The following is a 57,671-nucleotide window of genomic DNA, read 5'->3' as shown; positions in this document are numbered from 1 at the left end:
TTGCCCCCACTGAATGAAGCCCAGAATACGCCGGCATGTCCTTCGTCCTCCGCCCGCTGCATCGCGACTTCCAGCGCGGCCTTATGGCGGGCATATGGGACAGACCAAACATTGACTACTTGTCCACTCCAGCTAATCAGCGATAACTTAACCGTGCGCATAAAAAGCCTCCTTCTCCTGTCGCGCCTCGGCACGCAGACGGTGATACTCTTCTTCTGATTCCCAAAAGAGGCGATCTATGGGTTGCTGGTATAACCGAGTCATGCGTAGCCCCATATTCAGCCTGATACGGCCATTCAGCTCCAGTTCTTTCAACCTCCGCGCGGATGTTCCGAGTGCTGCAGCAGCCTGAGGCAGAGACAGACCCGCATTGACGCGAGCAGCACGCGGCGTGATCTTATGTGAATGCAGAACCTGCCGCCTCATGACAGTGCCTCGCTTGAAAGCGTTCCGCCGCTTCGCAACCATTCATCCAGCACATCGGTATGAAAGAAAAGCCGGGCACGAATCCGAATATGCGGGATCTGCTTCTCGCGGCAAAGCTGATAGATTGTTGTCGTGGATACGCCCAACTGCTCAGCGGCTGCCTTTACGTCGATTGTCTTGCGCACAGGCTGCGCGGCTGAAATAGGTTGTGGCAGAGGTTTGGTTACGATGATAGCCCGGCGTGCTGGCGGTGTAGGAGCCGGATCTGCTGGTTGGAAGTTGTAAATGGTTGCAGTCATGTCACGCTGATTCATCCGATTAAGCATAGATCTGCGCCTCCATTCTTGGCCCAATCGGGCCGCTCTTGATGTCATGACCTCGCTTGCAACAAGTACAGACGGCAAGAATGTTATAGTGCTGTTGCTCGAAGTCGAATCCTGCTGAAACGTCTAGGGGCCGACCACAGTGGGTTACTTCGTCCCGGATCACTCCAGCCAATTGCTGCATTACCGGTTCCATAATCTCGCGCTCGTCCTTAACCGATAATCCGGCGCCGATCGTTTGTTCAGAGATGAATTTGAAGAAGGTACTGGTTCGACCGCTCTTTACAACCTCAGACATGAACGACCGGCTGAATGCAAATTTATGCACCGAATCCACCCTCCTCATATCTGGCGATAATCTCGTCCCGCTCGGCCCGCAGCGCGTCAATCTTGGCGTGCAGGATTGCCCGCTCCATCCGAAACAGATCCTGTGCCATTTGCCCCGAAGGCTTAACCGGCAATTCTCTCACAATCCGCAAATGCTCCCGAGTGATCTCCAGCAGCCGATCTCCTTCTGGGCCGTTGACGGCCATCCAGACGGCCCCGCTACTCGCATTGTGTTGTTGCATGGTCATGACCTCCTAAATAGAATGCTAATTCTTGCTCAAGCTTGGAAATTTCAACATCTAATTCCGCAATCGGGATTCCTAACGCGAGTAACTCACGCTCAATCTCCTCGCAAATAATCATAATAACCTCCTTAATTGATAGATTAAGTTGGTTTATTGGCTATAGGGTTTTCAAAGAGCTAACAGCTCCATCAAGAAAGCAACTACGCCATTCCGACAGCTTAATCGGATTGAATGACGAACAACTCAGAAAAATCCACCTCGAGTGCGTCCGTCAGCTTCTTGGCAACCGGCGGGCTTGGGTTACGTTCACCCCGGCAGATCTGCTGCATAGTGACCTGGCCAATGCCTGCTTGCTGTGCGACATGCTTCCGCGTCCAGCCCTTTCGATACATCAGCTCGGCGAGCTTTTCAGTCTTTATCAAAACTTTCATATCGTTACCGCTCCTTAATCTCATTTGAGATTCAAATCTCTATTGAGATCATAAAACAAATAATCTCTTTTGTAAACAAGAAGTTTCTTTTGAGATTATTTTAGTGTATTATAGACTTTAAAAGGGGTTGAATTTATGGATGGTATCGACTTCGGAACATTTTTACGCGATAAACGAACTCGTCGTGGACTCACATTAAGTTCACTGGCAGAAGCCTCTGGAGTGAGCCAAACTTACATTACTAATGTTGAAAATGGAAAACGCGGGGCTCCATCCCCAGAAATTCTCAAGAAGCTGACGGAACCGCTAGGGGTGAGTTATGTTGAGTTAATGGTGCGAGCTGGATATGTCACTTTTGATGACTGGAGACACACTAAGGACGGATCTTTAGAGGATTATGATGATTGGTTTTACCCCGAGATGCTTGGTTTTTCTAGAGAAGAGTGGCTCAACGAGCTAGTGAAAATACGATCAGATATACACCATTTACTTAAAATGGGACCTGATGAGGCGACATACAACGGACACCGTCTTACTCCGGAAGACAAACAACGCATTTTAGACATGTTGAAGGTTTTATTACCTCAATACCAAGAGCCGGCCAAAGAGAAGTAGTTTTATAGGGGGTTGTATATATAGGAGGAGCCTGCGAAGCCATCGCAGCACCATATAAGATCTGACCGCTTGGATCGCTTCATTGGACCGGGAGAGGGAGTGACCATCACCCGGCCTCCTAAAGCGAATGTGACGGGTAAACCACAGACCGGTTTTGACAATAAGAGCTGACAACAGCTGTTGCCTAGCGATAAACTGATCTTCTTTAAGAAGAAAGAAAATATTGGTAAAATGACAGATGTGATCTCGTTCAACCCTGTCCGTTAAACGGACACCCTACACAGTATGGAGGGCTTCTTGCTCCCCGCCCAGCACCCAGGGTATCTAGTTTATATCAACCCTTTGCGAAGATGTGGCTTCAAACCACCTCGTCGATCGGTTGGGCGGCGATGCCCTTATATTTCAAATCACCCCATACCTGTCAATCTGACAAGTGTGGAATTCCAGCCCGTGCAGCGCCGCCGTTCAAAGAGTAGCAGGGCACGAGAAGCCAACCCATACAATGGAAGTTGAGAATACGAACAATCATGAAAGGAGAATTAATCTATGGCAAACATTCAGAAGCGCGGTGACAATAGTTGGACGCTGACCGTCTACACAGGAGTACAGGCAAACGGCAAATATGGCCGCCGGACTAAAACTATTCGAGTTACGGATGAAAAGCTGCTCAAGACTTCCCGGAAGCTACAGGACTACCTGGACGCAGAATATGCAATGTTTAAGGCGGAGGTAGAGGCCGGCGAGTACATTGCCCCGCAGAAGCTCACCCTGGCTGATTTCGTAGCCAGTGAGTGGGCGCCGAAATACGCTGCCAAGCAGTTGGAGTTTAAAACGCAGATCATGCTTCAAAAGAACCTTAAAAATCAAATCCTTCCTGCCCTCGGACACATGAAGCTGGAAGATATTAAACCGCTTCATATCATCAGTCTGCTGGATCAGCTTTCAAAGGATGGCGGCCGCGCGGATGGCCGCAAAGGCGGCTTGTCCAGCGGAAGTATCAGGCTGGTTCACCGGACGCTTAAAAACGTTCTCCAGCGGGCCACCGAGTGGCGAGTCATCAAAACCAACCCGGTGGACGCCATACAAAAGCCTAAGACCGAGCGTTTCGAAGTGCAGCCTTATGACGAAGGGGAGGTAACGTTACTGCTGCAGGCTCTCCAGAAAGCCCCATACCATTGGCGCATGATGACTACTTTGGCGCTGACAACCGGCATGCGCCGCAGCGAGCTACTTGGATTGGAATGGCGGCATGTGGACTGGACAACAGGCGTTATCGATGTTAGCCAGAGCATGATTCATGCTCTTAAAGGTTCCTTCATCGTCAAAGAACCAAAGACGCTCAAATCCCGCCGCAAAATCTCTTTGCCCGCCTCTGTTCTTGCTGAGCTGCGGGAATACTACGCTTACCGCGTCAAAGAGAGAGACAAGGTAGGAGAAGCCTGGAACGGCCGCGATCAGGACGGGCGGGAGTGGCATTTTATGTTCTGCCATCCAGATGGCAGCCCATTCCACCATGAGCGCCCATACCAGTGGTTTCGAACGTTCCTGGAGAGACACGAGCTGCGATACATCCGTTTCCATGATCTGCGCCACACGGCCGCAACGCTGCTTATCAATCAAGGCGTTCACGCCAAGATCATTTCCGAGCGGCTTGGACACGGCAATATTACAACGACCATGAACATTTATGGACACGCTCTCCAATCTGCCGATCAGGCAGCTGCGGACAAGCTAGACGCCCTGTTTTCCGGACAACAAAAAGACGCTCAGAAAGCCGCTTCCGAACGCCAGAGATCGTAGCAAAGAACGCCGCGGCATGGAGCCGCTTCCCCTGCTTTTATAAAGCTTTTCGCATCAATTTCACATCAACCATGATTTTCCGCCTCTGTACCACATCTCTACACCCCACTGTAACAGTCGAAAAACCGCGTCAAATCAACGTTTATCTGTCTGTATTATCACCGAATTTCAAGAAAGGCGAATATGTATGGCTTGAGGATGAGGCCATCTGGGCGCTATTCAGAATGTGGTCCAGCTGTTCTGTCGTTACCGGATCGTCGGTATAACGGCGGATGGAACGATGCCCCTTCAGCGTTCCAAGCAGTTTATCCATGCCCGGAATGTTCGTCTTTTGCTCATTTGTCATCATGTTTATCCGCTCCTTACGCTGGCTTAACAGGTGACGGATTGTAGTATGAAGTTCGACACCTGAAAATAAAAAGACCCCTACTGGTTTCGTGTAAAATGGAAGTCAACACAACACCATTTTTTACAGAAGAACCCAACGTGAGCTGCTCCCATCTTAGCATAGTTGAACGCGGACAGCTAGAAACCTAGAAACCGGCAAAACGGCCTCCCCAGAAGCATTGGGGGGGGGGGGGGCCATTTTGTTTATGAATTAAATTACTTGTTTCCCTTTTCCATTTTCACTTTTTCGGAGAAAGCGTTAAGTGAAGCGAAGGAAAAATCATCAAATTTGTTAAAATAAGGTTCCTTCAATTTTCTTCAAGACAAAGATCATTTTTTTACCGACCTTTAACTCTGGCTCATACGGTTCGGACAATTCGCTGCGCCGCAAAAAAATAGTAGAAGGAGCATCCCCACTTATAACCTGCTTTACGCCAATTTCCACCTGAGTTAAACGGATTTTCAATGAAGATCCTTTTTTTGAATTTTTTCTTTGACGGCATCCTCAGCAGGCCCAGTAATTACAGCTTCTTCTTTATCTTTGAACTTCATCACCTGACCATAAACCAATAAGCTGCTCGAAAGTAGGATCGTAAAAATCCATAAATTCTGGTTTTGCCTGCGTTTGGGCGTGAGTCGAAGGATTTTCAATGCTGTGGTAACTTGTCTGATCGACCTTACTATTTTGTTGAGCGAAGAAAAGTCCACCGATGGCAATGATAGCCGCAATAGCTGGAATCGTGATTTTAAATATTTTCTTATTCAAATTTCCCCATCCCTTCTTTATGTTGGGATTATAATCCATACATTGTTCGGATATCGCTATTCTCATGGGCTTGCGGTGTTGAAAAACCCAATGCACTTTGACGCATTACAGACATAGTAGAGGCTGGTATTGGGTTATACATCTCTGGATGGCCCAGTCCCATAATATGGCCCAATTCATGCGTTAATATTTTAGTTTGATCGAGTTCAGTCGGCCCGGCATAGTTACCATCTGGATTGCACCAAACAGCACCGTATGTGATCATTTTATTCGAGTTTTGTGCTTGTGAGTATGTCATTATTTGTGCACCTGCAGAGTCGTACAGAATAGCTACAGCCGCAGCATAATACGAAATTCCAGCATTATCCCAAGAGGTCTGCGTAGGGGTGGTCAGATCGACTGTTGACGTACTAAAAGACACCGAATACGCTACAACTGGAGAGGATGAGTTCATCCAGTTACTAACTGATGAGCCAAAGTTATCGATATATGGTGCCTTAAGATAATCCCCGTTAGCATTTAATCTAAGCATATTTCCGGCGGCACTCAAATTTTGCCATCTTAAAGAGACTACCGAACTTGTTGCTGGATTGTAAAAAACTTCATGAGCTGATAAAGTTGCTGGTTGTGCTTACAATAGAACAATAATAGCTCCTAATGCAGATGCGACCTTTTTGAAACTTCTCCCCACTACTCCTCACTCCCTCAGTATTCAAATGTATTACTCACAATTATCTTATATTTTTTTTGAAATCTTTATATGTAGTAATCAAAGAATATTGTGCTTTGATAATGTCCCATGGGATAGAAGGCATTGACATTTTGTAGAGCGGAAATAAAGTAGGTCGTCGTGATGAAAAAAAAATCATTAGCGGGCACATGAAGAACGAGGAAGGAGCAGCAGCACTTGCTCACCGTAATCGAGGCAATGCACCGCCAGATCCAGCATGCATGCAAAAAAAACAGCCGAAGGATCATCGTCCTCCGGCTGTTGTTCAGTCAGTCAATTCACCTGCAGATTCTGAATCATGCGGTCAAACAGCACGAGCATGACCTGAATCTCTTGTTCCGACATGCCTTTGTAAAGCTTATGCATGAGCGCCTGCCGCGTCTCGTCAATAAACTTAAGCAGTTCCAAGCCCGGTTCCTCAATACTCAGTAAAACGACTCTGCGGTCCTGCTCCCCCCGCTCACGGGAAATATAACCCAGTTCAACGAGTCTGTCTGCCAGTCCCGTTACCGCACCTGATGTAATGAGCAGCTTGTCCGCCAGAATCGACGCCTTCTGCGGACCCTCAGACGCCAGCAAGGTAAGAATACGGGCATGCGTAAGACCGAGCCCATTCACATTGTCCCGGTTCCACTCTGAGGTGATCAGCTTGCGTACGAGCCGAAATCGGTCGTCCAACTGCTTGGTCAGTTCCTCTGATACCGCTTCGTAGACCATGCTTTCGCCTCCTGCTCCAATTGCTCCTGGATGTAGTATATCCTTAACTACTATAATTCTTCCGATTGAAGAAAAAAAAGACAAAACCTGACCTTTTAGCCTGCTGCGCAGGACAGAAACGTCCTTAATGGCTTCTTTACGCAGGCGGAGCAATCAAGTTTCATTTTTTTGAATTTTAAAAAAAAAAGCAGCGGAACAACTCTTCGTACAATGAGCACCCGGGACTGAGCGCCTGAGCTATCATCCATAAAACATGCAAAAAGCCCCTATCATCCTGGTCAGGACGATAAGGGCCAGCTATGAAGGCTGAAGCAGCCTCAAAAATTACCAGATACGCAGTAAAAGTTCAACAAGTCCACCCGACTCGCCTTCCTGGTTACCGATGAGCATAACGGCCATCAGCATAACTGCGCATGCCATAACCATCATCCACAGGTATCTCATGGACGTCCCTCCCGTTTACAAGATTCGTTAATTTAATTGTAACGCAGAAGGGCTTGTCGAAGCCGTAACTCAATCCTAAAAAATTCTTAAGAAAGTCTAAAGACTTTTTCCTCCAAGTCCCTCATCCCCAATCTTAGACGGAAGGGCAGGGTTGACTGGTGCAGTCTCCAGCGCAAGCGGAAGGCGGATTTGGAAAGAAGTCAGATAAGGATCGCTGGCAGCGGACACCTTGCCTCCATGCTGCTCTATAATGCTTTTGGCAATAGCGAGACCGAGGCCTGAGCCTCCACTGCTAAGCCCTCTAGCTTTATCTACGCGGTAGAACCTGTCGAATAAATGCGGTAGGTCAACGGAAGAAATCATCTCCCCATAGTTGACCACCTCGACGACAGCCTCCAGTCCTTCCGCAGAAGCATGCAGGTCCACTTTTCCGCCATCCTTACCGTAATGGATCGCATTGGCAAGTAAGTTCTCGAACACACGTACCAACTTGTCAGAATCACCTGTTACCATCAACTTGCCTGAGGGAGCATGCAGAGCACCAGTCAAACCGACCTCCTCAAGGGGAACCCGATACTGAATAAGCAGCTGCCGCAGCAGCTCCGTCAGGTTGAAGGTGTGAATGCGCTGCGGCGACGTCTCGTATCTCATCCGGGTATAATCGAACAGATCGTTAATCAGCACATTTAACCGTTTGGACTTCTCATAAGCGATATGCACATATTGACGCAGCTCCACCTCGTCCCGATAGCGATCCTGCTCAATTAGTCCGAGATACCCGATGATCGAGGTGAGCGGCGTACGCAGATCATGGGAGACGTTCGTAATCAGCTCACTTTTAGTCTGCTCGGCCCGCCGCTCATCGTCGAGGGAAAGCTGGAGCTTGTGCACCAGATAATTAATGTAGGAAGCCAGATCGCCGAGTTCATTTTTTTGACGTACCGGAACTTGGAAGTTGAAATTCCCGTCCGAAATATAGCGTACACTACGGCTTACGTCGCGAAAATATCGGAACTGCCGCTGCTGGAACAGCAGCAAATACACCAGGAATAGCCCTAGCGCGAGAATAACTAACGTGAAGTCTCCGAACTGATCGATCAGCAGATGAGCGAACTGGCGCAGCGAAGGGAACTGGCTCGCCAGCCTTTCGGCAACTACGATGAGCAGCACCGAGGTAATGACGGATAGCGCGGCGCTCAGCGCCAGATGCAGCAGCAGACGGAAGGTCATATCCTTGACTACATTGTCATCCTTCAATTTTGTAGCCTACCCCCCACACCGTTACGATGAACTTGTCGCCGGTCTCTTGCTCCAGCTTGTCACGCAGCTTGCTTATATGCACCATGACCGTATTGTTCGACTCATAGAACTTTTCCTTCCATACCTGCTGGAAAATATCCTCCGCGCTGAACACCTTACCGGGATGCAGGGCAAGAAGATGCAAAATGCCGAACTCCGTACTCGTCAAATGAAGCTGCCGTCCGTCCGGCAGGCAAGTAACCGTATGAGTCGACTTGTCGATGACAAGCGGCCCAAGCTCGACCGCCCCATCTAATTCCCGGGCATCGCCACCGGCCTTAGGGAACTGATACGCACGGCGCAGCAGGGACTTCACACGTGCAACCAATTCCAGAGGATTAAACGGCTTGACCATATAGTCATCCGCTCCGGTCATCAGCCCCATAATTTTATCCATATCTTCAGCACGGGCGCTCAGCATCAGAATCGGAATTTGCACCGAGCCTTCCCGTCGCAGCTGTCGGCATACTTCCAGCCCATCCGTTTTGGGCATCATGATGTCCAGTACGATCAGATGAAAAGTGTCAGAGGCAACCCGCTCCAATGCCTCATCGCCGTTATGTGCGAGCACCGTAGCATAACCCTCGTTGGCAAGATAAATTTGAATCAACTCCGCGATTTCGCGGTCATCGTCGACAATAAGCAGCTTTTTCAACCGGTACCACTCCTTATTGCCACTATACCGCAAGCGCAGCCGGCATTGGAAGCGGCCATGGATAATCCACAGGGAAGCTTAAGGTTCTTTAGGAATTTTTAAACGATCTCTTCAAAACATAAATAAACCCCGCCCTTGTTTGGACAAGGACAGGGGACGAATGATAGCGTTGATTAAAAATTATTATTCTGTTTTCTCATTGATCAGAATGATATTCTGATCCGGGTAATACACGCAATAGGCGCCAAGCGCCTCCGCGATGAAGCGCAGTGGAACCATCGTTATACCGCTCATGTTCTGCGCTGGAACGGACAGTTCAACTTCCATATCGTTGACCTTCGCCTTTGTTTTGTTGACCTGAAGCGTAATCGTGTTCGTCCCCTTGGTCGCTTTGATCGTCTGCTCATACTGATCCCACTCGACATTGGCGTCCATCGCCTCAAAAATACCACGCAAAGGAACGAGTGTACGGCCCTCGGTAACGATCGGCTCGCGAGGCAGTGTCTGCTTGAAGCCGTTCACTAACACGCCTGGCGCTTCTTTTTTCTTCGCTTCAGCCGGTTTTGCTTGCGCCGGTAGTCCTGCAACAGCTCCTGTCAGTAACAGCCCTGCGAGCAAAGCCCCGATAACTTTTTTCTGTTTGAAGGAATTAAACTTCTTCATGACTATACCCTCCTTTGAATATGGGGAATCCGTTTTCATTAAACCGCTTGATATCTAGGTTAAACACTAGTAATAAGAAGAAGTTGCGATGTCGATAATAGTTCCAGTTCGACGTGCCTGAGCAGCTTAATTACCGCTCATTTTCTGAAATATTGCCGGACCTCTTAACCTGACGATAGCCGTATTCACTTTAATGCAGGAAAGCGTCAATCGGTAGTCAAGAAATTAGACATATGGTACACTGAAGGAATGATGTTATTCCTGGGAGGGACAAGCAATGGCACCGAAGAAAATGCGTTCAGATATGATCAAAAAAGGCTTCGACCGCGCCCCGCATCGCAGTCTCCTGCGTGCCGCAGGGGTCAAAGAAGAGGACTTCGACAAACCGTTTATCGCGGTATGTAATTCTTATATTGATATTATTCCCGGCCATGTGCATCTTCAGGAATTTGGCAAGATCGTCAAAGAAGCCATCCGCGAGGCTGGCGGCGTTCCGTTCGAGTTCAACACAATTGGCGTAGACGATGGCATCGCTATGGGACATATCGGCATGCGCTATTCGCTTGCCAGCCGTGAAATCATCGCGGATTCTGTGGAGACTGTCGTTAATGCCCACTGGTTTGATGGCATGGTTTGCATTCCGAACTGTGACAAAATCACACCGGGCATGATCATGGGTATGCTGCGCGTCAACATCCCGTCCATCATGGTCAGCGGCGGCCCAATGAAAGCCGGCCGTACGAGCGACGGTCGCGCAATCTCCCTGACAAGTGTATTTGAAGGCGTTGGCCAGTTCATGGCCGGCAAAATCGATGAAGTCGGCTTGACAGAGCTTGAACAATTCGGCTGTCCAACTTGCGGCTCTTGCTCCGGCATGTTCACGGCTAACTCCATGAACTGTCTGGCCGAGGCGCTCGGCATCGCGCTTCCAGGCAACGGCTCCATTCTGGCTGTTTCTCCAGAACGCAAGGAATTCGTTAAGGAATCCGCTCGTCAGCTCATGAAGCTGATCGATATGAATTTGCGCCCACGCGACATCGTCAACGCAGAAGCGATCGACAATGCTTTTGCGCTGGATATGGCGATGGGAGGCTCCACCAACACGGTGCTGCATACACTGGCCATCGCTCATGAAGCTGAGATCGATTATCCGATCGCCCGCATCAATGAAGTTGCCAACCGCGTGCCGCATCTGTCCAAACTCGCTCCTGCGTCCGATCTCCACATGGAGGACGTACACGAAGCAGGCGGCGTCAGCGCCGTTCTTAACGAGCTGCTGAAAAAAGAAGGCGCGCTGCATGCGGACAACATTACCGTTACTGGCAAAACAATTCGCGAAAATGTCGAGCATGTCATACCGAAACGCCGTGACGTTATTCGTCCAATCGACGATCCGCATTCCGAGCGCGGCGGCCTCGCCGTTCTGTTCGGCAACCTGGCTCCTGACGGCGCGATCATCAAGGTCGGCGCTGTGGACAAATCCGTAGGAGGCTACCATCGCGGCCCTGCAATCTGCTTCGACTCCCAGGACGCTGTTCTGGAAGGCCTTAGCAAAGGTCTCGTCAAAGAAGGTCATGTCGTGGTCATCCGTTACGAAGGGCCAAAAGGCGGCCCTGGTATGCCTGAGATGCTGGCTCCAACCTCGCAAATCGTTGGCATGGGCCTCGGTGCCAAAGTCGGTCTTATCACCGACGGACGTTTCTCCGGCGCATCGCGCGGCATCAGTATCGGTCATATTTCACCTGAAGCGGCTGACGGCGGCCCACTGGCCTTCGTTAATGATGGCGACATCATCGAGCTCGACATGAACAACCGTACGATTCAACTCGAGATTAGCGACGAGGAAATGGCGAAGCGTCGCGCCGAGTGGCCAGGCTTCGAGCTCAAGATCAAACGCGGCTATCTTGCCCGCTACGCACATTTGGTCACCTCCGCCAGCACTGGCGGCGTGATGAAGCTGTAGGTTTCATCCCTATCCTTTAACAACAAAGCTCCTCAAGCGGCAGGTTGATCCTGCTGCTTGAGGAGCTTTTTTAGGATCCGGCCCCCATATGTCAGAGGCCGGACTTCAATTAAACTTTCAACGCACCGGCGAGAACCATCTCGCCGCGCGGAGTAGCTCCGAAAGCATCTGGTTCCAGCGTAATCGCTACCTGGTCAAAGGAACCTCCTGGGAACGTGAACGTGACTGCCCCTGAGTTGCCCGACGGCTTGAACGTGCCGGCATTGACTGGTTTGTCCCCTTTGATCAGCCATACTTGGAACGCCTCTTCATCTTTAAGCTCAGGCAGCTTGCTCGCTTGCACGATAAGATGCGTGCCTCTCTCATCGACTAGAATATAGGCCTGACCTCGCGCGACGAGATCCTTGACTGGCTTCAGGGAAACTACCTGGCTCACCGCCGCTCCTGTGAAGGGCTCAGCCGCCTTTTTCAGCTCACTGTTTGCGTTGTCCAGGCTCAGTCTAGTCTGGCCAAGCTCTGCCGCGAGACGTTTGTTCTCGCGGTTCAGGCTGTCCATCCGCTGCGCTAGCACACCGGACAACAACAGCATCACTGCAGCAGCTGCCGCCAGAACAGCTGTAAGCGAGGCGCGCCAACCTCTGGTTTGTTGCTGTGGAGAAGGCGTCCACGTCGCCGATGTGGCGGTCGCAGCTTCAGCACCTTTTTGTAGGGCAGGCTCATTGGTTTCAAGGGAAGTCGGGCTGTTCACCGCTTCTTCAGCCGATTGCTGAAGCCGATTCGCCTCGGCTTCAGCACGACGCTCTTCCGCATAGAGTTCTGCAGCACGATGCTCTTCAGCTCGTTGCTCTAAAGAATTTGCGTCACGATGTTCTGCAGCACGTCGCTGTCCAGCATGCAACTCCGCGTCACTAGGCTTTGCAGCACGCAGTTCTGCAGCATCATCCTGTTCCAATTCGTCGCGATCATCCTCGCCAGTTCTGCTAGATGCCAACGAGATTCCCTCAGCTCCGCTGTCCCTTCTCTCCGGCGCAGAACCTCGCAGCACGGCGTCCAGCACCCGCTTTTTCATCCCCTCGGGAGGGTCCACCTGCTCTGCAGCCAACGGCAACAGACCAAGAAGCTCCTGCAGCCTGCCAAGCTCCTGCCTGCACTCGGCGCAGTCCTGTACATGTGTCTCCATGCGGACGCGCTCTCCACCATCCAACATACCTAATGCATACAGCTCTATGTCAGAGCATGGACGCTCATCGGACTCTGAATGCTCTTCCCTCATGTACGAACCCCCTCTCTCCACGAATCGCCGAGCCGCTTGCGCAGCTGACGTAGACCGAGGCGGATGCGACTCTTCACCGTGCCAAGCGGAATATCATGGTGATCGGCTATCTCTTGCTGAGTATAACCCCCGTAATAAACCCATTCCAGAACTTGCTTCTGTTCCACGTTAAGCTCAGACAGTGCTTGTCTCATCTGCTCGGCCATCAAACGGTTCTCAACGGCCAGCTCGGTCGTGAGCGGATCGCTTATCACATCCAGCCCGATCTCCCCACCAGCCGCGGGACGGCTATCCCGCCTGCGCAGCCAGTCGATGGATCGGTTGCGAGCCATGGCAAAAACCCAGCTACTGACCTTGCCATTCCGTCCGTTCGAGGTATATGCCTCTGCATTATTCCATATTTTCAAAAACAGCTCTTGAATTATTTCTTCTGCTGCCATACCGTCTCCGACAATTCGGTAAATGAACGAATACAGCGGTCGCTCATAACGGTCATAAAGCTTCTCCAGCGCGTCGCTGCTCCGGGAGGCTATCTGCAGCATCAGATGCTCTTCCCAGTCTGCCTCGGTCATGAATTCCTCTCCCTTCTTTTCCATCATAGCTCCTTCATGGTAAAAGTCCAATGTAAAAGCCCGATAGAATCGCGAAAAGAATCAGCAACAATGGATTCAATTCAAGTAGAACAAGCCATACGCTTCCGCCATACCCTTGGGTCATATACATACGCAAAAAAAACCGGCCTCGACTGATGGCGGGCCGGTTGGCAAATGGTTAGGACAAAATCGTTGTAGGAAGGGCAGCTTCCTCTGCCGTGGCTGCAAGGGGCAGCTCGTTGGGACTTTCGGCTTTTCTAGGAGCCGGCGTTGTCATGTTCACGAAGCTCTCCATATCCATGCGAGACAGAAACAGCATTCGAGGATACATGACATTCGCGCCGCCGCGGCCTGTTTTCTTCGTGCTGGATGTCTGCTTCTGTTTCAACTTCAACTTCAACTTCGGCTTGGCGGACAGCACTCGGAATAAAATCTTTAGATAAATGCGAGAACCTTTGGCGAACAAATTTTCCGGCAGATCAAACAATTGGAAGCCTAGCTTGTCTGTTCCCTTATGAATCATTGAGACCCCGTAGAGAGCCTTGACGGACGACATTTTTGGATCGTTCAGCACGGCTCTGGACACAACGGGAAGAGCGGACTCCATCTCTCGAATCAAACGGATCATTACCGTAACCGGAGAAGAGGAGCGCATAGCCGCTTGACGAAGCAGAGCGTTGTCCAGATGAATTTCGGCCAGCTTGTCACCTTTGGTGATGCGGACGCCTTCTTTTAGCTCGATCTCAGGTCCGTTATAACTAACCTGGCGATAGTGCAGAATAGGCTTGCCGCCTTCTTTCCCGGCGATTGGCTTGAGTCTGAACACCAAATGGAACAGATTCTCATATTGCAACCATGCCGCTGCGAACAGACGGTTCCACCAGCTAGGCCGCCTCGCCTTGTTCTTCTCTGTCAGTTCAATCAGCTCCGGGACCGTGACAAAGCGGTATCCCTTGCGGGTACCTTCCTCCAAATAATACTGCAGCGCCTCCAGCATTTGGGCCGGCGCGTTCGCATCCGCTCCTAGAGTCAGGCCACAGTCATGAAGGAGTACAACTTCTCCCGGCTTCAGCTTTTTGAGCAATCGACGCTTAAGCCGATTGGAGTCCTCATGCGCCCTCCAGTCACCGAAGATGCCGGACCACAGCACAATCTTGTACTGACCTTTTTTGGAAAAATCAAACAAATTGACGATTCCCCAAGGCGGACGATAAAACACAGGGGTCTCCCCTGTCGAGCGCTCAATTACTTCGGCCGTCAAGGAAATCTGCTTCTTGACCGCTTTTGGCCTCATTATCCAGTTCGCCTTGTGCACGTAATTATGAATTCCGATCGTATGGCCTTCATCCTTCATCCGCTTAAGCAGCTCCGGGTGCCGTTCCGCATGGGCTCCAACGACAAAAAAAGTCGCCCTGGCACCGTGCCTGGCGAGCAAGTCCAGCAGCTTAGGCGTATACTGCGGATCAGGTCCATCATCGAAGGTGAGGGAGATCTCCTTCTCCGACAACCCTTTCTTGAACACGCGGAAACCGAACATGCGGCTCACCAACCCCGGGATGAATGCATAGAGCGAGAGGAAGTAGAATCCCCAGACAAGCAAATTCTCCATCGTTCATTTCCCCACCATATTCTCTTGAAGTCTACGACCCATTGTAACATAAACGAGTTTCAAAAAACGCCTGCTTATCTAAAATCTATAGTACAATCAGAACAGAAATATGAATCGATTTCCAATTGTTGCCCTCAAAGGAGTCTGATTAACCATGTTAATGTTTTACCGTAAATACTGGCGTACCGCGTTCGACATTGGGCTTATTGCCCTCACCATGTACCTAATTATGCTTGCCTTCACCTATCTTTACTCGATTGCCGCTCCCATTTTCCTGTCTCTACTTATCTTTTTCGCCATCGAACCACTGGCCAAGCTGCTTAATCGAGCCGGAATGAAAAAATCGATCGCCTCCGCGATTTCCATCATGGTTTTTTCGGCTCTCATTCTCGGAGTATTCTTCGGTGCAGGTTATATTATGATTCGGCAAGCCACTGCGCTAGCGGACAGACTGCCCATGTACCAGAATATCCTCCTAGCTCAGGTAACGGAAGGTTCCACCTGGCTCAAAGAAAAAGTCAGCGCCCTACCGCCGGGAACGGTGGACAAGCTGCAAGAATACATCGATTCAATAACGGCGTGGGGGCAAAAAATCGCCGAAGGATTTCTACTCAAGGCCGCCGGCTATTTGAGCTCTGTCTCCACATTTATGTTCAATTTTGTTATCGGGATCATCCTCGCCTACTTCCTCAGCATCGAGATTGGCAGTTGGAAGCGGATCGCCGCGAGCAAGACGCCACGTACGTTCAAGAAAGCTTTCACCTTTCTGCGGGAAAACGTCTTCTCCGGCATTACCGCTTACCTCAAATCGCAGCTCAAGCTGATTACGATAACATTTATCGTCGTATTTGTATCCCTGCTGCTGCTTGGCGTTGACAATGCTCTTACAATCTCCGTTTTGGCAGCGACCTTCGACGTATTGCCGCTGCTTGGCGTCGGCACCATCTTTGTGCCATGGATCTTGTACCTGTTCGCAGTCGGCGATTTTCAATTGGCCATTTGGCTCTTGGTGTTGTTCCTCGTCATCGTCGTTGCACGGCAAATTCTCGAACCGCTCATTACCGGAGACACACTCGGAGTTTCTGCGTTTACGATGCTTGCGTGCATGGTCATCTCGCTATCCTTGTTTGGAATAGTCGGCGTCATCCTTTCTCCCGTGCTGCTCATTCTCGTCAAGGCGCTGTACGACCAGGGCTATCTCCGGCGCTGGATTACGCCGCCGCAAGGTGAGTATGATGTGGAGCTCGCTGAAAAGCATTAACTGGATAACCAGTTAAGACAAAACAGAATCTTACGGATAATAGTTAGGCGTCTCTCAAGTAAGCAATTTTTTTTAGCCCGAAAGAGTGAAGAGCCCTCCCGAATGGGAAGGCTCTTCACTCTTTTTTGGGTTGGCTGTCAACAAATGTGACCCACCACGCTCTGGGAGCTGCGCGCGGTCTTATCAAGGCAATCGGTCCGTCTCCGACGCTTCCCAAGCCGCCAACGTTTCCATGACGCCTCCGAATACTTTGGCAGCAAGATTGGCGCTGCCCTCTGGCCGGTTCTCGGCAATTACTGCAACCGCATATCGAGGTGTTGAGACTGGCCCATAACCGATGAACCACTGGTGGTTGCCGGTTCCCGCTGCGCCGGTCTGCGCCGTGCCCGACTTGCCGGCGAGCTTCCAAGCTTTACCTTGCAAGCGCTGGCCCGTGCCGGCTGTGACGACTTCTTCCATGCCTTTGCGAAGCGCAGTCGCGGTTGAAGGGGAAATTTGTCCGTATGCTGAAAGAGAGACATGACGGCCAAGCCCAGCCAGCTTTTGACCGTTGGCGTACCGGATACCAGTTACAAGCCGCGGCTCGGCAACCTTGCCGTTATGAAGCAGCGTAACGATCAGATTAGCCCCCTGCAGTGGAGTTAACAATACATCCTGTTGGCCGATGCCGGTTCTTGCCAACGCCCCGCTTGTGCGCAAATTTTGATTCGGTCCGATAGTGTCTTTGGCGAACACGCCTCCGGACTCCTCCTCCCAAAGCAACCTCAAAGGGCCCTTGAGAGCACCTTCATGATCACCTTTAGGCAAGTTCCAGCCAATTCGTCGGCCAAGTCCCAGCTTATCCGCAGTCCGCTCCAGCTGCTGTGGCTGAAGCTTTTCCGCAAGCGCAGCAAACACAATATTGCAGGATTGGGCTAAACCTTCTCGCAGCGTAATCGCCCCGTGCCCTCCCTCCTTCCAGCAAGAGAGGCCATAATGGCCATATTCTCCATCACAGTGGAAAACCTCGTCTTCATCGGCCACACCGGCCTCCAGCGCGGCTGCTTCCGTAACTAGCTTAAAGATCGATCCCGGCGTATAAGCGCGTACAGCGCGGTTGGCCGCACCATCATAGAATAGCTCTGGAGAAGCTACGTCCTTCATTACAGGCAAAGATACCGTCGCCAAAATATCCGCCGTTCTTGCATCCAATACAACAATCGCGCCTTTGCCAAGTCCCGCCGCGAGCGCCTGCCTCTCAAGCTCGGCCTGCAAAGGGAGACTAAGCGTTGTCTCCACTCTCAGAGGATACATCGGATTGGACGGACGATTCATCGTCAAGCCCAGTCCCTTCAGCGGGTTGCCTGCCGCATCCGTCCATGAGCTGGCATATACCGGCCCCGTACCTCTAAGCAACGTATCCAACGACATTTCCAGTCCACCGCCACCCGTCTTCTCGCGCAGCGTAGCTTTGCCGTTATTCAACTGCTTGTTATAATGATCAGCCATGCGCTGCGGGTTCTCGCTGATATAACCGATTGCCTGAATGTGCAGGCCGAATTCATCGGTATGAGAGCGGTAAGGCAGCACAGCGACTCCTTCGAGCTTTAAGCTGGACAGCTCCTTCAACTGAGCGGCGCTCAGTTGATGCGGCATGCTGCTGCCCGCCTCCAGCCAAAACTCGGGAGACTGAGCCCCATCCAGCTTCTGTTGCAACTGCTGACGGCTGATGCCCATAATGCGAGCCAGTGCGTTCAGATCACGGCCGCTGCCTCTCGGCTTCCCTCCTTGCGGATACGGAAAAATAGCCAGCGCCTCATAGGAGAACCCTGTGAGCGCCAAGCCATTTCGGTCTACAAAGTCTCCTCGGCCAGTATCCAGCAGTAGACGATGGCTGCGCTGTTGCACCACCGGGCGACCTATCGCGGCCTTCCCTTGATGCGCCGTCTCCCATGGCATAAACATGAGCCAAGCTAATCGAATGATAGCGGCAGTCAGGAGCACGGATACAACTGCTCCAATTATTCTCAGTCTCGTTATCCTCATGCCGCCGTTCGTCCTTTCTTCTGTTGTCCTATTTGCGCAATCTAATCTTCATTCCCAGTGTTGCCCATTCTCCCTTGGCTAACCTGAATACACAAAAAGCCCAGCCCGCTGAGCGGACCGGACTTGCTACAACGGATTCAGTTATTCATTAACGCGGAATTTGTCCAACGATTGCTGCAGCGACTTGGATACAGCTTCCAAACTGCCTGACAGAGCAACCAGGCTCTCACTCACACCTAGCTGCTCACTGCTGAGCGAAGCTACCTCCTGCGAGGTGGCGGAGGATTGCTCCGCAACTGCGCTCACGCTGCCCATCGCCGCGCCGAGCTGCTGCTGGGATTCGTCCAACATGCGAATCGATTCCCACACATTTTCCAAGCTATCGGACAATGCGCCCATACGTCCTTGAACTTCCAGGAAGATTCCATTCGCTTCCTTGACGGAGCCGATCTGCTCTTGGAAAATAGGCTGAGCCATGCCGAGTGCAACGACCGTTTCCTCAATCTCGGTCTGAATCGTATTTGTAATGCCCTCCACCAGACTAATGGATTGCCGGGATTGCTCCGCGAGCTGCCGGATTTCACCCGCTACAACCATAAATCCCTTGCCTGCTGCCCCCGCGCGTGCGGCTTCGATCGAAGCATTAAGAGACAAAATATTCGTCTGCTTAGCAACGCTACCGAGCACATCCAGAATTTTGCGGATCGAACGAGTGCTGTCCTTGAGCCGCTCTACCTTCTCCGTCATGGAGCGAATCATCAGCTCGGTTTCACCCGTTTTTTGAATCATCGCTGCCATATGTTCCGTTCCCTCACGGCTAGCCGTCTCCACCTGCTCTGCCGAAGCTCGCATCTCATCATTGGAAGTTTTGACTTTCCTCATGCCGTAATCCATATTGCCAGTCAAATCGCTTCCCCGCTCCGCTTCCATTGCTAGGCTTGTAGCCCCGCCAGCAATTTCTTCCGTAGCAACGGCTATCTCACGAGCAGCGGTAGCCGTGCGGCGAGAAGCGTCCCCGACCTGCTCCGCCGTACTTAAAACAAGCTTGGCATTGCCGCGGGTCTGCTGTACAAGCTCAGTAATACGCTCCATCATCTCATTGAAGCTGTCAGCAAGTTGACCTATTTCACTCTTGGAGCGCAGCGTTGAACGGACAGTTAAGTTGCCTTCCATCGCTTCCCCCATCAGCTTGCGGAGCTGGCGAAGAGGACGTCCAATAGTGAATATCACATAAATTCCAACAAGAATAGCTAGTAAAGCTGCGCTTCCTGAAACAAGCCATGATGCACGCGCGATTTCCTTGGCATCCTTAACGAGTTCAGCGGTTGGAAGCATCGCGACAACATTCCAGCCGCTGCTGTCGAGATGCTCATAAACAGCGAGTACTTCCCCAATACTGCTGCCTGTAACGACGCTTCCTGACCCTTCTGCACTATCCGCAGTGCCCTTGTTGCTGAGGTCAATGATGCTCAGTTGTCCTTCCTGAGCCGTATCCAGACTGTCGACCAGAATCATGCTCGCGGTATCAAGCAGCTGCACCCGACTTTTTTCGCCGAGAGAGACGCTTTTTAGCTGTTCCGAAATAACCGTTTTTTCAATCTCAATAAGCAGAATATAGGAATTGCCGCTCGAAGCAATATTGATCGCTCGGGCAAGCCCGAATGAAGCTTCACTTTTGCCCTGGAAACCATTCGGCTGAATCGGAATCCACAGAAGCTTGCCGCCGAGTTCAGTAGCCTGCTTCAGCCAAGCCGAATCCTTAACCGTGTCATATTCCAGACTACCGGTTCCCAGTATCTGAGTTGATTTCCCACCAGTCGGAATCAAATTGACATTAATAACATCTTGATTCGACAACGCCAAGCCTGACAGCCTGTCATTGATCTGCTTCTGATTATCAAACCAGGCATATTCATCCTTGCTGACGGTAGCCAGGTTATTCAAATTTTGCTGAAGCTGCTTGTCCGTAAAAAACTGCATGGAGTAATTCTCTAGGCCTTGTAGAATAAGGTCCATCTTTCCTCGCAGCTGACCTACCGTGGCAACTGTTGATTCGGTAACCTTTTTCTCGATGACATTTTTGGAAATGTTGTAGGAAAGCGTACCGACAAAGCTTACGCAAGCTAAAATGCTGATGAAAACAATTAAAAACAATCTTACACTCATTAGATTCAGCGGATTGCGAGATGCAAGCCTGGAACTAGCGGAAGAATCAATAGTCCGTTGTGGAATAGCTGGGTCCCTCTTGAGGGCTTTTTTGAACGGATTTTGCAATTGAATACACCATCCTCTATTCTTAACTCTTTGTACCTATCCATATCGGAATATGGTCGTGTGAACTTAATTCTTTATTAGAAAATAAACAAGGCGAATGTCTCTTGACATTGAACAGACAAAGTCATTGGCCCTAAGCCAAACATAAGCCAAACAAAAAACCGGACCTCAGAGGGTCCGGCTGCATGTCAATACTGTTCGGTTTGAAAACGAGCAAGCGCCAGCTGCAACGAGCGTGATACGCCTTCCAAATTGGACGAAAGTTCAACGAGACCCTGGCTTACACCCTGCTGTTCCTGCGTCAGCGATGCTACTTCCTCCGAAGTTGCCGAGGATTGCTCCGCAACTGCGCTTACGCTCGTCATCGCTCCGCTAAGCTGGGAATGGACTTCATCCAGTAGTTGAACCGCGCTACCCACACTTTGCAGGCTGTGTCCAAATTCAGCCATCCTTCCCTGCACTTCCAGGAAAATCTGGCTTGTATCCTTCACCGATTCAATCTGTTCCTGGAAAATCGGACGGGCTGCAGCGAGTGAAGCCACTGTCTCATCCATTTGCTGTTGAATGCGGCCTGTTATTTCCTCGACCATGCCGATGGACTGCTTGGATTGCTCCGCCAACTGCCGGATTTCGGCAGCGACGACCATAAAGCCCTTACCCGCAACGCCTGCACGAGCCGCCTCGATTGAAGCATTAAGCGACAAAATATTCGTCTGTTTGGCGACGCCGCCGAGGACGTCAAGAATTTTACGGATAGAACGTGTGCTTTCCTGTAGCGACTCAATCTGCTTCGCCATATTGCTCGTCATCGCTTCGGTCTGAGCCGTCTTCTGCACGAGCTGTACCATATACTCGCTGCCGAGCTTGCTAGAAGTCTCGACCTGTTGAGCCGTACCGCTCATTTGGCTGTTGCTCTGCTTCAACTGCTCCATACTGCGGCTCATGTCCATCGTCAGGTCGCTGCCCCGCTCCGCCTCCGTGGCAAGGCTTGAAGCTCCACCTGCAATCTCCTCAGAGGCTGTCGCAATCTCGCGTGCAGCTTCCGCGGTTCGTCTGGAAACTCCGCCAAGCTCCGCAGCCGTGCCAAGCACTTGCTCCGCTCCCGTACGGGCTTCGGTAACGAGCCCGGTGATCTGTTCCATCATCTCATTGAAGCTATGCTCCGTCTTACCGATGACATCGCCGCTTCTGGCTTCCGCCCGCACGGTAAGATCACCATCCTTGCCCCGCTGCATCAAGCTGCGCAACCGGTTCAGCGGCCTTCCGACAAGCCGCATCACGAACAGTCCGATCAGCACAGCCAGCACGCCCGCAATGGCGGACACGATGAAGGTCAAGCGGTAAATGGCATCCGCTGCATGCACAAGCACACTTACAGGCTGCACGCTTGATAATATCCATCCATTTGCCGGAAAGCTTTTGTAGATTACCAGCACATCGCCACCTGCATTCTCGGTAAGCAACGCACCGTCCAACTTCTCATTCATGGTACCGGTCAGCTTGACCCTCGATTCCTTGCCAATCATCCCCCTGCCGGTGCTGTCCAACAGGATCCGATCATTGCTGTCGAGTATCGAAATACTACTGCCCTCGCCAAGCTCAGCGCCTTTGATCTGATTCTGCAGAGCGCTGTCCTGGATTTCTACTAAAAGCAGATATACCGCCTCGTTGCCACCTGGCTCCTTCAGCGGACGAGCAAGTCCGATCGTCGGCTTGCCGCCGTCCTGAAATCCTAGCGGCTGCGTCGGAATCCACACTGTCTGGCTCTGAGCTTCCAAAGCTGCCTTATACCATTCCTTTTGCTCCAGCTTTGCCTTGTCCAGCTTGCCCGTGCCAATGACGGTGTCGCCAAGGCTTTCTCGAAGCGGTATCAAATTCAGATTTTCAACGCCATCCATACCGAGGACCATATTCTGCAACTTGTTGTTTAATTCACGCTGAGCTTTGAGCGCTTCTGCTTCATCAGAAGCATATAGCGTGCTGGAAATCATGTTTTGCAGAGTTGTATCCGATACAAATTGCATTGAAATATCATCGAACCGACCGAAAATAAGCTCCAATTTCTCGGATAGCTGCTTGATCGTCTGGCTCGATGATTTCGTTGCCTGCTCCTCGATAATCGACTTGGAAATCAGGTAGGAAAGCTGCCCCATGGCTAACACGCAGATCAAAATGCTGGCAAAGACCGTCAGGAAAAGCTTCATGCCAAGCGTCACTGGCTTGCGGCGCCCATCACTTCCTCCATCCGGCATAGCTTTAGAACTGCCACTATCATCCCTTCCTTTTTGTCCGTTTGCCCGACTGAGCCTCTTCCATGAATCCTTCAGGCTGGAGTAGAGTTTATTGAGCATGACGTCGCACCTCATATCATTTCAATTGGTTATTCTTTTTTTATCGGATAAACATAGAACGTCGATTATGCTTATGTCAGATAAATATTTATTCAATTTATGTAATTTTATACCATCTATAACTATAGCATTATTTCACTTTCTGACATTAAAGGACTGAAGATCACCTCCATTTTTAATAATAGAAATAAAAAAAGATCCGAGCTCGATTGAGTCGGATCGTATTATCGTTATCGGATGCGCTTGCGCATCATATCCATTGGATTGACCGGTTGCTCGGTACGCAGCACGATATGCTGCAGCGGATGCCGCGCCGCATCAAGGCTGGCTCCCTCCAAGTCATAAAGCTCGCCGACCTGCTGCTTGAAAAACGTGCCGCCAGGTCCGAAGAACTCAATCTCCTGACCCGGTTTGAAGTGATTGCGCTGTTGGATGACAGCAAGACCTGTCTCTGCGTCATACTCCAGAACGACTCCAGCAAAATCATAAGGAGCCGCCTTGTCTTCCGGCTCGTAAATATGCTCCTCCGTGCTCGGAGTATCAAAGAAAAAGCCGGTGTTCAGCGGGCGATTGGCCGCCTTGTTCACTTCATCCAGCCATTCCGGCTTCAGCTCATAACTTGCCGAATCCTCGAAGTAGGAGTCAATTGCCTGGCGGTACGCATTAACGACCGTAGCGACATAATGAAGGCTTTTCATTCGGCCCTCGATTTTGAAGCTGTCCACGCCGACCTCAATCAGCTCCGGAATATGGCGGATCATGCATAGATCCTTGGAGCCCATCGTGAATTGATTGTCTTCTTCGCCATTAACTGTATCACCATCCACGTACAGATCGTACTTCCAGCGGCAAGACTGGCAACAGCCCCCACGGTTGGAGTCCCGATCGGTAAAGTGGTTGGAAAGCACGCAGCGTCCTGAAAAAGAAGAGCACATCGCGCCGTGGATGAACGCCTCGATCTCAATATCCACATGGGACTTGATCTCAGCGATCTCCTCCAGGCTCGTCTCGCGAGCGAGCACGACGCGTGGAAGACCCTCGTCCTTCCAGAACTGCACCGTCCGCCAGTTAAGCACGGACTGCTGGGTGCTAAGATGGACTTCCAGCCCCGGCGCAACGCGCTGGGCCGTCTCCACAATCGCGGGATCGGCGGCGATAATTGCCGCGATGCCAACCTCCTCCAGCTTGCGGAGATAGGCCTCCAGCCCTTCAATGTCCTCATTATGAGCATAGATATTCGTTGCTACGAATACCTTCGCACCATAACGCTCGGCGAACTCTACCCCTTCGCGCATCTCCTCGAAGCTGAAGTTATCCGCTCCGGAGCGCAGGCCGTATTTCTGGCCGCCGATATAAACAGCATCAGCGCCGTAGTGCACGGCGAACTTCAGCTTCTCCAAATTGCCGGCCGGCGCGAGCAGCTCAGGGCGCTCTAGCCGATGCCTGTTACCCTTCAGCCCAGGATGATTCAATATCATAGCCATGTTGTTAAGTTCACCTCCTGATTGCAACTATTCAATAAACCTGTTCCTTATAGAAAAAGCCGTAGCTCAGCTCTCGTTCTGGATCTTGCACATGGCGGATGGCATTCAACCATTCGTTATTGAAGCGGTAGCCGTCTGGATCAGCAGCATAAGCATCAATTGCTGCTCGATAAGCACGCACAATCGTCTCGTTGTACTCCGGCGATTTCATCAACCCTTCGATACGCAAGCTGTCGATGTCAGCCTCCATCAGCTCATGCAAGTTCTCGATCATGCAGATGTCATCGGAGCTCATCATGTAGGTACCATAATCGTCCTGGTAGATCGGATAACGCTCATCGCGCCTCTCTGGCTCCATCAGGAACATTCCCTTGCCAAGACTGCTGTCGACGCCTTCCCGCTCCCCGCCAAGATGACCGAGATAGCTGTCCACGAGTGAGCGCTTGGAATGATAAATGTTCGTCATGCCATGCACTTGCACCTGAACTTCCAGCTCCGTCAGCCCCTTGACCTCGATGACCTGCTCCATGTTGAGCTCTCGCGCCAATACGATTCTGGAAGCGCCGCGGCGCCCCCAGTATTCAGCCTGGGCATAACTCGTCGACGTCATCTCCGCGTTCCAATGCAGCGGAACGCCGGGCGCCGCCTCACGAGCGACGATGAGCACGGACGGGTCACCGAACACGATCGCATCAACGCCGATCTGCGCCAGCTGTGCTAAATAGCCGGGCAGCGTATCAGACGTGCGATTATCCATCAAATTGTTGACAGCTGCATAGATGCGCACCTGCCGCTGCGAGCTGCGCGCGATTCCCACGGCCTGCTCCAGCTGTTCCAGCCCGAATTCTCCCGGCAGTCTGGCTCCATAACGGGATTCCCCAATAATAAAGGCATCCGCCCCGGCATCGATCAGCCGGCGCAGCTCCTCTAGGGAAGCTGCCGTTGCCAGCAGTTCCGGTTTCCTTGCCACTGTTGTTTCCTCCTTGCTGTTACTTTTCGCTTTCGCGGATATTCTTGAGATGCTGATCATACGTAACCGCGAACAGATGCTCACTCGAGCCGTCCTTCTTGGTTACATAGTAAAAGTACTCCGTGCTCTCTGGATTCAAAGCCGCCTCAATCGACTTGAGGCTCGGGCTGCTAATCGGCCCTGGCGGCAAACCGTCGCTCCGGTACGTGTTGTATGGGTCCTCGACCTCAAGATCCTTCTCGTACAGTCGCGCCTTCGGTTTGTCCAGCAAATACTGCACGGTTGCATCGATTTGCAGGCGCATCGGCTTCGCCAGGCGATTGTAGATAACGCCGGCAACGGCGGCTCGCTCCTTATCAACGACAACCTCCCGCTCCACGAGTGAAGCGACTGTCATCAACTGATGCAAGGATAGGCCGCGCTGTTCCAATGTCTCGTCAAGCTCTCCGAGCTCAGCAAGCTTGCGGTCAGTCTCGGCCAGCATCCGGTTCAGAATATCCTCCTCGGTGCTGTCCTTCTTCAGTTCATAGGTATCCGGGAATAAATACCCCTCAAGCCGATGCCTCAGTCGACTGTCATCCGGGATCGACTTCACTGCGTCGGCCTCCCAGATACGCGGCTCATCCGCCAGCTTCACGAATTGATCGCGATCGACCAATCCCTCGGCGGCAAGCTTGTCCGCGATTTGCAGCACCGTATAACCTTCCGGAATCGTGAAACGGATCGTTTCCTCTTTGACCGTTTCGCCGCTATTAAGCTTCGTTACGATAGCCTCATGCTCCATGCCCGGAGACAGCTCATAGGTGCCAGCCTTGAAGGAACTGCCCTGCTCCTTGAACTTCAGGTAATACTTAAAAATAAAAGCATTACGGATAATCCCGTCCTGTTCAAGCCGATCTGCAACCTGGATGGGAGACATCCCGCGTTCGATGACAACTTGGCGGGATTCGCCCCCCGCAGCAGGGCGCAGCCCATTCCATATATAGCCGCCTATGCCCGCTGCCGCTAGAAGCAGCAAGGTAACGAGCGACAGCAATACCCATAACGTAATCCGGCTCCTTGCCGGTCCGGAGGGCTCTTGGCCATCCAATCCGCTCTGATTGTTCCTCTGCATCTCTACCCTGTCCTCCGCTTCCGACTGTGCAATAAGCTTCCCATATTATTCACCATTATAACCTTTACAACAGTGAAAAGGGGCGGCAAAAGCCCGCCCCATACATTTTGCTATTCCTCGCTTGCTCCGTCAAACAACAACGCATCATACGTCTCGGCGGCAAGCTCCCATTCCTCATCATCCTCAATCGTCTCCAGCTGAGGTGCTCCGTCATTATCCGTGACGATGCGGAACATCTCAACCTCGCCATCCTTGCGTCCGGTCGGGGACTGAAGTGCTGCGTAGGAAGTGCCATCCAGGCTGAATTCCGCTTGAATAACAAACGGAATTTCCTGTCCCTGCTCATCCACCAGCAGCACCTCGAGGCCGTACGTTTCCTTGAGGAGAGTAATACGCTGCGGAAGTCCTGTGCTCATTAGTCCTTGTCTTCCTCCAGTTCACCAAGCAAGGTGTTGAAGGTCTCTTCGACCATGCTCCACTCTTCCTCGTCGTCGATCGTGTACAGCTTGAGGTCGTCGCCTTCTTCCTCGTAACGGAAGGCGTATACCTCGTCCTCTTCATCGTCTGATTCCTCGATGCTGAGCGGCACTACCATCATATATTTCTTGTCCGAGCCGTCGACCTCGAACTTCATGATAACTTCGAATTCTTCCTCGTTGCCGTCTTCATCCGGAATATAGATGATTTCCGGCTCTTCAAACTGCATGTCGTCATTTGCCATCGTTACCCTCACCTTTTCATCTTAGAGTCGAGATAATTTTGCAAAATAAGCGAGGCCGCCAACTTATCGACAACCTGCTTGCGTTTCTTGCGGCTGACATCCGCCTCGATCAGTGTCCGTTCAGCGGATACCGTCGTAAGTCTTTCGTCCCATAGGTGTACAGGTAAGTTGACTAATTGCCGAAGCTCCTCGGCAAATGCGATGCAAATTTCGCCACGCGGACCGATGGTGCCGTTCATATTCTTCGGCAGTCCGACAACGATCTCAGTGACCTCATGCTCGATTACAAGCTGAGCAAGCCGCTGCAGCTCGCTGCCGTCCCTGCGCTGCAACACTTCCAATCCCTGGGCTGTCCAGCCCATGGGATCGCTGAGGGCAACGCCGATGCGGCGGTCACCGTAATCCAAGCCCAAAATTCTAATCAGTGGTCATTCTCCTGTTCATGCCCGAATCAGCGGTGATTGGCAAGATAGGAGCGCACCAATTCCTCAATGAGCTCGTCTCGTTCCTTCTTGCGAATCAGGCTTCTTGCGTTGTTGTGCCTCGGGATGTAAGCGGGGTCTCCGGATAGCAGATACCCGACAATCTGGTTGATCGGATTGTAGTCCTTGTCGACCAGCGCGTCATACACCGTCAGCAGAATCTCCTTGGAGGAAGCCTCAGGACCGTCTGCAACCACGTCAAACTTCATTGTCTTGTCCATGGAGCTCACCGAAAGCACCTCGCTTTCCTCTGGCCCGAATGAGTGGGCACATTTAAAGATACGTCTTAACTATATCACATCTGCCCTGGCAAGAACCAGTTCTTCGACAAGTTTGAGCGCTTCTTCGAGCTTAGACGGGTCCTTGCCTCCCGCTTGAGCCATATCCGGTCGACCGCCGCCGCCGCCGCCGCAAACTGCTGCCGCTTCCTTGATGATCTTCCCGGCATGGATTCCTTTTTTGACGAGCTCCTGCGGCACGGAAACGACAAGGTTCACCTTGCCTTCAGCAGGAGCGCCGAGCGCGATAACCGCAGCCGGCAGCTTGAGACGCAGCTCATCGGCAATGCCGCGCAGCGCGTCCATCGATGGAGCGCTGACCTTAGCTGCCAGAACGCTGAGTTCGCCGGCAGTTTTGACGCCGCTCTCCAGGTTGCCTGCTTCGATGCGAGCCAGCTTGCCCTGCAAAGAGTCATTCTCACGCTGCAGCTCTTTGACCTGGCCGAGCAAAGCTTCCAGGCGACGCGGCAATTCAGCGACGCCAGCCTTGAGCAGAGCTGCTGCCTGCTGGAGCAGCTCCAGCCGTTCCTCGGTGAAGGCATAGGCATTTTTGCCGGTAACAGCCTCGATGCGGCGTACGCCAGAGCCGATGCCTGTTTCGCCGGTAATTTTGAACAAACCAATCCCAGCCGTATTTTCGACATGGCAGCCACCGCACAGCTCGACGCTATACTCGCCCACCTGCACGACACGCACGATATCGCCGTACTTCTCGCCGAACAAAGCCATTGCGCCCATCGCTTTGGCTTCAGCAATTGGCTTGCTTTCGATGACCACTGGCGTGCCATTCCAAATCTGCTCGTTGACGCGGCGTTCGATATCCGTCAGCTCTTCAGGCGAGATGGCGCCGATATGCGAGAAGTCAAAGCGCAGACGCTCCGCCTCTACGAGCGAGCCAGCCTGATTAACATGGGAACCGAGCACTTCCTTGAGCGCTTTGTGCAGAAGATGCGTCGCAGTGTGGTTTTTGACCGTGTCGCTGCGGGAAGAGCGGGATACTTCAGCGGATACTCCACCGCCTTTATGCAACGTGCCTTCCACGACAAGCGCATGATGCACGGGCTGACCATGCGGAGCCTTGGTCACATCTTCGACCTCAAGCTTCAGCCCTGGCGCGCTGATGATGCCCTTATCGCCGATCTGACCGCCACTTTCTGCATAAAATGGTGTACGATCCAGTACCACAAGAACACGGCTGCCTTCTCCGGCGATGTCCGCCAGTTCACCGTCCACGAAAATACCGGTTACGACAGCGTCGCTGACAAGATTCGAGTAACCGATAAACTGGCTCGGCTCCGTAAAGCCGGAAAGCGCTCCGCCTTGAATGCCCATTCCGCCTGATTCCTGGCGGGCTGCACGAGCACGGTTGCGCTGAGCTTCCATAGCATTGTCGAAGCCGCCGCGGTCCACGCTCAGTCCGTTCTCGCCGGCATAGTCCTCCGTCAGGTCGAACGGGAATCCGAATGTATCGTACAGCTTGAACGCATCCGCGCCGCTAATCTCGCTGTGGCCGTTCGCCTTCGCTGTGCGGGCAAGCTGCTCAAGCAAACCAAGGCCGCCTTCCAACGTACGGTGGAACTGCTCCTCCTCGCTGCGGATAGCCTTCTCAATGAACTCGCGTTTGTCCACAACTTCCGGATAGTACACACCCATGATGTCACCGACCGTGCCAGTCAGTTGGTACAGGAACGGACGATCAATGCCGAGCGTTTTGCCGTAGCGTACAGCACGACGCAACAGGCGGCGAATAACGTAGCCGCGACCTTCGTTGGAAGGCAGCACGCCATCACCGGCGGCGAATATGACCGTGCGAACGTGATCGGCGATAACCTTTAGAGCGACGTCCGTATCCGTGTTCTCTCCGTATTTAACACCAGCAATTTCAGCGGATTTCGCGATGATCGGTACGAACAGATCCGTATCGAAGTTGGAGTCAACATCCTGCAGGATGGAAGCGAAGCGCTCCAAACCGGCGCCGGTATCAATGTTTTTGTTCGGCAGCGGTGTGTAGCTGCCGTCTTTGTTCAAGTTGTACTGGGTGAAAACAAGGTTCCATACTTCCAGGTAACGCTCATTTTCGCCGCCCGGGTACAGCTCAGGATCGGAGGGGGCATTGCCATATTTTTCGCCGCGGTCGTAAAAAATTTCTGTACAAGGGCCGCAAGGGCCTTCGCCGATTTCCCAGAAGTTGCCGTCCAGCTTGATGATGCGCTCGGCAGGGATGCCAACCGTTTCGTTCCATAGCTTGTACGCTTCCTCGTCTTCCGGATGCACGGTGACGCTCAGGCGCTCCGGATCAAAGCCGATGTAGTCTTTAGAGGTGAGGAATTCCCAGGACCAGACGATAACCTCGTTTTTGAAGTAATCACCGATGGAGAAATTGCCCAGCATCTCGAAAAACGTCTGATGGCGACGCGTTTTGCCAACGTTCTCGATGTCATTGGTACGAATGCACTTCTGGGCATTCGTAATACGTGGGTTTTCCGGGATTTGACGGCCGTCCAGATATGGCTTAAGCGGTGCGATTCCGGCATTGATCCAGAGCAGGGATGGATCGTTGTGAGGTACAAGCGATGCGCTCGGCTCTACTTTATGTCCTTTGCTTTCAAAGAATTTCAGCCACTTGGAGCGGATTTCTGCTGCTTTCATGATTGGATTCCAGCCTTCCTTGAGTTTAATAGGAGTTGAATTAGAAACACAAAAAACGCCCCTGTCAATTGACAGGGACGATTGATATCGCGGTACCACCCTGGTTACTGCCCGGCTTCGCATGGAAGCATGGGGGCAATCTCCTCTTCGCGGACGATAACGGGTCCTGCAGCCGGTGGAGTTGGTCCACACTCTGAGATCAGCTTCGGTGCACTCTTCGGCATGGGGATTCTTGCAGCCAACCGCCAGCGAAATATCGCGCGGGAGGAATCCTCTCTCTGCTTGCCGGGCTGCGCCCTACTAACATCTCATCAACGCTGTTCATATATGTGCAAAATTATAGGTTAACGGCACTCCGTTGTCAATTTGCCGCCCATCTTAGTGGATAGGGACTGTCTTATTTGCAGGAATATGTTTAAAATAGGGAGAGATATAATGGCCAAATAGGAGCAGTTAACAATGATTAAATCCAAACGAATTCAACAAATGAAGGAATATGTCTATCAGCATGAATCTGTTTCCCTGGATGAGTTGATGGATCATTTTCAAGTATCCAAAAATACCGTCCGTCGGGACGTTCAGGAACTGGTTGATTCCGGCATTCTAAAAAAAGTGTACGGAGGCGTCTCGGTCAATCATTCTACGCTGATCAAGTTCAATGAAAGAAAAGATCTCTATTTGGGCAAAAAACAGTTGATCGGCCAATTGGCCGCCACCTGCGTTGAGGACGGTGACGTGCTGTTTGTCGATTCCGGCACAACAACGCTGGAAATGCTGCCTTACCTTGCCCACAGACATCTGACGATCGTCACTAACAATTTTGATTTTATCCACGATGCCAGAGCCTACTCTGGGTTGACCCTGTTTTCCACAGGCGGCATGCTGGAGCGCAATACAAATTCATTCGTCGGATACCAAAGCTTGGAGCTGCTGCAGAAATACAACATTACTAAAGCCTTCCTGGCTTCTACAGGTATTTCCATTGCCAATGGCGTCACCAATTCATCCCCGATGGAAACCGAAATTAAAAGCATGGTCGCCAAAAAAAGCTTGAGCACTTACTTAATGATCGACGACAGTAAATTCGATCAGTATTCACTCACTACTTATTGCCAGCTGAGCGATCTCAGCTGCATTGTGACGAACAGCAAACCTCCCGAAGCCTACGAAAACTATGCAAGCGAGCATGAGATCAGGCTACTTTATCCCTAGCAAAAAGCCCTCCCGAAGAAATCGTCGTCGGAAGGGCTTTGCTGTTGCTGTTAATAGGATTTCGCTCCTTGCAGTTTACTCATTCTGCTCTCATGAGCTTGCCGGATGCTTTCGCTTTCCGAAACCTCGGCAACCCCGACATTCCACCAGCCTCCGTAACCATCCGTCATCGTTTTAGGCAGCACCTTGATGTCGATCAGGGTGGAACGGCTCTGTTGCTTAGCATCCGCCAAAGCTTCCCGTAGTTGATCCAGCGTATTGACACGATACGCCTTGGCACCGTAACCTTCAGCGACCTTAGCGTAATCAATGTTCATAATCTGTTTTTCATCATTGCGGAATTCGCAGAAATAGCTGCCCCCGCCATTGCCCATCTGCAAGTTATTAATGCAGCCAAAGCCCGAATTATCGAATAACAGCACATTAATTTTATGGTTGTACTGCAGAGCTGTGATCAACTCGGAATGCAGCATCAGGAAGCTGCCGTCGCCAACGATGGAATATACCTCGCAGTCCGGCTTGGCCAGCTTAACGCCTAATGCGCCGGATATTTCATAACCCATGCAGGAGTATCCATATTCAACATGATACGTATCTGGTTCACTCGCGCTCCAGGCTCGTTGCAGATCGCCGGGCAAAGAACCCGCTGCGCCAACGATAATGCTGTCCGGGGCCAGCGCCTCGTTGATAGCCAGCAGCGCCGACGACTGGGGCAGCTCTGTACCAAGCGCGTCCGCGTATTCATTTAGCTGCTCCTGCGTAAAATGCCCTTTAACCTCAGGATCAAAGCCTTCCCGCGCAAAAACGATTCCGGCCAGACGCTCTCTTTCTCCATCCCATTCCCGCTTCAGTTGTCCGATTCGCTCTCCGAATTCAGTCCGATACCCTTCGAGCATTCCGTGAAGCCGGGATAGAGCTGTTTTGGCATCGGCCACAACTTGCAACGCATCTAGCTTGTAAGCATGTAGTCGACTGACGTTGATATTCAGAAAGGCGGTGTTTTCAAAATCGAAAGCCGTTTTGGACGATGTTGTAAAGTCGCTGTAACGGGTGCCAATACCGATAATCAAATCCGCTTCCTGCGCTGCTTTATTCGCTGACGATGTTCCGGTCAACCCCATGCCGCCCAGATTGTTGGCAAAAGTGGACTCTACCGCCGACTTGCCCGCCTGAGTCTCCACAATCGGAATATCATAAGCGCTCGAAAACGCCATTAGCTCTTCCCGTGCCCCGGAATATCGTACGCCGCCGCCAGCGATGATGAGCGGACGACGACTGCGGCGGATCAGCTCCGTCGCAGCGAGCAGCTCGCGCTCGCTTGGCGCCAGACGATCCATATAGTGAACGCGTTTGCTGAAAAACGCTTCATCGTAATCGAACGCTTCCCCCGCTGTATCTTGGCAGATACAGATAGTCACCGGGCCGCAGCGGGCCGGATCGGTCAAGACCTCAAAAGCGCGCAGCAGGCTGCTCATCAGCTGCTCTGGCCGCGTAATCCGGTCCCAGTAGCGGGAAACCGGCTTCAGCGCGTCATTCGTCGTCACTGCGATGCTGTATTCCTGCTCGAGCTGCTGCAGCACCGGGTCCGGCTGACGCGTTGCAAACGTATCTCCCGGCAGGAACAACACCGGCAGCTGATTGGCAAACGCAGTTGCCGCCGCCGTCACCACGTTGGCCGAGCCTGGGCCCGCCGAGGTGGAAACGGCCATTATTTTCCGGCGGCGCTTTTCTTTACTGAAGGCGATTGCCGCATGCGCCATGCCCTGCTCATTTTTTCCCTGGAACACTTTCAAATGCCCAGAATCCTGCTCCAGAGCCTGCCCGATCCCGAGCACATTGCCATGTCCAAACACGGTGAATATGCCCTCAACAAAAGCGGATTCCTCACCATCGACATGAATGTATTGCTGGTTCAGGAATTTAATGAGAGCCTGTGAAGTTGTTAATCGGATTGTACCGGCCATAACCTACTCCTTTCCGGTGAGAGAGCTCTGGGCGTCTGTCGCAGCAGCCTCTTGAGCGGCGATCAGCGCTTCGATATCTGCGACTCCCGGCATCGCGGCCGAGGAGCTGTGTTTGCTCACTACGATTGCGGCCGCAGCGCTGCCGAACTGTAGCGCCGCCGTTATTCCCATATCGTTGATCAGCGCGTACAGGAATGCAGCGGCATAGGAATCTCCAGCGCCAAATGTTTTCAGCACCTGAGCTTTGTAAGCTCGCCCGCGATAAACCTCTCCAGTACGAGCATAAGCGTAGGAACCGTCGACGCCATGTTTGATCACGACAAGCTGCGGCTGATGGCGGAACAACTGCTGAATCGTATCTTCGTTTGAGCCGCCGATGTGGTTTTCGAGTTTATCGAACTCATCTCTCGTGCCGATGACGATATCCGACAGCTCCGCGACGAGTGAATAATAAAGGGCCGTTTCTTCGGGACTAGCCCATGTATAAGGACGATAATCAAGCTCAAACACCACTTTGACGCCGTTACGCCTCGCAATTTGCAAAGCTTTGAGCACCGCTTCGCGGGATGGGCTGCGTGACAGACCTGTACCAGATACGAGCAGGATGCCAGCCTGGCGGATATAATTCTCATCCACTTCCTCCGGGCGAAGGAACAGATCGGCAGCCTCATCACGGTACATCATAATGCTGCATTCATCCGGGCTAATAATTTCTGTAAAAGCCAGCCCCGTCTTGCGACCCTCGCGATCCACCGTCAAGCCGGATGTGTCCACGCCCGCCTCACTCATGTAACGGCTGATAAATCTGCCATGCTGGTCATCCGCAAGCTTGCCGATAAAACCAGCCCTGAGCCCTAATCGGGCCAGCCCGATGGCGATATTGGCCGGTGATCCTCCTACATATTTGGAGAAGGTCAACGTATCTTCCATCGGACGATTGTACTCCACCGCATTCAAGTCGATGCAGGCCCTTCCGATTGCTATCAGGTCAAGACTCATGTCCGGGATCCGCTCCTCTGCGATTTCATTCGTTCACCCTGTTTAATCCCGCTGCAAAATCCATTGGAATGCCGGGTCATTATAAAACTTCCAAATTCGGCGCGGCCCCGCCATGACGTTCAAATAATAAGAGGAAAAACCGTCCGGCACCCCTACAGGATGATAACCGGCTGGAACAAGCACCATATCACCGTTGCACACGCTCATCGTCTGGTCAATTGAGCGATCGTCGGTATAAACCCTCTGAAACACGAAGCCTTGCGGCGGATTCAGCTCATGATAATAGATTTCCTCCAGCAGCGATTCTTGCGGAAGCAAGTCGCGATCATGCTTGTGAGGCGGATAGCTGGAAAAATTGCCGCCAGCCGTATAAACCTCGACCACGAGCAAGCTGCTCGCCGTATCGTCGCTGTCCGGCAGAATATTGTGTACCGTACGCTGATTCTGGTATTTGCCGCGATGCTCCACGCCAACCTCGTCAGCCTTGATCCAGCGCGTCGGCAGCTGTTTCAACGAAGGGGCGTAACAGAGCGCCACCCTCGCTTTATCAATAGCTGTCACAAGCAGCTGCTTACCTGCGGATAGAAAAACGCTGTCGGTCGGCTTTTGCTCAAACACGCTTTGGCGCGTACCAAGAGCTGCAAAATGCTGCTCTCCATCGCTGACGTCGATACGCCCCGCGACCGCTACAACACAGCACTCGTCCCGCTCTAGCAACTCCGAGTATTGTGCTCCCGGCTCAATCTCAACGATGCGCATACCGGTGTATTGTAGAAGCGATCCGTCCCGATGGAGCGATTCCTGCACAATGACATATCCTTCGCCGCTCACTTGCTGCGGCTTGAGATGCAGGTTGATCGACACTAGCGATCGCCTCCTTCAGCCTCGTCGAAAGAAGGTTCTGGGTAACGCGCCGTGACGACTTTTTTGCGAGTGTAAAAATCGATGCTGTCTTTGCCGTTGGCATGCAGCGTACCAAAGAAGGATGCTTTCCAGCCCGAGAATGGGAAAAAGGCCATTGGCGCCGGGACGCCCAAATTAATGCCAAGCATGCCCGCATCGATATTTTCCCGGAAGTAACGGATCGAGGCTGCATTACTCGTAAACAGACAAGCTCCGTTAGCGAACTCGGAACGGTTGGCAATGGCGATGCCTTCCTTCAGGTTTTTGACCCGGATGACAGACAACACCGGAGCAAAAAGCTCATCCTTCCAGATCGTCATTTCCGGCGATACATCCTCAAAAATGGTCGGTCCGATGAAATAGCCGTCCCCGCTCATCCGCTCGCGTCCGTCGATGAGCAGCTTGGCTCCTTCTTGGATTCCCTTTTCGATGTAACGAATGGTGCGCTGCTTATTGTCCTCACGGATAACCGGTCCCAGGAAAACGCCGTCATCCATGCCGTTACCGATCGTCACGCTTGCTGTTTTTTCCTTCAAGCGACTGATAAAGGCATCGGCGATTCCCTCTTCAACCGTTACGACGGCGCAAGCCATGCAGCGCTCTCCAGCAGAGCCGAATGCAGCGGAAACAATATTCGTGACCGTATCTTCGAGATGGGCGTCATTCAGCACAATCGTATGGTTTTTCGCACCCGTAAGCGCCTGAACCCGCTTCAGGTTCTCGCTGCCTTTTTTGAACACATACTCACCGACTGGCTTCGATCCCACAAATGAAATCGCCTTGATCTCGGGATGCTCTAACAAGCCGTTGACGACATCATGCGCTCCATACAGAACATTAAACACGCCAGCCGGCAAACCTGCCTCGGTTAATAGATCAGCCAACTTGCCAATCAACAGCGGTGTGCGCTCGGAAGGTTTGAGAATAAAAGAGTTACCCATGGCAATGGCCATTGGGAACATCCAGCAAGGAACCATCATTGGGAAGTTGAACGGTGCGATGCCACCCACAACGCCAAGCGGATAGCGATAGTTGGTCGCCTCCACATCTGTAGCAATAGATGAAAGCGAGTCGCCCATCATGAGAGAAGGAGCGCCTGCAGCAAACTCGACGTTTTCAATGCCACGCTGTACCTCTCCTGCCGCCTCGACCAGATTTTTGCCGTTCTCCAGCGTAATCAGTCTCGCCAACTCATCCTTGTCTCGCAGCAATAACTGCTGGAAAGCGAACAAAACGCGAGCTCGGCGCGGCACTGGTACCCGTCTCCATTGCTCAAAGGCTGCCGAAGCGACGCGAACCGCTTCTTCCACATCCTCGCGGGTAGACAGCGGTACTTGGCAAAGCAGCTCCCCCGTCGCCGGATTGTAAACGTCTTCAAAGTTGTCAGCGTGGCCCTCTACCCATGCCCCACCGATGTAATTGCCCAGCTTCTTAATCGTTCCCATGATAGGCCCCTCTCTCAATGCGGAAGTTGTCGATCCATCGAATGTTCAAGCGTATGAGTATATATTGGTTATGTCTTAATCTTATGCCTTTCCTATTCGACCGTCAATAACGAAATAAACCTCATCTTTTTGAGCTAAAAAAGTTAACTGTTGATTAACTTTTGATAATAAGTTATATTCTCCTCAACTATTCCGTACAGGAGACGCGCCATGAAAACCCGACGCTTGCAGGATATAGAACTATATATCCAGAACCGGAAAGAGGTGACGCTTGATGAGTTATGCCAACGATTCGACGTCTCTAAAAATACGATTCGCCGCGACCTCAGTATGCTTATGCAAAGAGGTACAATTGGCAAGGTTTATGGCGGAGCCGTCTCACATTCCCAGGCTGCCGCCCCAGGCAACTTCGATTTACTGGTCCATGGGACGGACAAAACGCGGATTGCCCGCGCAGCAGCCGAGCTTGTGGAGCCTCATGATATTATTTTTGTTGATTCCGGGACGACAACCCGTTTTTTGGCCGAAAGCTTAGACCCGCAAATGCCGTTGACCATTCTGACAAACAGCTTGGACGTGATCATCGGTGCAGCGGCTCTGCCGCAAACGGAGCTGGTCATTATCGGCAGCCAATTCCGCAGGCTTACCCGCGCCTTCGTCGGGGTTCATCCCGAGGATCTGCATCGCTACAATATCAACAAAGCGTTCATGGCAACAACCGGAGTCAGCATCACCCACGGCCTGACGACTTTGGACTTGATGGAACATCAGATCAAAAAGCAAGCCGCCTCCAAAGCTGAGCGCTTGTATTTGCTTGCGGACGCCAGCAAATTCGGACGTTCAACGCTGCTGACCTACGCCGCATTAGATGAGGTCGATGGGATCATCACTTCAGAGCTCCCGGTAAGTGAATATATTCTGTTCAGCAAGCAGCATGGAATCCAGCTTATCATCGCTGACGAAGACGAAAAGAGGAGTGCGGCAGAGGTCACGTAATGACTTCTGAACGCACTCCTTTGACGCATTAAGCTAGACGCCTGTTCAAACCTATCGCTCACGGTCAGTGGCGCCGAGTGACCTTTATAGGGGCAGCTAAGCCGCTTGACCGCTACATCGAGTGGCCGCTACAGTTCAATCGGTTTGTTCCTGATTCGTGCTTTCTGGATTCCTGGTGCTGCGGTATTGTCGAAAGCCCACAGCGAAGCGAAAATGACGTTGAACGCCGCGAGCGAGCTCAGCACATTCGTAACTGGCGCGATTCCAATAGTCATGGACACGAATATGAGGTAAATGATCGGAGACAACAACATGACGGAAGGAATCACCATAGGGATGATGAACCCATACCCGTAAAAGGTTGGAATCCGCTTCTCAGAACGGAACATGAGCGGTAAAATCGCAAGCAACGACAACGCGGCCGGCAGCACAAAAACATAACTCATGCCTTTTACAAATACAGATGTCAGCACCGCTAAAATCAGCCAATGATACAGCATGCCAAAAGCAGCGTTACCAGCCCCGAATTTCTTGACCATCGCTTTAGCCCCAATGAAACAAAGCAGCGTTGCCAGCAAAGTGAGCGCAATCATTATCCATCCGCTATATGGAACGTTATAAATATAAATATTTTCATGGATTGGCAAGCCCATCAAGTAAGCGATGACCCTTATGCAAAGGAGAATCAAACCTGCAATAACAACGAGGCTGCCCAAAATGAGCAGAAATACGATCAGCGTTTTAGAGAAGCGAATATGCTGCTTTTTTATAGCAACACTAAGGGTTACCAAAGCGAGAAGCAGCAAGCCTATCAACAACGGAATTACATAAGCTTCGGAATATACAATCAAATTCTTTTGGAATAACGGAAAATATACCGCGTTGTGGTCACTATCCTCGATCCCCTTGAACTGCGCAGCGTCCATAAAAGCGTACTTTTTCAAAAGCGGCAATACTTGCAACCCTAAATGCTGCAGCGTGCCTGTACTGGCCTGATCATAAGTATCCTTCGCCGCATGATAAAAATCCCGGCCATCGATGTTGGCGAAGTTATATCCTTGTTTTCCACTGTTTTTGTATACGGTAAAATCGGTGTCGTTAGGAAGCAGCCTATAAACCTCATAAGCGAATGAGTAGGCAATCGGGTATTGAGCTTCCTTTTGGAACGTTTGTATCAGCTCCAAATTGTTGGTGTTCGTCTCGAATAAAACGGGGACCCCTTTATTTCCTCTGGCCTCCATATTAATAATAACTTTGGTCTGATCCATGATGGATTTATTTTCCGCAAATGCGCTTGCTCCCACCAGGCCAAGCTCTTCGCCGTCCGAAAGAAGGAAGTAAATCGTATTTTGCGGCTGGGGCCCATTCTTAATTGCTCTGGCCGATTCCAATATTGTAGCTACACCATACCCGTCATCGGATGTTCCTGGACTGCCCTTCTTCGAATCGTAATGAGCTGTAATTAGCACCGCGTTGTCGGAATCCGATTTTCCCGGAATCGTAGCCAGGATGTTGTACATCGACAGCTTAGGGTCTTCCTGCGGATAGATCACGTTTTTTATTTGTGAAATCTCTTTCTGTTGAACCTCAACTTCAATACCTAGCTGTTGAAATTGTTGAACCAAATAATCTCTTACCTCCGCATGAGCCGCGGAGCCAGACGGATGCGGCTCTTTGGCTACTTCCTTCAGATAACCCATGGCGCGGTCGATTGAGAAATCGCCCTCAGGCACAGGATTTTGCTGAGCTGGCGGAGGAGCGAATTGTGAAAAGCTTACCCCCAATCCGATGATGACGATCAACAAAACAAATGTTGCCATAGCTCCTCTAAAAACCTTGGTACCCCGACTCTGTCTTCTCATGCTTCTGTCCCCTTTAGCAAAACGTATGGGCATAAATAAACATAAAAAAAGCGCTCCATTCTTAGCGGATAATGTTAACAAAGAACAAGATCCCTCAAATGAAAGCGCTTTATTTAAAAAGATTCTACCACACAATTATCTTCGATGGAATATGGATTTTCAACTTAAATAGCTGGCCTACACCTGTCTCTGCATCATTCCGCTATACAGCTCCGGCTTCACGCCCAACTCGATCGCTTCGCGCTCGCCAGACTGCTGGGAACGCACGCAGGCATCCGCCGTAACTTGGGCGATAAAGCCGTCCCAAGCGGTTGGTCCTTGCGGCATGCCGTTCTTACGGACATTGTCGATAAAATCTTGAATCTCCACGTCATAGGCGTCGATGAAGCGATCCTTCCAATCCATCAGCAGCGCGTTGCCAGCAACGCCGCCTTTACGGAACGCCGGGCTGGATACATCCGGTAGGCGGATCAGCCCTTCCTCGCCGACGACTTCACATTGAATGTCATAGCCAAATTTGCAATTAACGAAAATCTCAGCCGTGATAATGACGCCCCCCGCCGTTTCCAGCATGACGATTTGCGGATCGCCTAGATGGCCCAGAGCGTTGCGGGATTTTTTTGGAAAGGACACCTGCGCCGAGCGGTACTCATCGCCAATAAGCCACTGCAAGACGTCGATTTCGTGGATAAGCGTATCTGTAATGGCCATATCGGTCGTGTACGAGTCCGCCACGCTCGCATTGCGATGTGCGCAGTGGATCATTAGCGGCTCGCCAATGAAACCGCCGTCGATTGCTTCCTTCAGCTGCCTGTAACCCTTGTCGTAACGGCGCATGAAGCCCACCTGCACGAAACGTTTGTCGCGCGCCACTTCAGCGTCTACGATGCTCTTGCAGCCTTCTGCTGTAGTCGCCAGCGGCTTTTCACAGAAGACGGGAAGTCCCGCTTCGATGGCGGCCAGCACACTCTTCTGATGGGCTGGCCCCCAGCTGGTGACAAGAACAGCATCAACCTCGCCCGATCCAATGAGCGTGACGTCATCCGGATAAATGTTCGCCCCAATGCCCAGCGCTTCCACAGCTCCGCGCGCCGCCTCCGTGTTCACGTCCGTTACCGCCGTGATGACGCCCCCTGATAGATTGTTCGTAATCCGGCGCATATGATCGCGGCCGATCGCTCCCGTGCCGATGACCCCGATTCGTAGCAATTCCATTGTGTGCCCTCCTGAGATTCATTTAACAGCGAACCGCAAACCAATTCTTCTTCCGATCGCTCCGCTTCCTAGCTAGTTTCTTATCTTTTGTAGCCCTTGTCAGCAGTTGCAGCTAGCGGCAAAAGATTGCGGTCAATATATTTCCTTGCAATGAGAGCGTATTCAAGTGGATGCGCAATGGCAGGATCCTGCTCCGCCTCGACGATGATCCACCCTTTATAGCCATGCGCAAGAAGCAGTTGATACACGTCTTCAAACGGGACGCAGCCATCACCCGGAACTGTAAACATGCCCTGCATGAATGATTGCTGGAAGGAACGCCCCTTGGCACGGCATTGATCCAGTACGTTTTGGCGTATATCTTTGAAATGCACATGGCGGATGCGCCCGATATGCGTTTTCAGAACCTCAAGCACTTCTCCATCGGATGCGTAACAATGTCCGGTATCGTAGAGCAGATGGACGAACCGTGCATCTGTTCCATCCATAAGGCGCGCTATTTCGGGAGCAGTCTGTACAACGGTTCCCATATGATGGTGATAGACGAGCTGGAGTCCATATTGTTGAGCCTCTTCCCCTAGCTGGTTCAGCCCTTCGCATAATTGCACCCACTGCTCATCGTCAAATTCGGGCTTGTCACTAAACACATTTCGGTCGAGACCTTGAATGCTGCCGGTCTGTTCCGATATAACAATGACATCCGCCTTGACCCCCTGCAGGGAACGGCACTGATCTGCAAAAGCTTCTCTCACCGCCGGAAGTCCGTCTCGGACGATATAACTGCTAAACCATTGCCCTGCAATACGCAGACCGCGCAACTCCAGCTCTTTGTTCAATACATCAGGCCCAGGAAAAAATCCGCCCAATTCCGTACCTGCAAAGCCGGCTACTACGATATCTCCCAGCAGATGCCCAAGTGTATTCTCGGCTCCGATTTCCGGAATATCGTCGTTTCGCCAGCCAATCGGGGAAATCCCCCATGTTATTTCCGTTGCTCCCATCGATTGTCCCTCCCACTCGTCCCGATCCATCTCATGCAAGATTTGATTATTTTATGATTAACTTTTGATAGTATGATACTTCCAGTTTCGAATTCCGTCAATGAAGCATTTTAATTTTGATTAACTATTGGTCACTTCCGACCTTGACAGCGAAAATCGCTGCGCGAACCAATCCTTCTTCCGTTCAACAAAAAGAACTCCAGCAGACTAAAAAGTCTGTGGAGCTCCCTTTTACAAACTATGCTTATCCCGGTAGAGAAGTTAGACCGTCCGTCGCCGAACGTAATAGGCGAATACATGCTGGAGAATGACTTTTAGCGCCGCGAATACGGGTACCGCCAAAATCATGCCGGGAATACCGGCCAGCTCCCCTCCAACCAACAGAGCAAAAATAATCATAAGCGGATGGATATGCAGCGTCCTGCCGACCACCTGTGGGGAGATAACGTTTCCCTCTAGAATTTGGCAGATCATGTTGACGATTAGGACGAGCAGCATCATTTTGAAGGAGACGGTGGACGCAACTAACAGCGCTGGCGCAGCTCCGATGAACGGGCCTAAGTAAGGAATCACATTGGTAACGGCGACGATAGCTGCCAGCATTAATGCGTAAGGAAGTCCAATTAGCGCATAACCCGCATACGCGAGCACACCAACAATGAGACAAACGAGGAACTGTCCCCGGATGTAGCTGCCGAGCGCTTCGTCGATATCTTTGAACATGCGTACGATTTGTTTACGATGAGTTTTCGGCACGTATGCGATGACGGTACGCTCCATGACCTCGAAGTCTTTAAGAATATAAAAAACCAGGAACGGAATGATGAACAGCAGGAAAACCGCGTTCAGCATCGATCCGATATTGTTAATAAAATCCGTCGTAGATTCGGCCAATCGCTTCTCCATCGCCAGCAGCGCACGAATTAGAGCGTCGCGGAAACTGTCCGGCAAGAAAGAAGTGTTGTTGAAATCGTTGACGAGGCTCTGAGCCCGCATCGTCAGCTCTGGAGCATGCTCACCGAGCTCATGCACTTGGCCTGCCACCATCGGAATTAGATTGATCAAGATGACCGTCAACGCAGAAAAGAACACCGTATAAATAAGCAGCACCGCCATCGATCGCGGCACTCGCCTGGCGCTCAGCAGGCTTACGATTGGATGCAGCACATACGAGATGACCATCGCAATCAGGAACGGGGTCAATATGGCGCTTGCGAACCGATACAGATTCATCAGCACCGGCTTCATAAGCAAAAGCAGGAATAGTGCCAAGAGCCCGAGGATTATATAAACGAGAGTCATCAGCATGCGGTTTTGTGTCCATTTTTCCAACCCGGATTCCTCCCCGCTTCTGATTCCGGCATGCGGCAGCGGCCGGTCCGTCCTTAGGCCTGTCTGCTCCGTTACAGTATATGTGCTTTCCTTGGCTCCCATACCTTGTATGTCCAACCCGGACACAGCTTGCAACGCACAAAAAAGCCCGCGACGGCGTTCGTCAGAGGCTTCTTATTCCAGTAATCAGTTGGCGTGGATTTCCGGTGAGGAAATTTCGTCCTCAAAAAACAGATCATCCAAGGAACTGAGCGTTCCATCTTCTTCAACTTGGTAAACCGACATTTTGTCGCCGTTCACCGTCAGCTCGATATAGCAGCCCCAGCAGTAAAACTGGTGCGAACCGATCTTGCCAATATCTCTGGAATTACAATTTGGGCATCTCATACTCATTTATTCATTTCTCCCTACATTATGGATCGGAAGCTGCGACACGCTCCAGTGCACTCTCGTCCAACGGCGGGACGACAATCGCATCTTCCCCTAATAAGAAGACATCAGGATCTCTGGGCGCTCTCAGCCATCTCCGACCGTCCATAAGGTCTGAGAGGAATCCATCCGTCAATTCATAACCTACTACCTGTGTACCCATAATCGGGTTAAAGTAAACATCGGATACCCGTCCAAGCTGCTTTCCTTCTGCCGTTACGACCGGAAGATCCTTCAGCCGCACGCAGCCATTCAGAAAAGAGCGCTGGAGCGAAGAAAGCCGGCGCAAGCCAATTGCTTCCTTTGATCCGATAAAAAGACAATCTGCTCCGCATACAAGCACATCCTCCCACAGCACCGTACAAACGGTTCGTGGTTTCCAGTTCCAGCCGTCAAGCACAAAGCCCTGGAGCATCCAGTGTTCATCGAACCAGACGTCGCGGACCTTGCCGGCATGCGCACCAGAATGAGCAATGTATACAGGTAGCCCGATGATCTGTTGAAGCTTTAACATTCCATCAGTCGAATTAGGCACGGCAAAAAGCCTCCTAAGAAGATTTACGATTACGATGCAAAAAAGTTTCAATTCTTTGCGCCGCAAGCTCCATTTCTTCTGTAGTATTGCCCAATCCGAAGCTGAATCTAACCGCTGTATTCGCAAGCTCCTCCGGCACATCCATCGCACGCAGCACATGGGAAGGCTCCAGCGCGCCCGCCGTGCAAGCAGAGCCGCCGGAAGCGGCTATGCCTGCGAGATCGAGGTTCATCAGCATTGACTCGCGATCGATGCCGGGAAACATCAAGTTGATGATTCCCGGCAAACACGGCTCGGAATGTCCCGCTACAATTGCTGTGCCGCCGCTCGCCTCGCCCATCCGGCGAATCCAGAGCGCTCGCAGCTCCTCCATACGTAAGGCGCGCGACTCCAGCTCGCGTGAAGCGATACCTGCCGCACAAGCAAATCCAGCCAGAGCAGCCAGATTTTCCGTGCCGCCGCGACGTTTACGCTCCTGTGAGCCGCCGACCAGCAACGGCTGAAGCGACGTTCCTTGACGAATATACAACGCTCCGATGCCTTGCGGCCCGTTGATCTTATGCGAGGAAAGCGTCATAAGCGACACAGGCAACTCTTGCAGTTGAATCGCCAGTTTGCCATACGCTTGAGCGGCATCCGTGTGAAAAGGAACTCCTCGCTCGCGGGCAATTCCGGCCAGCTCTGCAATTGGCTGGATCGTGCCGGTCTCATTGTTGGCGTACATAATGCTAACGAGGCCAGTATCACCCCGCAGCGCTCCCTTCAGGCTGTCCACGGACACAAGCCCCTCACCGTCAACCGGCAAGTATGTGACCTCGTATCCGTTACGCTCCAGCCGCTCAGATTCCCTCAGTACAGCGTGATGCTCCGCCGCGCTTGTAATCAAATGGCGCTTGCCGGAGACGGACTGTGCCTCCATGACGCCTCTAAGCGCCATATTGTCCGCCTCCGTGCCGCCAGAGGTAAACACCAGCTCATCCGGCCTGCAGCCGATTGTAGCGGCAATACTATCTCGGGACTCGCTCACGAGGCGGCGAGCATCTCGACCAAAGCTATGCAGGCTGGATGCGTTGCCCGGAGGACCCTCCAGCACAGCAAGCATGGCCTTGGCAGCTTCGGGATGCAGCGGCGTCGTCGCGGCGTGATCGTAGTAAATCCGTTCCATGCCCGTTCAAGACCTTTCCGTTCTTAAATGTAGAACATATAGCTGTCGCTCTCGCTTTTGTCCGTATACTGAATAAGATCCAGCAGCGTGGTGGAATCCAGCACCTCCGCAATGCTATCACGGATGCGCAGCCACAGGTTGCGCTTGGCCGGATCGTCTTCCTCGGTGAAGTCTACCGGAGAAATCGGTCCTTCCAAAATGCGGATAACATCTCCTGCGGTTATCGTGTCGGGATCTTTGGACAAGATATAGCCCCCGTATGCTCCACGGACACTTTTCACCTGTCCCGCGTTGCGCAGCGGAGCGATAAGCTGCTCCAAATAATGCTCGGAGAGCTGGTTTTTCTCGGCGATGCTCTTCAGCGAAATCGGTCCCTCGCCAAACTTTGCGGCTAGCTCCATCATAATAGTCAGACCGTAACGGCCTTTTGTTGAAATTTTCATGGCTGCACCTCTTTCCCTGATTGGCAGATCGGTAAAGCTCAATCCTGCAGGTATGCGGTTAGGCTTAACTTAATTCTAATAAATCAAGGTATTCCCATATCACTGCTATGTTAGCACATCTTTGGTATGCTCGTCCGCTTCTTTTGATTCGATGTCGAGTTCGCTACCTGCTTTACATCGTGATCAATGGTGGCTTTTTTGAACAACCTCTTTAACGGATGAAAATGAGCTGACTCCTATGCTACAATGATAGGACTCTTCCTGGACAAGCAAAGACATGGCTAGCAAAACTTATTTTAGCTAGTGAACACAAGGTGTCAGAATAACAGGGGAAGATCAAGATTGTCAAGGTGGTGGATTAATATGTCAGCGCATGAAAGCAATGGCTCCAAACGCGTTGTCGTAGGCATGTCCGGAGGCGTCGACTCTTCCGTGGCCGCTCTGCTTCTGAAGGGGCAAGGTTACGATGTCATCGGCATCTTCATGAAGAACTGGGATGAAACGGATGAGAACGGCGTCTGCAGCGCGGACGAGGATGCGGAAGATGTCCGCCGTGTCTGCGAGCAGATCGGCATTCCATATTATACGGTTAATTTCGAGCGGCAATATTTTGACAAGGTATTCAGCTATTTTCTGGATGAATATCGTCGGGGGCGCACGCCTAATCCCGATGTCATGTGTAACCGCGAGATCAAGTTCGGTGAGTTCCTTGCCAAAGCCAAGTCGCTCGGCGCGGATTATTTGGCGACAGGTCACTATGCCAAAGTCAGCCGCGATGAAGCTGGTGTCACCACGCTGCTACGCGGTATCGACAGCAACAAGGACCAATCCTACTTCTTACATCAGCTGAGCCAGGAGCAGCTTGCTTCCGCAATGTTCCCGATCGGCCATCTTCCTAAGCCGGAAGTTCGCCGGATCGCAGAAGAGTTCGGACTGTCCACAGCTCGCAAAAAGGACAGCACCGGCGTCTGCTTCATCGGAGAGCGCAACTTTAAGCAGTTCCTCAGCGGGTATTTGCCTGCTCAGCCGGGCTCCATGGTTGATCTGCGCAGCGGCGAGACCAAAGGCAGACATGACGGCCTGATGTACTACACGCTGGGCCAGCGTCAAGGGCTCGGCATCGGCGGTTCCGGCACGGGCGAGCCGTGGTTCGTTGCCGACAAAGACCTGGAGTCCAACATTTTGTACGTTGTGCAGGGAGATGCGCATGCTCGTTTGTACTCTTCCTCGCTCACGGCAACCGGCGTGAACTGGATTGCGCCGCAGCTGCCGCAAGGTGAGCTGCGCTGCACAGCCAAGTTCCGCTACCGCCAGCCGGATCAAGGTGTAACGCTGCGCCTAGCCGCAGACGGCAGCGCGGAAGTTGTGTTCGATCAGCCGCAGAAGGCGATCACGCCGGGACAAGCCGTCGTATTCTATGACGGCGACACCTGCCTTGGTGGTGGCACGATTGACAAAGTCAATCGGGTCAACGAACTTGAATTCGAGGCTACCGGAAGGGCTTAAGCCTCTGGGGGCGGCCCTTGCTGGGCCGATTGTTTGAACATAGACAGCAAAAAGCCAGACCACGAGTGGTCTGGCTTTTTGCTGCTCTCTGTATTGCTTGAGGCACTATTCATTGTACTGCTACCCTCTCTCCGAAAATATCCGATGCTATTACTGGATATTATGGAGAGCCGAGGCTCTATGGGCTTTATGATGCAGAGATTTTAAACATAGACCGCTTATTTGAAGGAAGTTTTTACTTCCGAGTGAAAGTACTAGTTAAAACCTTTGTAGGCGCCCATAATCCGCCATATGGTAATGAGATTATAACGTTGTCAGTATCGGCATTGGGAGTTTCCGTTGATCATTTTGAGCATCGGAAAGGATGAAGCTATATATCCTAGTTTTATTACGAGTTTCCACGCAGATTGTCTAGGAACAACGCACTCAGTTGAGGTGATCATCCCAGTTGCTCTCTTCGGATACCGCACCGAGCCTTAGCAACACGCGCGATACCCGCAAATGCTCACTTTCCTCAAGAATAAGCTCCGAGCCATTCCCTAAGGACACGGAACGCCCAATGCGCAACGGTATGCCAATTTGTGAGCTGAGCCATCCGCCGATCGTCGCGTACGTCTCGGTATCTATTTTTAGAGCGAAGCGCTCATTTACATCCTCCAATTGCATAAGTCCACTTAATGAGAAGGTGCTTGCGTCAATCTGCTCTAGTTCCGCACGCTCCTCCACATCAAATTCGTCACGAATGTCACCTACAATTTCCTCCATGATGTCTTTCAGCGTGACCAATCCCGATGTGCCTCCATACTCATCGATTAAAATCGCGATTCCCGTTTTGCTTCTCTGCATCAGCTTGAGCAAGGAACTGATCCGCATCGATTCCGGAACGGCGGTAATTGGGCGCAGCAGCATGCGCAGCTCGCTAATCTCTGGAGTCCCCCTAAGTAAATCCTTGATATGGACAAAACCGATAATATTGTCCTTATCTCCCTCGCAGACGGGGTACCGAGTATGCTTCTGAGCAAGCGCCGCCGCCTTGTTTTGTTCGAAGGGGTGATGAATAGAGAGGCAAACCATATCCGTACGAGGAATCATGATTTCACGGGCGTTAGTATCCGAAAAATCAAAAATATTGTCCATAAGCGCAAGCTCCGTTCCGTCGATCAAGCCGCTTTTATGGCTTTCCTGCATAAGGATGCGGATTTCCTCCTCATTGTGCGCCGATTTATAACCGGTTGCTGGTGCGAAGCCGATCCATTTTAGCAAGAGATTTGCCAAGCCGTCGAAAGCCCAGATGAAGGGGAACATAATCGCGTGAAAATAAACGAGGGGAATTGAGGTCCACAAGGTCACCTTTTCCGCCTTATGGATGGCGATTGTTTTGGGAGCTAGCTCGCCGAGGACGATATGCAGGAGCGTTATGAAGCCGAAGGCAATAAAAAAAGAAATCGTGCTGGCCGTCAAGCCTTCGATACCAAATTTGTGGAACAAGGGTTGGAGCGCACGGGCAATTGCTGGCCCCCCGATCCAGCCAAGTCCAAGCGATGCCAGCGTAATGCCGAGCTGGGAAGCAGATAGGAAAGCATTCAAATCGCCGGTCAAACGTGAGGCGAACCTGGCCTTGCCGTTACCCTCAGAAACGAGCGTATTGATGCGACTTCCTCGTACTTTGACCATGGCGAATTCGGCAGCGACGAAAAAACCGTTCAAAAAGACGAATAAGAGGATCAAAATTAAACTCAGTCCTAACGGCAGTGGATCATCGGACATGATTTCCTGCTCCCTGCCGAATTGCTTGGCTGGAAGACAGGCGCACCCCCTCGAGGTCATTATAGGTATTGTATAGGTATGGCCTAAAGAGGGTACTTATGCAGTTTGGACTTTAAAACCAGCCCCAAACTGTCATCCCGAGCAGGTACAGGTTCAACACCGCGATAAGAGCTGCGCAAAACCATGAAAGCAACTTGATGAACGTTTTGTTGGCGAACTCACCCATTTTGGCCGGATCGCTGGTGAACTTGACGAGTGGGAACACAGCAAAGCTCAGCTGCAGCGACAAGATGACCTGGCTGAGAATGAGCAGATCGGTTGTCCCTTTCTCTCCATACAGAGCCGTCACGATGACCGCCGGAACGAGTGCGATAAGCCGAGTAATCAGCCTTCGCAGCCAAGGTTTCATGGTGAGGCCGAGAAAACCCTCCATGACAATCTGTCCGGCAAGCGTACCCGTGAGCGTCGAGTTTTGACCTGCTGCCAGCAGAGCGATGCCGAACAGTACGCTGGCGGCGGCTCCTCCCATAAGCGGCGTCATCAGATGATAAGCGTCCCCTATGTCAGCTATGCCGGTATTACCACTGGAATGAAATACGGCCCCAGCCACAATTAAAATGGCAGCGTTGATAAACAGCGCCAGCCCCAGCGCAATTGTCGAGTCGATCGTCGCGAAGTGGATCGCTTCTTTTTTGCCGGCTGGAGTCTGCTCAAAGCTGCGCGTCTGCACGATGGAGGAATGCAGGTACAGATTATGTGGCATTACGGTCGCTCCGAGAATACCGATCGCAATATAGAGCATGGCGGGATTGGTTACGATCTCTCCCGAAGGAATGAAACCCTTCATCACATCGGCCATAATCGGCTGCGCCCAGATCAGCTCGATCAGAAAGCAGCCCCCGATCGTCCCGATTAGCGTAATGACGAGCGCCTCCATGTAGCGGAAGCCTTTATTTTGCAGCAGCAGCACGATCATGACGTCCAATGAGGTCAAAATGACGCCCCAAAGCAGCGGCAATCCGAACAACAGATTGAGGGCAATTGCTGTTCCAATCAGCTCTGCCAAATCGCAGGCTGCTATCGCTAGCTCGCATAGCACCCAGAGCATCAGCGATACCGGCTTGCTGTAATGGTCGCGACAAGCCTGTGCCAAATCGCGGCCCGTAACGATGCCGAGCTTGGCGGATAGCGATTGCAGCAGCATCGCAATCAAATTGGACAACAAAACGACGGACAGAAGTGTATAACCGAACAACGAGCCTCCTGCCAGATCGGTCGCCCAGTTGCCAGGGTCCATATAACCTACCGCGACCAAATAACCCGGCCCCATGAAAGCCAGCAGCTTGCGCAGCCAGCTAGCTTTTTTAGGTACATGCAAGCTGCGATGAACTTCGGCTAGTGACGGCTGACCGCCAGCACGCCTCCAACCTTCTCCGTCCGCTATAGTTGCGGCCAGTTCTTTCTCGATCATGTTAGATCCCTCCCTTTTGTCCTCAAGCCACAACTTTTGTTATAGGGCAACTTTTTGAGCGCAGTGAAACCTTTTTTCTAAGATATGATGGGTAAGTCGATTTGTTGCACCTCTATATATTTTAATACTAAATGTTTAGTTTGTTAATCCTTTTTTTGAATTCAGCTGTTTGTTAGAGCGTAAAAGGTCAAATAACCCAGATGCCGAAAACGGCATCTGGGTTATTTGACGAAGAGAATAAATCATCTGAAAGGGAGCTGATTTTACCGCTATTCCCTCTCTTTATAGAGCAGTTTGGATTTACACCTTTATCAATGAGTATTATTTTTTCCACTTTTTTACGTTGGAAAAATTTTTGGCGGCATTCCCGCAGGAATTCTCTACAAAAGAATGGGCGGCCAAAAAATAGGAACCTTATTATTGCTGCTACAAGCACTTTGCATGGTGGGATTTGCGTTATCAAGTGACTTTATCGTTTTATGCATACTCCGACTTCTACAAGGTGTAGTTGCAACGGGAATGACCGTTTTTGTGCGAACGATAATAAATGATTTATGTAACGAAGAAAATCGTGGCGTTTATAACGGATACATTAGCAGCAGTGATGGCGCAGGCATGATATTGGTATTGGGTTGTTTATCTTGGAATGTTGATTGGGGGTGTTGGAGGAGCCTGTTATATGGACTCTTTTTTCGCTCATATTGGTGATACCGTCGAGAGTGAACAAAGAAGTTCATTTATGGGAAAAGTAGTATCCTTCTCCGAAATTGGGTCCATAACTTCCCCCATCATTGCTGGAGTATTTGTGAATTATATTTCCTTAACTGCTGCATTCCACTTTAACTTAGCTTTGGTTTCACTCGCAATACTTATCCAACTGTATATGGGATATAACCTTACTAGGCGTACCAAAAAGAGCCGACTACCCAATTGAGGAAGTCGGCTTTTGTTCGTGTTGTTGTCCTCAGCGCCCCGGCTTCTCTTTAGAAGATGCCGACTTGCGCTGCTGCTGATTGTGGCGGATCTTGTCTTCCATGCCTTGCCTAGTCGCTTCGTACACGGTCGAGCCAGCGAGCCGTTCCGGGTAATACAGTTGATCCACATAATGGCCGGGAAAATCATGCGGGTATTGATAACCGACATGGCCGAGCTGCTGCGAGCCCTTGTAGTGCGCATCACGCAGATGCAGCGGCACCTCGGGCGTGCCGACAGCTTCCATCTTGGTCATCGCTTTGCTGATAGCCAGCGCTGTCGCATTGGATTTGGGACTCTCCACCGCAAATAAAATCGCTTGGGCGACGTTGTATTTTGCCTCCGGCCAGCCAATCTTGTGATAAGCATCCATGCTCGTCACCGCCTGGACCATCGCCTGGGGATTAGCCAGTCCAATATCCTCGCTGCATGCCACGATCAGCCGCCGAATGAACACCATCGGGTCCATCCCCAACTTCTCTACTGCGTACAAGAACCAGAACAAAGCCGCGTCGCTAGAACCCCGGATGCTCTTGTGAAAAGCAGAGAGTATATCGTACTGTGTTGATTCGTCCGCCTGCACAGCGCGGCTGCGAATCGATTCCTGCGCCACCTCAAGCGTAACGATGACCGAGCCATCCGGCTCAGATGGCGTCGTGACGGCAGCCAAATCCAGCGCATTGAGCGCGCGGCGAATATCTCCACCGGCCATGCTCGCGATATGCTCCAAAGCCTCAGGCCGAACGTCCAGCTTCATGAAGCCGAGCCCACGTTCCTTATCCGCGATCGCTCGCTGCATCGCTTCTAGCGCGTGGCGGCTCTCCAGCGCATGCAACCGGAACAGTGTCGAGCGTGATAATAGGGCTCCATTCACCGAATGGAACGGATTTTCCGTTGTCGCCCCGATAAAGATGATAATGCCCTGCTCTACTGCAGGCAAAAGCGCGTCCTGCCGCGAGGAGTTGAAGCGATGCACCTCATCCAGAAAAAGAATCGTTTTGCGACCGTACAGCGTTTTTGTACTCTTCGCTCTGTCGATGACATCACGCACATCCTTAACCGTCGCATCCACCGCATTAAGCTTGACGAACTCTCCCTCTGTTCGGAGGGAAATGATGTTCGCCAATGTTGTTTTTCCGCTGCCAGGAGGGCCGAACAGCAGCAGCGAGCTAACCTGATCGCTCTCGATCGCTCGGCGCAGCAGCGTGCCTGGCCCAACTACATCCTCCTGGCCAATATATTCCTCAAGCGTCCGAGGCCGCATCCGATCCGCAAGCAGCCTTGCACGGGGCGCATCCTCTTCCTTGTAATCGAATAAGTCCATCCTCTCAACCCCTGTAAACGGAATCCATAACGATTAGTTTACCATAGCAAGATAAAGCGTACAAACGTTCGACATAGAACCATTTGGAAAAGATTACTGTTTAAACTGTGCGGAAATAGACACAGAATGATGCTCCATTTTATATCGGAATCCATCAGAATTGAAGGGTTGCCTATGAGCAACGGCAAGACAACTATAGAGAGACAGTCATAAAGGAGAGAACCTGCTTCATGCTTCAAACAAACCTGCAACACATCAAGCATCACAACGCCGACCCGTCGGCAATCGGATTGTTCGGCCTTGCCATGGTCACTTTGGTCGCTTCTACTCAAAAGCTGGGTTGGACAGACGGCTATGCACTCGTCATTCCATGGGCTGTATTTCTAGGAGCGATAGCTCAGCTATTCGCTGCCGTGGAAGACGCGAAGCGCGGCAACCACTTCGGTACGACCGCTTTCGCCGCTTACGGCCTGTTCTGGCTCGGCGTCGCCAGCTCTTGGTTGATCAAGCTGGGCGTTTTTGGCCCAGAACTTGCAAGCACAGCTGACGGCAATCAGCTTGGCGTCGCCTTTGCTGGTTATTTGATTTTCACCCTATTCATGACAATCGGGGCTGCTGAAACAAACAAAACGCTGTTCCTGATTTTCGTGCTGATCGACTTTCTTTTCCTCGGCTTGGCGCTGAGCGCGTTCGGTATTGCTGAAAGCTTTACCCACGGACTCGCTGCCTGGTCTGAACTGCTCATTGCTCTCGTATCGTTTTATGGTATGGGCGCCAATGTTCTGAACAACCATTTAGGTTATACTTTCCTACCAATAGGGAAGCCGATGGGCTGGTTCAAAAAGCCAGTATAAGGCAGTTATCAAGCTTGGCGAGTTGATTCCGGCTACGGGTTTACTGAGTTAACTCGTTGGATCGACTCGTAATATTGGCTACAGTAAAAAGGAGCAGGCCCCATGGCTTGCTCCTTTTTACTATATGCGGAGAGATGCTTCTAGCGCAGCTCTCCGGGGAACAGCTTGGGTTTATCAGCCTTAGCTAGAGCGAGGAAAATCATCAACTTAGCTAGAGCTAGGTAGCGATCTGCTGAGCTCTAGTTAAGGAAACGATCTACTTTTACTTTGCTAAAACCTAGGGAATGTTCAGCTCTCGACAGCTAGCAGGCCAAGCTCCCGCCACTCCCGTTCAAAGCGTTCTCGCAGTTGCTCTTTGCGCTCCTCGTCGACGAACGCAGCTTCAATCGCGTTCTGCGCCACCCTGCGGATCTCTTTTTCTGAAAAACGAAAACGCCTTGCAAGATTCTCATACTCACGGGTCAAATTCGTTCCTGAAACGGTCGGATTGTCGGTGTTGACCGTCACAAGCAGACCTTGGTCCAGGTAGTCGCGGATAGGATGATTTTCCATCGATGACACCGCCTTAGTCTGCACGTTGCTGATGACGCAAAGCTCTAGCGGTATACGACGCTCCCGAATTACCTGCGTCAACTCTGCATCCTCGCGCAGCCGCACGCCGTGGCCGATGCGTCTTGCCCTCAGCTTTTCCACCGCACTACGGATGCTGCACGCGCCAGCAGCTTCTCCAGCGTGAATTGTTATCGGCAGACCGAGCCTGTCCGCCAGCTCAAACACTTCCGTATGCAACTCATTTGGATGTCCTGCCTCGTCTCCAGCAAGATCGACTCCAACAACCCCCAGCTCCTTGCTGCGACTGGCAGCCCGGACAACAACTTCGTTGTCGATCTGTCCGTGATGGCGCATGCAGATCAGAATCATACGCACGCAGTGGCCGTATTTTTCCTCCGCTGCAGACAGCCCTTCCGAAACGGCTCCAATAATCTCGTCTACCGTCAATCCCCCACGTGTGTGCAGTTGGGGAGCGAAACGCATTTCCAGGTAACGGACATTGTCCAAAGCAGCATCTTCTGCAGTCTCGTAGGCGATTCGAGTCAGTGCTTTACGGGTTTGCATCAGTTGTAACGGCAACTCGAAGCGTTGAATATATTCCACAAGGCTCGTACAGGACGGCGAAACTGTCATCCGCTCGGTCAGTTCCCGCAGATCGGAACAGTTCAGCTCGATTCCTTCCTCCTCGGCAATTTCCGCAGCCGTTGCTGGCCTGACACTTCCATCCAGATGGCAATGGAGCTCGATCTTGGGCAAACGGTGCATAAGACTCATCATGAACGATCACCATCCTGAAGTTAATTAGAACGATGTTACTTCTTTCGAGATAATATGTCAATATATATAACACAAGTTTGGTGTGTATCGCTTTAACGTGACATAGACCTTACTTTATTAAATCCTTAAACCATGCTTTTGGAATGCAGCTTGCTTGCGGCGGCGTTCAACAATGCTAAGTGGACTAGTGGACTCGTTTAGACGATGCTCTTTCAGAGCCTGACGCAACTAAGGGGCCAGCCTATTTAGCCACAATAGGAACACGAAAAAATCTAACGCAACTTGACGACATTATATTACCCTAAACGATCCAAATGACGTCTTTTGGGGCTAATAACGTGTGAGTTGCGTTAGATCTAAAAGAACGCATATTTCACAAACATAATTGTACAGAAATGAGGAAGTCACAAGAGGTCGATAAATCGACAGAAATGCAGAAGTCAAAAGAAGTCGATAAATCGACAGAAATGCGGAAGTCACAAGAAGTCGATAAATCGACAGAGCTACTAAAGCAGCTGCAACTCCAGGCAACTCAGCACCAGAAGAGCGTGGAACAGCCTACCTTACGAACCTAAATTTCGATGCCGTTCTTTTTCAGCAGATCCTGCACGGCTACGCCGACCATAATCAGGCCAGCAACAGGCGGCACAAATGCATTGCTCGCTGGAGGCTGCTGCGCTTTGCGAATCTCAGGAGCATTTTCCGGCACGATGCGTTGGGTGACATCCACACGTGGTTTTTTCGGCTCCTCTGAGGAAAAGACTACTTTGACGCCTTTACGTATGCCTTCGCGGCGCAGCTTTTGACGGACAACCCGGGCTACCGGGTCGGTATGCGTCTTGGAAATATCCGTTACAGTGAATTTGGTCGGATCGATCTTATTGGCTGCGCCCATGCTGGAGATGATCGGAATGTTCCGCTCCAGACATTGCATGATGACATGTACTTTGTAGGAGATCGTGTCCGAAGCATCCAGTACATAATCAAGCGGGTACTCGAACAGCTGCTCATAAGTCTCCTCGGTATAAAACATGCGCAAGCTAATAACATCGCATTCAGGGTTGATCAGCTTGATACGGTCGCGCATCAGATCGGCCTTTGGCTGGCCGACCGTCGTTGTCAGAGCATGGATCTGACGGTTAATGTTCGTAATATCGACGACATCCTTGTCGATCAGAATGATCCGGCCTACGCCAGTGCGCGCCAGCGCTTCCGCCGCGATAGAGCCGACTCCCCCGATACCTAGCACGGCAACCGTGCTGCGCTTCATGGCTTCGATGCCCTCTGGCCCAAAAGCGAGCTCAGTGCGCGAAAATTGATTCAACATGAATTACGCCTCCTTCTTAAAATACATACCCGTTATCGCGATCAAACCGCGATTGCTCTCAATTCAAAGCCGCACCGGAATCGGTGCGGCTCGGAACAAGCTATAGAGCTGCTCGAACAATTAAAGCATTTTAGCTACTTGAGCGAGCTCGTTGGCGGCCACCTGCTCGAAGCAAGTAGCTTTTGTTACTTGATTGCGCTCGTTCGCGGCCACGTGCTCGAAGCAAGTAGCTTTTGTTACTTGATTGCCCTCGTTGGCGGCCACCTGCTCGAAGCAAGTAGCTTTTGTTACTTGATTGCGCTCGTTCGCGGCCAAATGGTCGTTTCAAGTAACTTTTGTTACTTGATTGCGCTCGTTCGCGGCCAAGTGGTCGTTTCAAGTAACTTTTGTTACTTGATTGCGCTCGTTGGCGGCCACGTGCTCGAAGCAAGTAGCTTTTATTACTTGATTGCGCTCGTTGGCGGCCACGTGCTCGAAGCAAGTAGCTTTTATTACTTGATTGCGCTCGTTGGCGGCCACGTGCTCGAAGCAAGTAGCTTTTGTTACTTGATTGCGCTCGTTGGCGGCCACGTGCTCGAAGCAAGTAGCTTTTGTTACTTGATTGCGCTCGTTCGCGGCCAAGTGGTCGTTTCAAGTAACTTTTGTTACTTGATTGCGCTCGTTGGCGGCCACGTGCTCGAAGCAAGTAGCTTTTATTACTTGATTGCGCTCGTTGGCGGCCACGTGCTCGAAGCAAGTAGCTTTT

The 57,671-nt window shown here is 51.5% G+C and carries 57 protein-coding genes (1 of these 57 only partly in view); 11 read left to right on the top strand and 46 right to left on the bottom strand.

All coding sequences use genetic code 11. The features are described from left to right. The 7 genes from CGZ75_RS01500 to CGZ75_RS01475 all read right to left on the bottom strand — a co-directional run. Positions 1-161, bottom strand: the 5' portion of a protein-coding gene (locus CGZ75_RS01500; protein WP_089522496.1) for a hypothetical protein. The gene continues 148 nt to the left of window position 1, outside the view; 161 of the gene's 309 nt are visible here — the first part of the coding sequence; the start codon lies at positions 159-161; the stop codon falls past the left edge of the window. Then, positions 148-426: a hypothetical protein gene (locus tag CGZ75_RS01495; protein WP_089522494.1), complete on the bottom strand. Its 279-nt coding sequence runs from the start codon at positions 424-426 to the stop codon at positions 148-150. The genes CGZ75_RS01500 and CGZ75_RS01495 overlap by 14 nt, the downstream gene beginning before the upstream one ends. Beyond that, complete coding sequence (locus CGZ75_RS01490) at positions 423-752, bottom strand: helix-turn-helix domain-containing protein (protein ID WP_245850662.1); 330 nt, start codon at positions 750-752, stop codon at positions 423-425. The genes CGZ75_RS01495 and CGZ75_RS01490 overlap by 4 nt, the downstream gene beginning before the upstream one ends. Further along, positions 745-1,077: a hypothetical protein gene (locus tag CGZ75_RS01485; protein WP_089522492.1), complete on the bottom strand. Its 333-nt coding sequence runs from the start codon at positions 1,075-1,077 to the stop codon at positions 745-747. The genes CGZ75_RS01490 and CGZ75_RS01485 overlap by 8 nt, the downstream gene beginning before the upstream one ends. Continuing rightward, the gene (locus tag CGZ75_RS01480; RefSeq protein ID WP_089522490.1) at positions 1,070-1,318 is read right to left on the bottom strand and encodes a hypothetical protein; all 249 of its coding nucleotides are present in this window, start codon (positions 1,316-1,318) and stop codon (positions 1,070-1,072) included. Before CGZ75_RS01480 ends, CGZ75_RS01485 begins: the two co-directional genes overlap by 8 nt. Continuing rightward, a complete protein-coding gene (locus CGZ75_RS24965) occupies positions 1,296-1,439 on the bottom strand; it encodes a hypothetical protein (protein ID WP_176444638.1) in 144 nt (47 codons plus the stop codon). The genes CGZ75_RS01480 and CGZ75_RS24965 overlap by 23 nt, the downstream gene beginning before the upstream one ends. A 100-nt stretch (positions 1,440-1,539) precedes the next feature. Further along, the gene (locus tag CGZ75_RS01475) at positions 1,540-1,752 is read right to left on the bottom strand and encodes a helix-turn-helix transcriptional regulator (protein WP_176444637.1); all 213 of its coding nucleotides are present in this window, start codon (positions 1,750-1,752) and stop codon (positions 1,540-1,542) included. A 135-nt stretch (positions 1,753-1,887) separates the two neighbouring features. Between CGZ75_RS01475 and CGZ75_RS01470 the strand changes: the two genes are divergently transcribed. Beyond that, a complete protein-coding gene (locus CGZ75_RS01470; RefSeq protein WP_089522486.1) occupies positions 1,888-2,367 on the top strand; it encodes a helix-turn-helix domain-containing protein in 480 nt (159 codons plus the stop codon). Between the two features lie 546 nt (positions 2,368-2,913). Next, complete coding sequence (locus CGZ75_RS01465; RefSeq protein WP_089522484.1) at positions 2,914-4,167, top strand: site-specific integrase; 1,254 nt, start codon at positions 2,914-2,916, stop codon at positions 4,165-4,167. A 142-nt stretch (positions 4,168-4,309) separates the two neighbouring features. Here CGZ75_RS01465 and CGZ75_RS01460 read toward each other — a convergent pair whose 3' ends face one another. The 8 genes from CGZ75_RS01460 to CGZ75_RS01435 form a co-directional block, all read right to left on the bottom strand. Then, positions 4,310-4,516 carry a nitroreductase family protein gene (locus CGZ75_RS01460; protein WP_089522482.1) on the bottom strand — a complete coding sequence of 69 codons (207 nt, stop codon included), beginning with the start codon at positions 4,514-4,516 and terminating at the stop codon, positions 4,310-4,312. Between the two features lie 330 nt (positions 4,517-4,846). Continuing rightward, entirely contained in the window at positions 4,847-5,020 is a 174-nt protein-coding gene (locus CGZ75_RS24960; protein ID WP_176444636.1) for a hypothetical protein, read from the bottom strand. 69 nt (positions 5,021-5,089) lie between these two features. Then, positions 5,090-5,320: a DUF6520 family protein gene (locus CGZ75_RS01455; protein WP_141136626.1), complete on the bottom strand. Its 231-nt coding sequence runs from the start codon at positions 5,318-5,320 to the stop codon at positions 5,090-5,092. A 28-nt stretch (positions 5,321-5,348) separates the two neighbouring features. Next, entirely contained in the window at positions 5,349-5,870 is a 522-nt protein-coding gene (locus CGZ75_RS24315) for a hypothetical protein (RefSeq protein ID WP_141136625.1), read from the bottom strand. Positions 5,871-6,323: 453 nt separating this feature from the next. Then, positions 6,324-6,767, bottom strand: coding sequence for a MarR family winged helix-turn-helix transcriptional regulator (locus tag CGZ75_RS01450; RefSeq protein ID WP_089522478.1), 444 nt, complete (start codon positions 6,765-6,767; stop codon positions 6,324-6,326). Between the two features lie 540 nt (positions 6,768-7,307). Then, positions 7,308-8,468: a sensor histidine kinase gene (locus CGZ75_RS01445; RefSeq protein ID WP_245850661.1), complete on the bottom strand. Its 1,161-nt coding sequence runs from the start codon at positions 8,466-8,468 to the stop codon at positions 7,308-7,310. Next, complete coding sequence (locus CGZ75_RS01440) at positions 8,458-9,165, bottom strand: response regulator transcription factor (protein ID WP_089522476.1); 708 nt, start codon at positions 9,163-9,165, stop codon at positions 8,458-8,460. The genes CGZ75_RS01445 and CGZ75_RS01440 overlap by 11 nt, the downstream gene beginning before the upstream one ends. A 183-nt stretch (positions 9,166-9,348) precedes the next feature. Next, positions 9,349-9,828, bottom strand: coding sequence for a copper amine oxidase N-terminal domain-containing protein (locus CGZ75_RS01435; protein WP_176444635.1), 480 nt, complete (start codon positions 9,826-9,828; stop codon positions 9,349-9,351). A gap of 277 nt (positions 9,829-10,105) precedes the next feature. On the opposite strand from CGZ75_RS01435, the gene ilvD reads away from it, so the two are divergent. Further along, positions 10,106-11,791 carry a dihydroxy-acid dehydratase gene (gene ilvD, locus CGZ75_RS01430; protein ID WP_089522472.1) on the top strand — a complete coding sequence of 562 codons (1,686 nt, stop codon included), beginning with the start codon at positions 10,106-10,108 and terminating at the stop codon, positions 11,789-11,791. Between the two features lie 109 nt (positions 11,792-11,900). Here the strand turns inward: ilvD and CGZ75_RS01425 are convergent, their stop codons facing one another. The 3 genes from CGZ75_RS01425 to CGZ75_RS01415 all read right to left on the bottom strand — a co-directional run bounded on the left by CGZ75_RS01425 (position 11,901) and on the right by CGZ75_RS01415 (position 15,266). Next, positions 11,901-13,064 carry an anti-sigma factor gene (locus CGZ75_RS01425; protein ID WP_089522470.1) on the bottom strand — a complete coding sequence of 388 codons (1,164 nt, stop codon included), beginning with the start codon at positions 13,062-13,064 and terminating at the stop codon, positions 11,901-11,903. Then, a complete protein-coding gene (locus CGZ75_RS01420) occupies positions 13,061-13,663 on the bottom strand; it encodes an RNA polymerase sigma factor (RefSeq protein WP_245850660.1) in 603 nt (200 codons plus the stop codon). The genes CGZ75_RS01425 and CGZ75_RS01420 overlap by 4 nt, the downstream gene beginning before the upstream one ends. A gap of 172 nt (positions 13,664-13,835) precedes the next feature. Then, the gene (locus CGZ75_RS01415; RefSeq protein ID WP_089522468.1) at positions 13,836-15,266 is read right to left on the bottom strand and encodes a polysaccharide deacetylase family protein; all 1,431 of its coding nucleotides are present in this window, start codon (positions 15,264-15,266) and stop codon (positions 13,836-13,838) included. A gap of 154 nt (positions 15,267-15,420) precedes the next feature. Between CGZ75_RS01415 and CGZ75_RS01410 the strand changes: the two genes are divergently transcribed. After that, a complete protein-coding gene (locus CGZ75_RS01410) occupies positions 15,421-16,527 on the top strand; it encodes an AI-2E family transporter (protein ID WP_089522466.1) in 1,107 nt (368 codons plus the stop codon). Between the two features lie 183 nt (positions 16,528-16,710). Here the strand turns inward: CGZ75_RS01410 and CGZ75_RS01405 are convergent, their stop codons facing one another. From CGZ75_RS01405 to alaS, 11 genes are all read right to left on the bottom strand, one after another. Next, positions 16,711-18,552: a peptidoglycan D,D-transpeptidase FtsI family protein gene (locus tag CGZ75_RS01405; protein ID WP_089522464.1), complete on the bottom strand. Its 1,842-nt coding sequence runs from the start codon at positions 18,550-18,552 to the stop codon at positions 16,711-16,713. A gap of 141 nt (positions 18,553-18,693) precedes the next feature. After that, positions 18,694-20,706 (bottom strand): methyl-accepting chemotaxis protein, encoded by a 2,013-nt coding sequence (locus CGZ75_RS01400; RefSeq protein ID WP_176444634.1) that lies wholly within the window; start codon positions 20,704-20,706, stop codon positions 18,694-18,696. A 308-nt stretch (positions 20,707-21,014) separates the two neighbouring features. Next, on the bottom strand, positions 21,015-23,177 hold the full coding sequence (locus tag CGZ75_RS01395) for a methyl-accepting chemotaxis protein (protein ID WP_176444633.1): 2,163 nt from the start codon (positions 23,175-23,177) through the stop codon (positions 21,015-21,017). Positions 23,178-23,407: 230 nt separating this feature from the next. Next, entirely contained in the window at positions 23,408-24,661 is a 1,254-nt protein-coding gene (locus CGZ75_RS01390) for a peptidase U32 family protein (RefSeq protein ID WP_425436411.1), read from the bottom strand. 31 nt (positions 24,662-24,692) lie between these two features. Beyond that, positions 24,693-25,631, bottom strand: a complete 939-nt coding sequence (locus tag CGZ75_RS01385) for a peptidase U32 family protein (RefSeq protein ID WP_089522459.1) — start codon at positions 25,629-25,631, stop codon at positions 24,693-24,695. A 19-nt stretch (positions 25,632-25,650) separates the two neighbouring features. Beyond that, entirely contained in the window at positions 25,651-26,745 is a 1,095-nt protein-coding gene (gene mltG, locus CGZ75_RS01380) for an endolytic transglycosylase MltG (RefSeq protein ID WP_089522457.1), read from the bottom strand. A gap of 110 nt (positions 26,746-26,855) precedes the next feature. Continuing rightward, a complete protein-coding gene (locus tag CGZ75_RS01375; protein WP_089522455.1) occupies positions 26,856-27,161 on the bottom strand; it encodes a DUF1292 domain-containing protein in 306 nt (101 codons plus the stop codon). Then, positions 27,161-27,466, bottom strand: coding sequence for a DUF1292 domain-containing protein (locus CGZ75_RS01370; RefSeq protein WP_089522453.1), 306 nt, complete (start codon positions 27,464-27,466; stop codon positions 27,161-27,163). The genes CGZ75_RS01375 and CGZ75_RS01370 overlap by 1 nt, the downstream gene beginning before the upstream one ends. 8 nt (positions 27,467-27,474) lie before the next feature. Then, on the bottom strand, positions 27,475-27,888 hold the full coding sequence (gene ruvX / locus CGZ75_RS01365; RefSeq protein ID WP_089522451.1) for a Holliday junction resolvase RuvX: 414 nt from the start codon (positions 27,886-27,888) through the stop codon (positions 27,475-27,477). A 29-nt stretch (positions 27,889-27,917) separates the two neighbouring features. Further along, positions 27,918-28,178, bottom strand: coding sequence for an IreB family regulatory phosphoprotein (locus tag CGZ75_RS01360; protein ID WP_089524495.1), 261 nt, complete (start codon positions 28,176-28,178; stop codon positions 27,918-27,920). A 60-nt stretch (positions 28,179-28,238) separates the two neighbouring features. Further along, on the bottom strand, positions 28,239-30,875 hold the full coding sequence (gene alaS / locus CGZ75_RS01355) for an alanine--tRNA ligase (RefSeq protein WP_089522449.1): 2,637 nt from the start codon (positions 30,873-30,875) through the stop codon (positions 28,239-28,241). Positions 30,876-31,334: 459 nt separating this feature from the next. Here alaS and CGZ75_RS01350 point away from each other — a divergent pair, with 459 nt between their 5' ends. Further along, the gene (locus CGZ75_RS01350) at positions 31,335-32,087 is read left to right on the top strand and encodes a DeoR/GlpR family DNA-binding transcription regulator (RefSeq protein ID WP_089522447.1); all 753 of its coding nucleotides are present in this window, start codon (positions 31,335-31,337) and stop codon (positions 32,085-32,087) included. A 50-nt stretch (positions 32,088-32,137) separates the two neighbouring features. On the opposite strand, the gene iolD is transcribed toward CGZ75_RS01350, so the two are convergent. The 4 genes from iolD to CGZ75_RS01330 are packed head-to-tail and all read right to left on the bottom strand — an operon-like array spanning position 32,138 to position 37,398. Further along, the gene (gene iolD / locus CGZ75_RS01345; protein ID WP_089522445.1) at positions 32,138-34,051 is read right to left on the bottom strand and encodes a 3D-(3,5/4)-trihydroxycyclohexane-1,2-dione acylhydrolase (decyclizing); all 1,914 of its coding nucleotides are present in this window, start codon (positions 34,049-34,051) and stop codon (positions 32,138-32,140) included. Between the two features lie 3 nt (positions 34,052-34,054). Continuing rightward, the gene (iolC, locus tag CGZ75_RS01340) at positions 34,055-35,050 is read right to left on the bottom strand and encodes a 5-dehydro-2-deoxygluconokinase (protein WP_089522442.1); all 996 of its coding nucleotides are present in this window, start codon (positions 35,048-35,050) and stop codon (positions 34,055-34,057) included. A gap of 42 nt (positions 35,051-35,092) precedes the next feature. Next, positions 35,093-35,914: a 5-deoxy-glucuronate isomerase gene (iolB, locus tag CGZ75_RS01335; protein ID WP_425436409.1), complete on the bottom strand. Its 822-nt coding sequence runs from the start codon at positions 35,912-35,914 to the stop codon at positions 35,093-35,095. Continuing rightward, the gene (locus CGZ75_RS01330; protein ID WP_089522440.1) at positions 35,914-37,398 is read right to left on the bottom strand and encodes a CoA-acylating methylmalonate-semialdehyde dehydrogenase; all 1,485 of its coding nucleotides are present in this window, start codon (positions 37,396-37,398) and stop codon (positions 35,914-35,916) included. The genes iolB and CGZ75_RS01330 overlap by 1 nt, the downstream gene beginning before the upstream one ends. Before the next feature lie 210 nt (positions 37,399-37,608). Here CGZ75_RS01330 and CGZ75_RS01325 point away from each other — a divergent pair, with 210 nt between their 5' ends. Further along, a complete protein-coding gene (locus CGZ75_RS01325) occupies positions 37,609-38,394 on the top strand; it encodes a DeoR/GlpR family DNA-binding transcription regulator (RefSeq protein WP_089522438.1) in 786 nt (261 codons plus the stop codon). Positions 38,395-38,522: 128 nt separating this feature from the next. Here CGZ75_RS01325 and CGZ75_RS01320 read toward each other — a convergent pair whose 3' ends face one another. The 8 genes from CGZ75_RS01320 to cymR all read right to left on the bottom strand — a co-directional run bounded on the left by CGZ75_RS01320 (position 38,523) and on the right by cymR (position 46,376). Continuing rightward, positions 38,523-40,214 (bottom strand): M28 family peptidase, encoded by a 1,692-nt coding sequence (locus CGZ75_RS01320; protein ID WP_176444632.1) that lies wholly within the window; start codon positions 40,212-40,214, stop codon positions 38,523-38,525. Between the two features lie 219 nt (positions 40,215-40,433). Beyond that, positions 40,434-41,471: a bifunctional inositol 2-dehydrogenase/D-chiro-inositol 1-dehydrogenase gene (gene iolG, locus CGZ75_RS01315; protein WP_089522434.1), complete on the bottom strand. Its 1,038-nt coding sequence runs from the start codon at positions 41,469-41,471 to the stop codon at positions 40,434-40,436. An 80-nt stretch (positions 41,472-41,551) separates the two neighbouring features. Then, complete coding sequence (gene iolE, locus CGZ75_RS01310) at positions 41,552-42,472, bottom strand: myo-inosose-2 dehydratase (RefSeq protein WP_089522432.1); 921 nt, start codon at positions 42,470-42,472, stop codon at positions 41,552-41,554. A 261-nt stretch (positions 42,473-42,733) separates the two neighbouring features. Beyond that, positions 42,734-43,804, bottom strand: a complete 1,071-nt coding sequence (locus CGZ75_RS01305; RefSeq protein ID WP_089524493.1) for an AI-2E family transporter — start codon at positions 43,802-43,804, stop codon at positions 42,734-42,736. Between the two features lie 186 nt (positions 43,805-43,990). Then, positions 43,991-44,191, bottom strand: a complete 201-nt coding sequence (locus CGZ75_RS01300; RefSeq protein ID WP_089524492.1) for a hypothetical protein — start codon at positions 44,189-44,191, stop codon at positions 43,991-43,993. 25 nt (positions 44,192-44,216) lie between these two features. Continuing rightward, a complete protein-coding gene (locus CGZ75_RS01295; protein WP_245850659.1) occupies positions 44,217-44,768 on the bottom strand; it encodes a PRC-barrel domain-containing protein in 552 nt (183 codons plus the stop codon). A 13-nt stretch (positions 44,769-44,781) separates the two neighbouring features. Next, entirely contained in the window at positions 44,782-45,933 is a 1,152-nt protein-coding gene (locus tag CGZ75_RS01290) for a cysteine desulfurase family protein (RefSeq protein ID WP_089522431.1), read from the bottom strand. A 23-nt stretch (positions 45,934-45,956) separates the two neighbouring features. Then, a complete protein-coding gene (gene cymR / locus CGZ75_RS01285) occupies positions 45,957-46,376 on the bottom strand; it encodes a cysteine metabolism transcriptional regulator CymR (protein WP_089522429.1) in 420 nt (139 codons plus the stop codon). A gap of 363 nt (positions 46,377-46,739) precedes the next feature. Here cymR and mnmA point away from each other — a divergent pair, with 363 nt between their 5' ends. Continuing rightward, positions 46,740-47,882, top strand: coding sequence for a tRNA 2-thiouridine(34) synthase MnmA (mnmA, locus tag CGZ75_RS01280; RefSeq protein ID WP_089522426.1), 1,143 nt, complete (start codon positions 46,740-46,742; stop codon positions 47,880-47,882). Positions 47,883-47,989: 107 nt separating this feature from the next. Next, entirely contained in the window at positions 47,990-48,250 is a 261-nt protein-coding gene (locus tag CGZ75_RS26415) for a DUF3888 domain-containing protein (RefSeq protein WP_089522425.1), read from the top strand. 58 nt (positions 48,251-48,308) lie between these two features. Here the strand turns inward: CGZ75_RS26415 and CGZ75_RS01270 are convergent, their stop codons facing one another. Both CGZ75_RS01270 and CGZ75_RS01265 read right to left on the bottom strand, forming a co-directional pair. Further along, on the bottom strand, positions 48,309-49,649 hold the full coding sequence (locus CGZ75_RS01270; protein WP_089522423.1) for a hemolysin family protein: 1,341 nt from the start codon (positions 49,647-49,649) through the stop codon (positions 48,309-48,311). Between the two features lie 112 nt (positions 49,650-49,761). Further along, complete coding sequence (locus CGZ75_RS01265) at positions 49,762-51,120, bottom strand: Nramp family divalent metal transporter (protein ID WP_089522421.1); 1,359 nt, start codon at positions 51,118-51,120, stop codon at positions 49,762-49,764. Positions 51,121-51,471: 351 nt separating this feature from the next. On the opposite strand from CGZ75_RS01265, the gene CGZ75_RS25690 reads away from it, so the two are divergent. Both CGZ75_RS25690 and CGZ75_RS25685 read left to right on the top strand, forming a co-directional pair. Continuing rightward, entirely contained in the window at positions 51,472-51,828 is a 357-nt protein-coding gene (locus CGZ75_RS25690) for an MFS transporter (protein WP_342745667.1), read from the top strand. Continuing rightward, the gene (locus CGZ75_RS25685; RefSeq protein ID WP_342745635.1) at positions 51,767-52,054 is read left to right on the top strand and encodes an MFS transporter; all 288 of its coding nucleotides are present in this window, start codon (positions 51,767-51,769) and stop codon (positions 52,052-52,054) included. The genes CGZ75_RS25690 and CGZ75_RS25685 overlap by 62 nt, the downstream gene beginning before the upstream one ends. A gap of 30 nt (positions 52,055-52,084) precedes the next feature. Here the strand turns inward: CGZ75_RS25685 and CGZ75_RS01255 are convergent, their stop codons facing one another. After that, on the bottom strand, positions 52,085-53,416 hold the full coding sequence (locus tag CGZ75_RS01255; RefSeq protein ID WP_089522419.1) for a replication-associated recombination protein A: 1,332 nt from the start codon (positions 53,414-53,416) through the stop codon (positions 52,085-52,087). 230 nt (positions 53,417-53,646) lie between these two features. Here CGZ75_RS01255 and CGZ75_RS01250 point away from each other — a divergent pair, with 230 nt between their 5' ends. Then, positions 53,647-54,270, top strand: coding sequence for an acetate uptake transporter (locus tag CGZ75_RS01250; protein WP_089522417.1), 624 nt, complete (start codon positions 53,647-53,649; stop codon positions 54,268-54,270). Positions 54,271-54,558: 288 nt separating this feature from the next. Here CGZ75_RS01250 and add read toward each other — a convergent pair whose 3' ends face one another. Both add and CGZ75_RS01240 read right to left on the bottom strand, forming a co-directional pair. Beyond that, the gene (gene add / locus CGZ75_RS01245) at positions 54,559-55,599 is read right to left on the bottom strand and encodes an adenosine deaminase (RefSeq protein ID WP_089522415.1); all 1,041 of its coding nucleotides are present in this window, start codon (positions 55,597-55,599) and stop codon (positions 54,559-54,561) included. 571 nt (positions 55,600-56,170) lie between these two features. Continuing rightward, complete coding sequence (locus tag CGZ75_RS01240; RefSeq protein WP_089522413.1) at positions 56,171-56,926, bottom strand: tRNA threonylcarbamoyladenosine dehydratase; 756 nt, start codon at positions 56,924-56,926, stop codon at positions 56,171-56,173. Positions 56,927-57,671 lie beyond the last annotated feature (745 nt).

Origin of the sequence: Paenibacillus herberti (genome assembly GCF_002233675.1) — a bacterium.
Taxonomy (GTDB): Bacteria; Bacillota; Bacilli; order Paenibacillales; family Paenibacillaceae; genus Paenibacillus_O; species Paenibacillus_O herberti.
This window is presented reverse-complemented; position numbering and strand designations above follow the sequence as displayed.

Coding starts and splice junctions, on each gene's coding strand:
- CGZ75_RS01425 (WP_089522470.1), bottom strand. CDS start 13,064: ATGAGGGAAGAGCATTCAGAGTCCGATGAGCGTCCATGCTCTGACATA.
- CGZ75_RS01265 (WP_089522421.1), bottom strand. CDS start 51,120: ATGATCGAGAAAGAACTGGCCGCAACTATAGCGGACGGAGAAGGTTGG.
- CGZ75_RS01250 (WP_089522417.1), top strand. CDS start 53,647: ATGCTTCAAACAAACCTGCAACACATCAAGCATCACAACGCCGACCCG.
- mltG (WP_089522457.1), bottom strand. CDS start 26,745: ATGCAGAGGAACAATCAGAGCGGATTGGATGGCCAAGAGCCCTCCGGA.
- CGZ75_RS01240 (WP_089522413.1), bottom strand. CDS start 56,926: ATGTTGAATCAATTTTCGCGCACTGAGCTCGCTTTTGGGCCAGAGGGC.
- CGZ75_RS01480 (WP_089522490.1), bottom strand. CDS start 1,318: ATGCAACAACACAATGCGAGTAGCGGGGCCGTCTGGATGGCCGTCAAC.
- CGZ75_RS01470 (WP_089522486.1), top strand. CDS start 1,888: ATGGATGGTATCGACTTCGGAACATTTTTACGCGATAAACGAACTCGT.
- CGZ75_RS01435 (WP_176444635.1), bottom strand. CDS start 9,828: ATGAAGAAGTTTAATTCCTTCAAACAGAAAAAAGTTATCGGGGCTTTG.
- mnmA (WP_089522426.1), top strand. CDS start 46,740: ATGTCAGCGCATGAAAGCAATGGCTCCAAACGCGTTGTCGTAGGCATG.
- CGZ75_RS01330 (WP_089522440.1), bottom strand. CDS start 37,398: ATGGGAACGATTAAGAAGCTGGGCAATTACATCGGTGGGGCATGGGTA.
- CGZ75_RS01415 (WP_089522468.1), bottom strand. CDS start 15,266: ATGGAGAATTTGCTTGTCTGGGGATTCTACTTCCTCTCGCTCTATGCA.
- iolC (WP_089522442.1), bottom strand. CDS start 35,050: ATGAGTCTTGACCTGATAGCAATCGGAAGGGCCTGCATCGACTTGAAT.
- CGZ75_RS01300 (WP_089524492.1), bottom strand. CDS start 44,191: ATGAGATGCCCAAATTGTAATTCCAGAGATATTGGCAAGATCGGTTCG.
- CGZ75_RS24965 (WP_176444638.1), bottom strand. CDS start 1,439: ATGATTATTTGCGAGGAGATTGAGCGTGAGTTACTCGCGTTAGGAATC.
- CGZ75_RS01375 (WP_089522455.1), bottom strand. CDS start 27,161: ATGAGCACAGGACTTCCGCAGCGTATTACTCTCCTCAAGGAAACGTAC.
- CGZ75_RS01270 (WP_089522423.1), bottom strand. CDS start 49,649: ATGTCCGATGATCCACTGCCGTTAGGACTGAGTTTAATTTTGATCCTC.
- CGZ75_RS01420 (WP_245850660.1), bottom strand. CDS start 13,663: ATGATGGAAAAGAAGGGAGAGGAATTCATGACCGAGGCAGACTGGGAA.
- ilvD (WP_089522472.1), top strand. CDS start 10,106: ATGGCACCGAAGAAAATGCGTTCAGATATGATCAAAAAAGGCTTCGAC.
- CGZ75_RS01495 (WP_089522494.1), bottom strand. CDS start 426: ATGAGGCGGCAGGTTCTGCATTCACATAAGATCACGCCGCGTGCTGCT.
- CGZ75_RS01450 (WP_089522478.1), bottom strand. CDS start 6,767: ATGGTCTACGAAGCGGTATCAGAGGAACTGACCAAGCAGTTGGACGAC.
- cymR (WP_089522429.1), bottom strand. CDS start 46,376: ATGAAAATTTCAACAAAAGGCCGTTACGGTCTGACTATTATGATGGAG.
- CGZ75_RS25685 (WP_342745635.1), top strand. CDS start 51,767: ATGTTGATTGGGGGTGTTGGAGGAGCCTGTTATATGGACTCTTTTTTC.
- CGZ75_RS01370 (WP_089522453.1), bottom strand. CDS start 27,466: ATGGCAAATGACGACATGCAGTTTGAAGAGCCGGAAATCATCTATATT.
- CGZ75_RS01395 (WP_176444633.1), bottom strand. CDS start 23,177: ATGCTCAATAAACTCTACTCCAGCCTGAAGGATTCATGGAAGAGGCTC.
- iolG (WP_089522434.1), bottom strand. CDS start 41,471: ATGGAATTGCTACGAATCGGGGTCATCGGCACGGGAGCGATCGGCCGC.
- CGZ75_RS01320 (WP_176444632.1), bottom strand. CDS start 40,214: ATGGCAACATTTGTTTTGTTGATCGTCATCATCGGATTGGGGGTAAGC.
- CGZ75_RS01255 (WP_089522419.1), bottom strand. CDS start 53,416: ATGGACTTATTCGATTACAAGGAAGAGGATGCGCCCCGTGCAAGGCTG.
- CGZ75_RS01490 (WP_245850662.1), bottom strand. CDS start 752: ATGCTTAATCGGATGAATCAGCGTGACATGACTGCAACCATTTACAAC.
- CGZ75_RS01465 (WP_089522484.1), top strand. CDS start 2,914: ATGGCAAACATTCAGAAGCGCGGTGACAATAGTTGGACGCTGACCGTC.
- iolD (WP_089522445.1), bottom strand. CDS start 34,051: ATGGCCGGTACAATCCGATTAACAACTTCACAGGCTCTCATTAAATTC.
- iolE (WP_089522432.1), bottom strand. CDS start 42,472: ATGGGAGCAACGGAAATAACATGGGGGATTTCCCCGATTGGCTGGCGA.
- add (WP_089522415.1), bottom strand. CDS start 55,599: ATGATGAGTCTTATGCACCGTTTGCCCAAGATCGAGCTCCATTGCCAT.
- CGZ75_RS01350 (WP_089522447.1), top strand. CDS start 31,335: ATGATTAAATCCAAACGAATTCAACAAATGAAGGAATATGTCTATCAG.
- CGZ75_RS01460 (WP_089522482.1), bottom strand. CDS start 4,516: ATGATGACAAATGAGCAAAAGACGAACATTCCGGGCATGGATAAACTG.
- CGZ75_RS01325 (WP_089522438.1), top strand. CDS start 37,609: ATGAAAACCCGACGCTTGCAGGATATAGAACTATATATCCAGAACCGG.
- CGZ75_RS01405 (WP_089522464.1), bottom strand. CDS start 18,552: ATGAGGATAACGAGACTGAGAATAATTGGAGCAGTTGTATCCGTGCTC.
- CGZ75_RS01290 (WP_089522431.1), bottom strand. CDS start 45,933: ATGGAACGGATTTACTACGATCACGCCGCGACGACGCCGCTGCATCCC.
- CGZ75_RS01475 (WP_176444637.1), bottom strand. CDS start 1,752: ATGAAAGTTTTGATAAAGACTGAAAAGCTCGCCGAGCTGATGTATCGA.
- alaS (WP_089522449.1), bottom strand. CDS start 30,875: ATGAAAGCAGCAGAAATCCGCTCCAAGTGGCTGAAATTCTTTGAAAGC.
- CGZ75_RS01410 (WP_089522466.1), top strand. CDS start 15,421: ATGTTAATGTTTTACCGTAAATACTGGCGTACCGCGTTCGACATTGGG.
- CGZ75_RS01390 (WP_425436411.1), bottom strand. CDS start 24,661: ATGGCTATGATATTGAATCATCCTGGGCTGAAGGGTAACAGGCATCGG.